The organism is Pseudomonas sp. B21-054, from assembly GCF_026016345.1.
In the GTDB taxonomy this organism is placed as follows: domain Bacteria; phylum Pseudomonadota; class Gammaproteobacteria; order Pseudomonadales; family Pseudomonadaceae; genus Aquipseudomonas.
This window is the reverse complement of the sequence record NZ_CP087204.1, coordinates 3,379,875-3,436,963: the sequence shown is the minus strand read 5'-3', so window position 1 is coordinate 3,436,963 and position 57,089 is coordinate 3,379,875. Positions and strand designations below refer to the sequence as shown.

Here is a 57,089-nt window from a genome sequence, read left to right as displayed (position 1 = left end):
TGGCGCTGGCGATGTTGTGACCGCCGGCCAGCTCGACGAAGCGGCCGAAGTTTTCATTGCCGAAACTCAGGCAGCAATCGTCGGTGTAGCCGCCGATGCGCTCGATGAACACCTTGGGCCTGGGCGGCTGGCGGGCCTCGATCACGTCGGTGACGCGCCGGATCTGTTGGTTGCGAAAAGCGATGAATGCCTCGGCTCGCGCATCTTCACCGAACAACTGGCCGAACAGGCGCATGGTCGGCTCGGTGTTCTGCATCGGGTTATTGCGGAAATCCACGTAGACCACCGGGATACCCAGCGCGTCGAGCTTCTCGATGTAGCGAGCGTCTTCGGTGGCGTGCTGGGCTTCGATGTTGAGGATGATGACGTCCGGTTGCTGGCTGATCGCTTGCTCGATGTCGAAGGTGCCGTCTTCGAAACCGCCGAACGTCGGTACCTTGGCGATCTCCGGATAGCGGCGCAGATAGGCTGCGTAGGTGTCCGGGTCGGACTGGATCAAATCCTTGCGCCAGCCGACGATGCGCCGCAGCGGGTTGGCGGTGTCCAGGGCTGCCACCAGATACAACTGGCGGCCTTCGCCCAGGATCACCCGGCGTACGGGAATGCGCACTTGGACCTGACGGCCCAGCAAATCGGTGACCGTGGTTTTGGCGGTGCTGTCCGGCGCGGTGCCGGAAAAAGCCAGACCGCTCAGCAGCAGGGCAACCGATCCCAGCAGCCAAGCGGTGAGCGATGAGCGTGTTCGAGACGGGAGGGGCATCGTTGAAACCTTGTCAAAGAGCGGCCCCGGCAGCGTTGCAGGCGCGGTCGGGGCCGGGGAAACTCAGAAGTCGACGGTGGCCGAAAGCAGCAAGGTGCGCGGTGCGCCTTGGGAGAACGCGCCGTAGGAGGCCACGCCGGACCAGTACTCACGGTCGAAGACGTTCTGCACCGTGGCGCGGAAGGTGGTTGGCCGGCCATCCAGCACGGTGCTGTATCGGGCGCCCGCGTCGAAACGGGTCCACGGGTCGAGTTCACGGGTGTTGGCCTGGTCGATGTACTGGCTGCCGGTGTAGATCGCACCGCCCGTGAGGGTCACACCCTGGATCCAGGGCGTGTCCCATTCGGCCCAGAGGTTGGCCTGCACTTCGGGCACGCCGACCGGCTTATTGCCGCGATTGGCCGCGGTGCCGCTTTTGGTCAGTTCGCCGTCCAGCAAGGTGACGCCACCCAGCAGGCGGGTGCCTTCGCGCAGTTCACCGAACATGTTCAGCTCGATGCCACGGTTGCGTTGTTCGCCTTGGACCGAAAACACGCCGTTGGACAGCTCGCCGCTGGGCTTCTTGACCTGGAACAGCGCCAGGGTCGAGGTAAAGGTGCCGTAGTCGACTTTGACGCCAACCTCTTGTTGGCGAGAAATATAGGGCTTGAATATTTCTCCAGAGTTGTTGGCGGTAGCGGGGGCCGTATCGCCCTTGCTGAGTCCTTCGATGTAGTTGTAATAAAACGACACGTGTTCCCAAGGCTTGATCACCGCACCGAACAACGGTGTGGTTTCGCTTTCATCATAGGACGGCGTCGTGCGTGCGCCGGTAGTGCTGTTGTAGTTATGCGATTCGACACGTTGCTTGCGCAGTCCCAAGGTGACTTGAACGCGTTCGTCAAGGATCGACAGCGTATCGGCCAGGGCGAGGCCCGACAGTTCGGTGTCGGAGACTTTCGTGACATCCGGCGAGGCTATGGACGGTTTGTCACTTTCCACCGGATGGTAGATGTTCGAGGACAGGGGCGTTCCGGAATTGATCCCCCGCCGCAGTTCGTCGCGATAACGGCTCAGCTGCAAGGTGGCGCTGTGGCTGACCGGGCCGGTCTCGAAGCGAGTCCGGGCGCCAGCGTCGACGGTGTAGCGCTCCACTTCGAACTTGTAGTAGCCGGGCGTCGAGCGAGTGTCTCCGGCGTTGTTGCGAATCGTCGGTGTCTGGTCCGACAACCGTGCCACATCAGACTTTCCGCCCCCGAGGTGACCAAAAACCGTCAGGTTGTCGCTCAGGTCGTACTCGCCGCTGAGCAAGGCGGACTTGTCCCGTGTCTTCGACCAGGCCCATTCCTGCGTGACGTTGCTGCGCCCGTTGGCCGCCGAGGGCACCTCGACGCCGCTGGCGATCTGAAACGGCCGGGAAGGGGCGTCCCATTGTTCTTCCTGGCTGATCAGATCCAGGCTGGTCCTGAGTCGGTCGCCTTGATAGTCAAGGGAAATCGAGCCGATGCCCACATCCCGCGACTGCTTGTCGATTGCCGTGTCGCCGCCTTGCAGGCTGCCGTTGACCCGCACGCCGAAGCGCCGCTCCTCGCCGAAACGACGGCTGATATCGACATGCCCGCCCGCTTGCGAGTCCATGGCGTAGTTGGCGGTCACGCGGGTCAAGTCTTCGTCCAGCGAGCGCTTGGGCACGATGTTGATGACACCGCCCACACCGCTGTTGGGCGACATGCCGTAGAGCAGGGCGGCCGGGCCCTTGATCACTTCAATACGTTCGGCGTACTCGGTGAACACCCGATAGTTGGGGGCCACGCCATACACACCGTCGAACGCCAGCTCTCCCAGGTTGCCTTCCCCCACGGGAAAGCCGCGAATGAAAAACGAGTCGACGATGCCGCCGGTCTGGCCGGTGGAGCGCACCGAAGAGTCACGCTCCAGCACATCGGCGGCGGTCACGGCTTGTTGGTCTTTCATCAGGGCCGAGGTGTAGTTGCTCACGCTGAACGGGGTGTCCATCAGGTCCTTGTTGCCCAGCAGGCCCACCCGGCCGCCACGGGCGACCTGACCGCCACTGTAGGCGGGCGGCAAATCCCCGGGACGGGCTTCGGTGGTGCTGATGGTGGTCTCCGAGAGGGTCAATTCGCCGTTGGTGCTGCGTTTTTGCAGGGTGTAGCTGCCATCGTCGCGAGCCACCAGGTCCAGGCCGCTGCCGGCCAGTAGCCGGTTAAACGCTTCGCGTGCCGTGAACTGGCCGGAGAGGCCCGGACTGTTCAGGCCTTGGGTCAGGGACGGTTCGAACGACAAGGCGATGCCCGCTTGCACGGCGAACGCTGAAAGCGTTGGTCCCAGGGGCCCGGGCTGAATGTTGTAGGACTGGCTGGCGACGCTGTCCAGCGCCGCACCCGGTGCGGCCCAGCTGCCTGGACTAAAGGTCGAAAGGGCAACGCTGAGCATCGCGCTGCGAATCGCCAGATTCAGCTTACGATCCGAGCGCAGGGGGCGGGCAACGGGCATGGCGTGATGATCCTGTTCAGAGAGAGGTTTGTTCTCTAGCCAGCCAGGATCGAAAAAAGTATCACCCTGAGACGAATATTTTTTCCCGTACTCACGCTGGCGCCAACATGATCCAGTAATCACCCAGGCGCGAAGTGATGTTGATGGCGTAAGTCCGGGCAAGCATGTTCAGGGTGAGTCGAGTGTCGTTGAGGGGGAACGCGCCGGAAATCCGCAGATCGGCAATGGCCGGGTCGCAGCGCAGGATGCCGTTGCGATAGCGAGCCAGTTCACTGACGAAATCGGCCAGGCGCATGTTGTCAGCCATCAGCATGCCCTGGGTCCAGGCCAGCACCGATTTATCGACAGGTTTGAGCCCGTCAACGGCAAACGCCGTAAAACCGCTGCTCTGGCCGGCCTCGACGACTTTTCCAGGGATGCCCTTGAGCTGGATGCTGACGGCGCCCTCCAGCACGGCGACGCGGGTGTGTCCGGTTTCCTCGCGAACGCTGAAGCGTGTACCGAGGGCCTGCATCCGACCTTCGCTGGTTTCCACCAGGAACGGCCGGGCGCTGGGGGACGGGTCCGGCGCGGTCTGTACCAGGATCTCGCCACGGCGCAACAGCAGCAGGCGTTGACGTTGATCGAAAGACACATCAATGGCGGTGTCGGTGTTCAACGTGACGCGGGTGCCGTCGGTCAAGGTCAGGTCACGACGTTCGCCCACGGGGGCGCGGTAGTCGGCGGTCCATTGCTGCCAGTCGTTGAGCTTCCAACTGCCCCAGGCCAGTGGCGCCAGCGCGAGCAAGGCCGCCAGTTTGCCCATGGCGGCACGGCGCTCGGGGTTGCTGGGACGGTCCAGCGAGGGCATGGCCAGGGTGGGCGGCAGGCCTTGCAGTTTGCTCAGCAGCAATTCGGCTCGCGCCCAGGCTTGCTGGTGTGCCGGGCTGCTGGTGCGCCAGCGTTCCCATGCCTGGCGCTCGGCGTCGTTGACACTGCCTTCGCTCAGGCGCATCAGCCAGTCGGCTGCTTCGTTGAGGATGGACGGATCGAGGGTATGGCGATCGTGAGGGCTCATTCAGTCCACCAGCATCAGGCAGTGCAGGAACGCCTGCTTCATGTAGCGCTTGACCGTGATCAGCGAAACCCCCAACTGGTTGGCGATGTCGGCGTATTTCAGGCCGCTGATTTGCGATAACAGAAATGCCCGTTTGACCGGCCCGGGGAGGGTGTCGAGCATGGCGTCGATTTCATGCAGGGTTTCCAGTACCAACAGACGCCGTTCCGGCGAGGGCACTTCGGGTTCGGGCAATAACGCCAGCGCCTGGAGATAAGCGCGCTCCAGGGCCTTGCGCTGGAACCAGTTGACCAGGATCCCGCCGGCGACACAGCAGAGGTACGCCCGCGGTTCTTCGATGATTGCGACCTTCGAGGCGAGAATGCGGATGAAGGTGTCATGGGCCAGGTCTGCAGCATCCAGCGCATTGCCCAGTTTCCGATAGAGTCGGGCGTACAACCAGCCATGGTGCCCGCTGTAGAGGTCTGCGACGGTGCGCAGGTGACAATCGTTGGTCGCTGACCCTGGATCGCTCATGGCTGTTTGTATTTTTTTGAGAGTGAGAAGTATTCCCAATGGTAGTGGACGCGCTCACTGCCGCGCAAGGTCGATCTTGGCCATGATCATGCATTCAGCTGAGGGCAAACCTCTTGGCGAGGTTATTCGCTTGCCCGATCCGGCATCCCCGGCGGCCGGTAGCGCAGCCACATCAAGGGCATCAGCACCAGGCCATAGGCGACGCTGACGTAAAGGTACGTGTATTGAAGACCGTAGACCTGGCTGAGCAATGCGCCCAAGGATATGCCGATAATGGACGCCGTCTGCGAAACACCTTGTGCCAGCCCGAGCATCTGGCCCTGGCGTGTGTTGTCGGTACTTTTGGAAATGACTGCGGTCAGCACCGGGGTGGTTGCGCCCAAGAGCAAGCCCCAGACGAAATAGACCAGGGCGAAGACCAGCGGCTGGCGGGTCAGGCCGGCGAGGGCGGTCAGGGCCATGCACGCGATCACGACTCCGGTGATCGCGTGCAGTGTTTGCGTCGGGTTGCGCTGTTCGAAATAGCGCGACCAGGCCGTGGCGCACAGGATGAAGCCCAGGGCCAGCAGCCCGTAGCAAAGCCCGACCATGGCGTTGCTGACGTCGAAGGTCGAGCTCACATACAGCGAAAACGAGGTTTGCGGCAGCATCCTCGCCAGCAGCAGAAGACCCATGATACCCAGCAAGGATAACGTCGCCGGGTTATACAGCCCTGGGCGCGAGGGGTTGGAGCGGTTGCTGGCGGCCACCCCCTTCCTGACGGGCGCCACGTTGGGGAGGCTCAGGGCCGCAATCACGGTACAGAGCGCGCACAAGCCGGAGGCCACGATGTTGATCCAGAAAAACGTCGTATGATCCAGGATCAACCCACCCACCACCGCTCCCAGCAATGAGCCGACATTCGTGGAAATCTGCAGGATGGCAAACAGCCGGGCCCGCCGAGAGGGTTCCTCGATGCTGACGCCATAGGCCTGGGCCGGGGCGATATAACCGGCGAATGCACCTTGCAGGAAGCGCAGCACCAGGATGACCCAGATGTCGTTGCACAGCGCCAGCCCGAGCTGGGTCAGGGACAAGCCTGCGAGCGCGCGGATCATCATCAGTTTGTGGCCGTAGCGATCGCCTATCCGCCCCCAGAACGCGCTGGTGAGGATGATGCCCAGCATCGGCCCCACGTACACCGCCGTGCTGGCGAAGCTGAACACTGCGTCATTGCCGGTCAGTTGTCGCAGGTGAACGGGCCAGAACGGCCCGCTCATCTCCATCGCGCCCATGGAAACCAGTTGGATCGCAAACAACAGGTAGATCAGCAAGCGGACGCTCGAACCCTGGGGGATACCGGCACGGGGCATGGACAGACTCGAAGAGGCGACTAAGGCTGTGTCTTATCCGACAGTGCGTCGATCTGGGCAAGAAAAAAATGCAGCGGGCTTCTCCGGGCACAATGCTGTTTTGCGCTAGACCGTAGATGAACCCGAGGCGAGGGCGCTTGCTCCTGCGGAGCTGCGCAATAACCCTGAAGCAGACATCTCTGAATGTCGGCTTCAGGTCGATCAAGGGACAATTTTTTTTGAAATCAAGGGGTTGTCAGCCTAGGCAAATGAGTACATAATTGCGCCCATCGAACGCGCTGAGACGTAAAAAATCTCAATGTTTTCAAGGGGATAGCGCTTACAAAGTGTTCTTTTCCTGATCAGGTTTGTACGCGGTTGGTGTGGCTGCATTGCATCAAGCGTCTTGAGGCCGAATAGCAAAATGGTTATGCAGTGGATTGCAAATCCACCTACGCCGGTTCGATTCCGACTTCGGCCTCCACTTTAAAATAGCTCCGTAGATCTTTGATTTACGGAGCTTTTTTATTTACGAAGCAGTGAAGGGTTTTGTCTTGAAAAGGACCGAAGCCTCCTTGCTTCGGCCGGGAGGGATGTATATATTCCTCCCTCTGCTGCACCCGGCTGGATCCTGGCAAATCCGACGTTTGCCCGTTTCCAAACGGCTTGACCGCGCTACCGCCCGAATGGCGAAACTGGTAGACGCATGGGACTTAAAATCCCCCGCTCGTAAGGGCGTGCCGGTTCGATTCCGGCTTCGGGCACCATCTAAAAAACAAGGGTTTGCGAGCGAAAGCTAATGCAAACCCTTGTTTGTTTCTGGCCCGCAATTACTTCGTAGGCGATACCTTTTTTCTATCCGGTTTCGGATGTCCTGTTCGGTCATTACGACTGTCGTATGCCCAAGTTGATCTCTTGCCTGCAGATCACCTCGCGGCGCGCGGATCTCTACATTTTTCTGGGTGTGATGCGCTCACCGGTCTTTTGACAGCGCTGCTCCTAATTTTCCTTAATGTTAGGTTCCTATGGCCCTTTATTTGACTTTGAAGGGGGGCTTTTCGTCCATTTTTTCTGCGGACGTGGAAAATCCTCACCGGAATGGTGCACTGACTGGCCGGGCAATGTCCGCATCAAGTCGATGCAGTCGCCGACCAGTATCTGGTGGGAAGGGGTCATAGTTGATTTCCAGCCAGGCTCCGCCCTCTGGATCAGGTGGCGTGATTTGTGTTTGTAGGCTATTCCTTGAAAGTCCGGCATGGAGCCGGTCCAGGGAGTAAGTTATGCCCAATAAGCATTATGTGTTTTGGCCGTTTACGTCCGATTCGTATACAAATATGGGAGGGGAAAAATCTGGCGCAGGTCGACAGCTTCGGGAGTTCAGACGGCCAAATAATAAAGGTAATGTTTCGTACGTTCGGTATGGCTCAAAAAAACATGCAGGTTGTTTGGCAAAGTGTAATGCTCAGGACAAGTCACTTTATGTGACGGGGCATGGTGCTGTAGGGGCTCAGGTTATATCAAACACCCCGGATGGGTCGGATGATGTTGTTCATGCGCTTGTCGTTGTTATGCGCCTGATAGAATATGGGCTTAAGAATACAAGTTGCTGTAAGTTGAAGTTGTTTTCTTGTTACAGTGGTGTTGACGGTGCTGGAGGCTTCAGCTTCGCGAAAGCAGTGCATTTGTGTTTGCGTCGTCTTGGCTATAATAATATTGAGGTCTACGGGTACAGTGCTGCGATTGGAACTTATGTGGGCGATCATACGATTTTCATTGGGGTCCATCCTGATCTTCCTCAATTTGGCTCCGGAATGTGGAAAAAAGCCTCGGTAGTTAGAGCTAAAATTGATGAGGACTATCTTAATGATTTGGAGGAATGAAGATAGCTTGCGATAATTATTCGCTGGAAGTTGGGTTTTCGCAAAGTCAGCGTGCCGCTTAACCATGGAGAGGTATTAAGTGAAAACAATCGCAATGATGAGCCTGGTGGTCTTGATGACTGGCAATGGTGCACATGCAGCGCAAGTGACATCGCCGGATGGGAAAACGTTAGCCGTAAACTTTGGCGAACCGACGTTCAAGCAGGTCCTGCATTATCGGAAAATGTACGACAAGAAACCCTTCCCCGATGCGGAGATTTATTACTACAGCAACGGGCTGTATAAAATCATCTCCCAGGGAGAGAATCATTACGGCGTCTATGTTTTGCAGGGACAACACAGTGACGAGACGTATACGGTAAAGTTTATCTCCCTGCCTTCCGCAGACTGGGGAAATAAAACGGCTTATCACCAGCTTACGTTTATCCGCGGCGGTGCAGAAAACGTATTTATCCAGAACGCCATCGTCGATACCGGCGAGGCGATTGCTCAGCAGAACGGGACCTACATACAAGAAAAGAACACCGTGAGTAATCCGCTCAATACCGATTGGAACAAAAAGTGAACCCGTAGCGCCAGAACGGTCTGGCAGTCGCGTTTGCTGCCAACCGTTCATCACAACCGCCGCCGAAACGCCTCAAGAATCTCCCGCGTACCCCTTTTCATCTGCAACTGCGCAATGGCGTCCAGCGGATGCCAGAGGCAATCGCTGATTTCATTCTGTGGCCTGGCCGCCGTTGAGTCGCTGACCGAGGCTTCGAATACGTGGTGTTCGGTTTCACCATCATAGATTTGCATCAGGTAGAGCAGGTTTTCGACGTCCAGGCCGGTTTCTTCCGCCAGTTCTCTAATGGCAGCTCCAGCATGGGTTTCACCGCGCTCAACGGAACCGCCAGGTAATGTCCAGCGGCTGTTGGCTTTGCGAACCAGGAGAATATGGCGATTCTCCTCGCAGATGACGGTCGCTCGAATTTTCATAGCCTTGCTCGATCCGTGACTGTCATATAAATGCAATATAACTGCAATATTTGAGCCTGGCACTACCCCACGCGCTCAAATAAAGACTTTGCGCAAGCCTTATCGATACGACCACGGCGGGACGGGAATGACTGAGTTCATTCCAGGCCCATGGATGGTGCAGGCTCCTGCAATCAATTCGAGCGCCAGCGCTTCAGGTGCTACCGGTCATCGCCCCGAATGAATCAGATTCGAAAAAAAGAATCCATGTGTCATTGGGTGGATGGCCAGCCCCTGGCAGTGGGGAGAGAAAAGAAATGACCACCGTTGAAGATTTCAAAGCCAAATCCCAGGAGCTTCTGGTGGAGCTCGATGCGGCGACATCAGAGATGATGACGCTTATTTGTGTGCATCAGATGACCGGGACGGCCTGGGAAGAGGCAGTCCAGCGTCAGCACGAAGCGTATGAGCAGTGGGTGGCTTATCTGAATGAGCGGCAATAGATGTCGCGATCACCAAGACGCAAACTCTTTGAACGGTGCCCGAGCGGCTGTGCCTAATCCTTAGACCGACAAGAGGATAAGGCCATGTCTGAATTAGCCAGCTATTTCTGGATCGCTGTTGCAGTGCTTTTGCTGTTGGTGGATCTGTGGGCAATCATCAGCGTCTTTCGAAGCGACAAGTCTGCGGGAACCAAAGCGGGTTGGGCCTTGCTGCTGATTATCCTGCCCGTGCTGGGCTTGATTATCTGGGGTGTGGCCGGGCCTCGAGGGATCAAGGAAGGCCCGTCCTCACCGGAACACAGCAAGGGCTGATAACAAGGGCGTGCATGGATTGCGAGATCACTGGTTCTTCCAGCGGCCGCCGGTGGTTTCGCAGTCCTTTTGTGCTTGTTCCAAATCCTCGGCACCGTAGTAGTACCAAGTGACTTGCGCATTGTCAGGAATATTGGCGGATTCACCCGCACGGTCCTTACTGGTCGAGCGCGGATTGGCCAAGGCTTCTTGTGTCAGTCTGGCTTGGCACGTCGCCACATACCCCTCGTCGCAACGTTCCACTTTACTCTTCTGGGTGCTCACCGTGCCTTTGCTCTCATTGCTGCACGACCAGTCCAAGGTCTCGGCGGGCATGCCGTTGTATTCATAGCAGCTGTGGGATTCAATCGCCGGTACTGACTGGCTCTGGGAGCGCGTGATGACATCACAACCTTGCGCCATGACGACGGCGGGGCTGGTGCAGACGATCAACAGCAGGACTTTGGCATTCATGAGGGTTCTCCCTTTCGCGGTTCTTTACGCCGATACCTATCAATATCGAGGCGCAAAGAAAGCCCTTGTTCCATCGGCTTTCCAACCGGTAGAACTCAGGGGAGCTGTCTGTCGCAAAGCGTTAGCGGAATTTTGGCAATGGCCGCTCAACAGGCTTGAGCGAGGTCAATGCGCTCTGGATCGACGGCGCATCTTTGTCGATGTCGTTGAGCCGGTCCCGGATGCGCAGCGCCGTGGGGTGGCCGCCCTGGTGATCGACCCAGTCGGCGATTTCCTTGCAGGCCGCCGTGAGTCTGGCCTGACGCGATTCCAGTAAGGTGAGCAGCGTGGTGATGGACTCTTTTTCGGACATGTCACACCTCCATTCAGGGTTGATGAGGCAGCACTAAGCCCGCCAGATGCGGGTCATGCTGTTGTATAAGCGTAGTTGAGTTATTTCGGGTCTGTCGAAGAATCCGGCGCACGGCTGGACAACCGATGCGCCGGAAACTGGGTTATTTAAGTCAGCCGGACTCCTTGATCCAGGACGGCGCGACGCTCGCTCGCCAGCGCACGTCGGTAATGCCATATTTTTCAGCCAGGGGTTTTGAAACCCGCTTGACCTTTTCCCGTCCGAATTTGGGTATGCGCCCGACACCCGCATCGCAACTGGCCCAGTGCCAAGCCTCGGAGTTATTCATCACTTCAGCGCGAATGATGAATGACTTCGGCTCGCCATGGAGCACGTAGTCGATGATGTAAAGCGATGGCCCGCCCATAAATCCTCCCTAATTAGTTCTATACGGATGGATGCGAAGCGCTGCGGAAAATTCCATCGGATTTCCAGGCGGTCAAATTCAGATCGATGCTCACGGTCAGGAACCAAACCCGGTTAACCTTCTCCAAGGTGAGCTTCAAGACCGTGGGCCAGGGATCAAAGGCAACGAAGTACGGCATTCATTTAAGGCAAAACATGAGAATCATCGCCAGGGCGCTGGCCATCGTAGCGCTTGCCACTGGGCTGTCGGGCTGCATAGGCGCTCCCGTCGAACTGACGCCGCAGACTGAGCAAAACCTGCGGGCACAACCTCCGATCCGCTTCCTGCTCACATTCGATGACGGTCCCAGCGCGGCGCGTTTCTGGAACCCCAGCCAGGAGGTCCTGGACGCTCTCTTGGACAATCCGGTGCAGCCCGGGATCAAGGCGGTCTTCTTTGTTCAAACCCGCGCGCCACGGGCCGGCGGAAGCGATATCGGCCGCTCGCTGATGCGCCGCGAGCAGCAGGAAGGGCACGTGCTGGGCTTTCATACGGCGACCCATTGGCACACCAATCACCGGTTCCTGAATCCTGATGAACTGGAGCAGTCGCTGGCCAATGGCGGCGCCGACATCGCGGCGGTCACCGGCGCGGCCCCTAGCCTGGTGAGGCCGCCGTTCTGGAGCTATGACAGACGTACCTTCGCCGCCTACCAGCGCCATGGACTGCACGTATTGCTCACCGACCTGAGCGCCAACGACGGCAAGGTATGGGGGATCACCCTCAGCCCGCGACGGCGGATGAACCTGACGCGCCAGCTCTCCGAAGTGCGCGAACTTATCGCTGCGGGGCAGTTGCCTGCGGTTGACGGGGTGATTCCGGTGGTGGTCACCTTTCACGACCTCAATCGCTATACCGCCCGCCACACTCGGGAATACCTGCAGATCCTGCTCGACGCTGCCCGGGACACGGGCGTGAGGACCGACGCCAAGCCATTCTATGATGACCGCCAGGCGTTGGAGCGAGCGGCAATGGTTCGCACGGTCAAGAACACCACCCAGGCGGTGCACTTGCCGGGTTTGTGGGATTGGCTATGGGATTCGGATTCCCACTGATGGACCTGCGGCGTCAAGGAGGGGCACGACGTTCGGTCGGCACCAGCGCGCAAACTGAGTGTAAGGTAGACGACGTAACCCCTGGCTTACCTCGAACGGAGGTCACTATGAGTACTGCGATGCTGACCAAAATGCACATCAATGGCTATGACGTGCTCAGCGTAAACAGCGGCCCGTGGCGGGTCTGCACCCAGGCCGACCGGTTGGGGTCCTTTGCTTCCCGTGAGGAAGCGCTGGCCTACGCCGCCGCATTGCCGTCCAGAAAGAACCGTGGCAGCCGGCCTGGCAATGTGAAGTAGCTCCGAGGGCACGCCCCTACAGTGGTCAGGTTCGCCACCTGATCAGGGGCGTGCCGGTTCCAGTGGAATCTCCAAGGTGAACTCTGCTCCCTGACCCGGTCCTTCGCTATGGACGTGGAGTCGGCCATTCATCTCAACCGCCGCCAAGGCGCAGCTGTGCAAGCCGAACCCATGGCCGTCCTTGCGGGTCGTGAACCCGTGGTTGAAGATGCGGGCCAGGTTATCGGGCGCGATGCCTTCGCCGCGATCCTTGACACTGAGGCGCAACGTCGTTTCATCGATAATCCGGATCCCCAGTATCATTTCCCGCGGGTGATCGTTGACATGAGACATCGCGAACTTGGCATTGCTGATGAGATTGATCAGGATCAGCAGCAACCGGTGCTTGTCACCCATGATGGGCGGGACGTCCTGGTAATCCTTGATGACGGTGACGTGATGCCGGCTCAGCGCACCCGAGTTCATGCGTAGCGCATCTTCGAACAAGTCACTGATAGTGAGCGCTTCGATCAGCCTGGCGGCTCCGGCATAGGTTTGTTGAGTGGTGACGATTTCCTTGATGTGATCGATGCTCTTGGTCAGTTGCGCCAGTTCTTCGATCAGTAGTGCCTGTTCGGTGGCGATGGAGTCCACCAGCTCGTTGAAGTAGCGGGGCAATAATTGACCCTTTTCATCCTGGGTGATGAACTGGCCCAAGTCGTCGGCATGTTCGTTCATCATTTTTACCGCTTTGCCGAGACCCAGTGTCTTGCTGTTCTTCAACTTGCGCGTCACCAGGTCCGCTGAAATATTCACGCTGTTGAGCACATTCCCGACGTTGTGCAACACATTCGTGGCAATTTCGGCCATGCCCGCCATCCGTGCGGCGTCCACCAGTTCGCGTTCCGCCTCCTTCAGCTCGCGAGTACGCTCTTGCACACGCTCCTCGAGTCGCTCATTGGACGACTTCAGTTCGTGGTTGATCTGGTTGATGACGGAGTAGCTGCGAACCAGCCGCACCGCCAGGTAGATCATCAAGAGCGCCATGAGGCTGGCACACACGGCCAGGTAGATATGATATTGGCGGTCCGTTGCGGCGGTCCTGCGCTGGGTCTCGTTCAACAGCTCATTGATGTTGTCCAGTTCCTGGGCAACGGGAATAACGCTGATGCGGTCAAGCAGGTCATTGACGACCGGTTGTTCCTCGATAATGGCTTTGACGTGCTGGGTCAGGGTGATGAAAAGGGGCCTGGAGGCCGCGGGCAACTGGTCGATGTAGTGTTCCAGCCCACTCAGTTGGCTTTGCACCTCCTTGGCTTTGTCTGAGGTGACATACAGTGCGTACTCCAGCGTCGTCAGGGTCAGTTCAAGGACATTGGAGACCGCTGCCTGACGTTGCGCAGGACTTTCGAGCGCCATTTCCTTGAGCAGGTTTTGAATGTCGTCCTCAATAATCGGCAGCGCATCCAGGGAGGTGCGTAGATTGGCGTTGTGTTGCTGGAACTGATCGACCAGCGCGGTTTTGTTCTTGACCGCATCCACATAGCCTTGCCGTCTCGACGCCCAAAGAGCTGCCAGGGGCCCGGAATTATTGAGCTGCTCCAGCTGTAGCCATCGACCGGCCGCTTCAGGTGGCGGTACCAGCGACAGGTTGTTGTTGACGCCGATCTTTTTCCTGAGGATTTTGACGTTCCAGTTGGCGTCGGATTGCTTGAGCTGGCGAATGAAGTCACGGGATTCGAAGTAGGTCGATGAATCGTATGTGTATGACTTGATCAAAAAGAATATCAACGAGCAAAAGACAATAAGCGCGACAGCCAATAAGGCCGGCCATTTATATTTCTTGATAATGGTTGTCACACTAATCTCCCGTTCAGAACGTTTGTCGAAGGAGTCGGTGAGTTCCCGAGTAGGGAGAAATGCTCAAGACGTGAGTCGAGGGAGGGGAGCGGCAATCGGCGTATCGAGGGTTGCGTTGGCTTGTTTTTACCTGGGTACACGTTGAGCTCCCTGCAAACGGTGAACGTCGTGTTCATCAGTCAGTGAGTGTAGCGCTAACGGGACGCTCGATGTCTCGGGAAGGGGGCAAGCGGGGAGGCAACGGGCGCGGCCAGGGCTGGCCGCGCCTTTGAGTTACTTGATGTCGATGAAGGGCAGGGCGCTGTTTGGCAGCACGGTGGTGGGTAGCACACCGTTCCAGCGCTCGGCCTTGGTGAGTTCCACCAGGTTCTGGTTGCTGGCCAGGGCCTGGGCGCGAGCCTTGATGGCCTCGGCCTCTGCCTTCCCGCGCAATTCGGTGGCCTGCGCATCCGCTTTGGCCTGGGCCACTTGTGAGTCAGCCTCCGCCTGGGCCTGGGTCACACGAATCTGGGCTTGAACCTGCTCGGTGGCCAGTTGTTGCTCGCGGGTCTTGACCTGCACCTCGGCCGCCATGCGCGCTTCGATGGCTTTTTCATAGGCGTCGCTGAAGTCGATGTTCTCGACCTGGACGCTGTCGATGATCACAGGCCCGGTAATGGTGGCCTTGATGGCGCTGGAAATGTCGTTGACCAGTTGCACGCGGTTCTGCACGGCGGCCACGGCGTTGAACTTGCCAAACACGTTTTCCACCTGGGTCGGCACCTGGCGGCTGATCATCCGGTCGCGGATACCTTCAAGGTCCTTGAACTGGGTGTAGACCTTCGCCACATCGGAAGGCGCGATGTGCCAGGACACGGACACTTTGAGCTCCGCGGACTGTTGGTCCTTGCTATAGGCCTGGAGGTCGTCATAAGAGGTGACCTGGCTCTGTGTGCTGATCATGCGCACCGACTCGATAAATGGCGTCTTGAATGACAACCCCGGTTCCACCACCCCGACCAGTGCACCGTTGCGCAGTAGCACACCGCGCTCGGTTTCATCGACCGTGTACCAACTGCCGAAGAAGACGCACAACAGGACGACGCCTATGATTGCCGCGACGAGAGAGCTAATGGTTTTGCTGGTCACTTTTCTTTCCTTGAGGGGCGGGGGAGGTTTTGCCATAGCGGTGTACCTATGCTGAAACCGAAGCCGGCATTCTGAATGCCAGGCCGGAAAAAGCAAATGGCGAAAACGATGTTCATTGATGTCCATTTTGCTGGTTGTGGCTGATTTTTGGCTTCACCACCTACGAACTCCTTTCACTGGCTGAAAGAACTGTAGGTTTTTGCCCGGATTTCGAATTGACGTCACCTTTCCAACGAAGGGGCCACGTTGAGACTATGCTCACCACTTCTACAGCAGTGCATTGGTTTCTATTCTCGGCCGCCAAGGAAGGAGTCTGTATGTGTTAGTTCTTCATGGCCGGCGATCCAATCCGCAGGCCGATTTCTTCAACCAGATCAAACAGTGGTCCAGACTGTCGGCTAGTGCAGGCGGAGTACTTTCGGTAAATCCCACGCACATGGAGAACAGCATGAACACTAAACCGATCCACAAAATCGTGTGGCGCTTCGCCGGCTGCGTGGCCGGACTGGCGATGATTGCCGTCAATCCAGCCCAAGCTGCCGACGACGGCATCGCCAGCGGCCCTACCGCAAGCAATAGCATTGCCTTCAGCAACTCCTACGCGGGCAGCGATTTTCGCAAGGTGATGGTGCACAACTGGCAGGAGATTGCGGTTCAAGCGCAAAAGGATGGCTTGATCCGCGAGGCTCCGGTGGTCAGTGCCAATAACTCGGCATCGGAACAAGCGGCCCATATCCAGGACTTGATCGTCAAGGGCGTCAACGCCATCGTCATTCTGGCGGCGTCCGACACGGCCCTCGACGGGGTGATCCGGGATGCCTGCAACGCCGGCATCGTGGTCGTCGTCATGGCCAGCCTGGTTACCGAACCCTGCGTCTATACGGTGGACTACAACTGGTCCGCCATGGGCCGCGTGGAAATGGACTATATCGCCGAGCGCCTCAAGGGGAAGGGAACGCTGCTAGAGATCCGCGGCATTGCCGGCGATGCTACTGATAAAAACATCAGCGATGGCATTCGCAAGGCCGCCGCCGATTATCCGGGCCTGAAGTTCGCCAAGACGGTGTACGGGAACTGGACGGCTTCCGTCGCACGCAAGGAGGTGGCGCTGGCGCTACCGTCGCTGCCCAGCATTGATGCCGTCGCTACTCAAGGGGGCGACGGTTATGGCGCGGCCATGGCGTTCAAGGCGGCGGGACGCCCTTTGCCGATCATCGTGATGGGCAATCGTCAGGACGAACTTGCCCTGTGGAAACAGGAACGCGATGCCAATGGCTACGAGACCGTCTCGGTCTCCGCTTCCCCGAGCGTCTCCCAGGTGGGTTTCTGGGTGGCCCAGCAGATTCTGGCGGGCAAGCAGGTGCCGAAGTTCGTCGAGGTGCCACTGGTACGCATCGATGCGAAAGACCTGGACACCTGGCTCGACACCATGCCGGTGGGCGGCGCCGCCAATCCACCCTACAGCCAGGCTTCCGTTGCGGCGATGATCGACGCGGCCATCAACAAGACGGCGCCGTCATCGCCTTCGCCGGAGGTGACGAAGCAGTAGCGGCGAGCGAAGGGCAGGCGCCATGTTGGCATTCAAATCAGCCACGAACAGGCCCATTGCCGTCAGGATTGGCCTGGCGGTTGCCGCATTGGTGTTCCTGATGCTGGCGGTATCGCTCGTGAACCTCTACGGCTTGCGAGGCATGGTCGGTGCGGTGGATTCCGCCAGCCATTCCGCGGAAATTCTGGCATCGGTCAACGGGGCCACCGGGCGGGTGGAAAACTTCATTGCCACCCGCGACCAGGAAAGCTTGTCTCAGGCCGAAGGCATGGTGGCGACGGCGATCGCCGGCCTCACCGCCATACCAGTGGCAGAGGCGCAATCGCTCAAGGGTAGCCTGCAGAGGCTCGCCGCGGCGATCGCCGCCTTGCGCGCGGCGACCCTGACCATGGATGGCGAAACGGAAAACATGACAGCCCACTATGGCCGGATGCGAGAGGCGACGATTCTCGTCGAACAGGGCATCGCCGATGGGCTGAAGGGGATTCAATCCCGCGCCGCTGACCACGAGGGGCGGGTGAGCAATATCGAGAGCGCCCATCGCATCCTGGACATCTTGCGCAACAGTGAGCGGATCATTACCGCCAACGTGGCCAAGCTGCTGGTGACCGGTGATGGGGCGACCGCCACCGCGGCGCGGGACGCCTGCGCGGCACTGCCGCCCGTGGTCGAGCAATTGCGTGAGTTGATGACGGTGCCGCAGGAGGTGGCGGCCCTGGACCAGCTGGCGACGGCGGTCGCTTCTGCCTGCGTCGCGGTCGAGCGCCTCGGCGAGGCGCCCAGGCTCCGGGGAAGCGAGGCTTTGCGGCAGCTCGCCGCCGTCGGAGAGGTGACCGAGCGTCTCGAGGCAATGTTGGCGGGTGTGGAAGAGCAGGTTGCCCATGACGCAAACGACATTCAGGCAGCCACCGGTTTGCTGCAAAATGCCGCCGCGCTGTCCAAGCGTTTCGCCGAGCGGGTTGCCACCCTGGAGGCGCAGACCTTGTCGTTTCGCCTGTCACCGTCGGCCGAAGTCGCCGGCGCTGTCGACAAGATCCTGGGCGAGCTCTCCCGACTCGCGCGCGTGCTCCCTTCGGCCGTTGGACCGCAAACCAATGCCACGCCCCTGACGGTCAGCGAGCAGATAGCTGGCTACCGGGCGGCATTTGCCAGGTTCCATCAGGCGAGCAACGCCTTGAGCGGCGCGCGCGACCAGGTTCGCAACGAGGCTCGCAGCGCTGGCCTGTTGGTTGCGCGCTTCGCTGGAGAAGCGCGTTCGGACGCCTTGGTCCACAAGGATCGCGGCATGCTAGCAACGATCATCGCAGGTACCGTCGCCATCCTGCTGGCCGGCGCCATCGCCTGGAGTACGTCGCGGTTTGTCGCACGGCCTATCGTAGCCCTGGCCTCTGTCATGCGACGGCTTGCGGCCGGCGACCTGGACGCCAAGATCGCCAGCGCCGAACGCGGCGACGAGATTGGGATCATGACCCGTGCCGTCCGGGTGTTCCAGGAGAATGCCTTGCGCATCCGGGTACTGGAGGCCGAGGCCGAAGCCGAACGACAGCAAGTCCAGGCCTCTTTGGAGCGAATGGTTGCCGAACGGACCGACAAACTGCACCAGCAGACTGAGGTGCTGGAGGTGCAGGCGGTGGAACTGATTCATGCGCGCAACCAGGCCGAGACGGCTAACCAGGCGAAGAGCGATTTCGTGGCCACGGTCAGCCACGAACTGCGCACCCCGTTGACCCTCATTCTCGCGCCTCTGGAGCAGCTTTCGGCGGCATCCACGCCGCCGGCGGACTGGCGTGTGCAAATCGAGCGCGCCCAACGCAACGCGCTGCGCTTGATGAACCGGGTGAACGACATCCTCGATTTCTCCAAGGCCGAAGCGGGCAAGTTTGAGTTGTGCCCGGCGCCGATTGACTTGAACAACGCGGTGGGTGTGCTGGCCGAGGATGCGGCCATGGTGGCCAAGGGTAAAGGTTGCACCTTGACCTGCAACATCGATCCTGACCTTGGCACGGTGTTCCTGGACCCCCGGCACTTCGAGAAAATTCTGCTCAACCTGGTGAGCAATGCCATCAAGTTCACGCCCGCTGGCGGCACCGTGCACCTGGCCGTCACTGCGCTTGATGACGAGCGATTTGAACTGTCGGTACAAGACTCGGGCATTGGCATCGCGCCGGACAAACTGCCGCTGCTGTTCCAGCGTTTTTCCCAGATCGACAATTCCGCCACGCGCCATTACAGCGGCACAGGCATCGGTCTCGCCCTGGTCAAGGATCTGGTCGAATTGATGGGGGGCGAAGTCGGCGTCAACAGTGAACCCGGACGGGGTTCGTGCTTCTTTGTTCGATTTGCGCGGGGGGCTGAGCAAAACATCGTGGCGACCGAAGCCAGCAATATGCAGGAGCGATCGTCACTGGGCGCGACCAGCACAACCGAGCAGCGCCACCTGCGTTTCGATGACGGTCGCCTTGGCAGTCGCAACGACCGGGCGTTGATCCAAGGAGCAGACGACGAGCAGCCCCCGGAACATGCCTCGCGATCCAGAGTGCTGGTGGTCGACGACAGCCCGGAAATGCTGGGTTATATCAGCGAGCTTTTGCGAGACGATTACATCGTCACCACCGCAACTGATGGAGAGCAGGCCTGGGCGTTGCTGCAGCTTCGACCCATCGATGTCGTGGTTTCGGATGTGATGATGCCGGAGCTCGATGGTTTCGGCCTGACCGCCAGAATCAAAGCCAGCGCCGGGTTTGCTCATTTACCCGTGATCCTGGTGACCGCCCGCGGCGGTAGCGAGGCCTGCGTCTCCGGGCTGGAAAGTGGCGCCGATGACTACATCGCCAAACCCTTTTCGCCGTTGGAGCTCAAGGCTCGCGTACGCGCTGCGCTGCGCATGAGACAGGTGCAAACCGAACTGAATGCAAAATCCCGTCAGGCGGGTATGGCCGAAATCGCCACTACTGTGCTGCACAATGTCGGCAACGTCCTCAATAGCGTGAACGTCTCGGCAGAACTGGTCAGCAGTCAGATGCGCACCTCAAAAGCCCAGGGGCTGGGCAAGGTGGCTCAGCTGATGAACGAACATGTCAATGACCTGAGTGACTTTCTCACCAAAGACCACAAAGGAAAGATGCTGCCCAACTACTTGCTCAAGCTGGCGGAGGTGGTGACGGCAGAGCAACAGAGCATCATCGAAGAGCTCGGGCAGCTTACCAAGGGCATCGACCACATCAAGACCATTGTCGCTGCCCAGCAGTCCTATGCCGTTGCTGTTAGCATCGTCGAGACCGTGCCGGTGCCGGAGCTGATCGAAGATGCCTTGCGCATGAGTGGCGGATCACTGTCGCGCCAGGAAGTGACGGTGGTCAAGGAAATGGCTGACTTGCCCCTGTTGTCGCTAGACCGACACCGGGTGCTGCTGATTCTGGTGAACCTGATCAGAAACGCCAAGCAGGCGTTGGACGGCGTGACCGATCGCAGCCCGTGCATCACGTTCGGCACATCCCTCGCTGACGGGCCAGTATTGCGTATCACGGTGGCCGACAATGGCAATGGGATTACACCAGAGCACCTGGCGCGTATCTTTTCCCATGGTTTCACGACTCGCAAAGATGGTCACGGTTTCGGCCTGCACAGTTGTGCGCTCGCCGCGCAGGAGATGGGTGGCAGCTTGAACGTGCACAGCGACGGGGCCGGACAGGGCGCAACCTTCACCCTCGATATCCCCCTTGATGCCCCGCAGAATTAAGCGATGAACACTGAACCGGCGTATCGCGCCCGAATCATTGGCCGCAGGTTGAAAAGCAAGACCTCATCCAGGCTGTGGGCTGGCGGATTTTCCCAAACCCCGGAAACGACAAAGCCCTGAATAATCAGGGCTTTGTCGTATGAAAATGGCGGAGGCGATGGGATTCGAACTCATGGACCTGTTACAGTCGACGGTTTTCAAGACCGTTGCCTTAAACCACTCGGCCACACCTCCGTATTGCGTTGCGGGCGCCATAATACCCGAATGAAACACACTGTCAAACTCTCTACGTAGCTTGTTACAGAGCGTCTGTTATGATCCTTGCCACTGAATGTTTCAAAACCGGAGGAGTGTCGCCATGCGCGAACAGGATTATGCAGTGAACAACAGCGTGCAGGCTGAGCAGCTAGAGGTTAGCCGCGTCCTGCGCAACACATATGGCCTGCTGGCACTCACGCTCGCTTTCAGCGGCGTGATGGCTTACGTCGCACAACAGATGCGTGTGGGTTACCCAAACATCTTTGTGGTGCTGATCGGTTTCTACGGCCTTTTCTTTCTCACCAACAAGCTTCGTGATTCGGCCTGGGGCCTGGTATCGGCTTTCGCCCTGACCGGTTTCATGGGCTTCCTGCTTGGCCCGATCCTCAACCGTTACCTACAGATGCAGGGCGGCGCCGAAGTGGTCAGCTCGGCTTTCGCCATGACCGCGCTGGTATTCGGTGGCCTGTCGGCCTACGTGCTGATCTCCCGCAAGGACATGAGCTTCCTGGGTGGCTTCATCACCGCCGGGTTCTTCGTGTTGATGGGCGCGGTGCTGGCCAGCTTCTTCTTCCAGATCAGCGGCCTGCAACTGGCGATCAGCGCCGGCTTCGTGTTGTTCTCATCGGTCTGCATCCTGTACCAGACCAGCGCCATCATCCACGGCGGCGAGCGCAACTACATCATGGCGACCGTCAGCCTGTATGTATCGATCTACAACCTGTTCGTCAGCCTGCTGCAGCTGTTCGGCCTGATGGGTCGCGACGACTGATTGCATCGCGATGAGCGAAAAGCCTGCTCGCAGACTGTGAAAGCCTGACAATCTGCTGGCCAGCTAAAGGAAATGCCCGTATCGAAAGATACGGGCATTTTTGTTATGCGCTATGTCCAAGGCAAACCGCTTCCTGACGGTGGATTACGGCCCACAATGTGTCAACCATGTCCCCGCACACCCGTCAATCATGTGTCCGTACACCCTGAGCTGGAAGACCTGCAGTAGCGTGCCCTCCGGCCTTGGACAAAAGTCGAGGCCGGATCCCCACTTCACGCCATCGGCGGCAATCGCCGCTTGACCGGCGTCTTCTTGACGATTGCGGTGTTGGTCTCGGCCAGGACATTGAGCTTGTCCAACAGGGTGTCCAGCTGTTCCATCGAGCGCACGTGCAGACGGGCGATGAAGCAGTCATCGCCGGTCACTTTGTCGCATTCGGTAAACTCCGCGATGGCCTGGATCTGCCGTTCCACTTCCTGCAACTGCCCCGGCAGCGGGCGGATCCGCACGATGGCCTGGAGTTGATAGCCGAAGCACTTCGGATCCACCTCAACGGTATAGCCCCTGAGCACGCCACGCTCTTCGAGTCGGCGCAGGCGCTCGGCGACGCTGGGGGAGGACAGTCCGCTCAAGTTGGCCAGGGCCTTGAGGGAGCGCCGGGAGTCTTCCATCAGGGCGCTGATGAGGATCTGGTCGATATCGTCAGTCATTCCCGCTCCGTTAGGCGAATGTATGAAGTTGCCTTGATAAAAAAGGTTAAATCGCAGTTTAGCCTTTTTCAAACCATGGAGAAGCCCTCCGCAGGCTCGGCATACTGTGCCCACTTGCTGAAGGAGCCTGAAGATGGACAAGACTTTACGCCGCGGTTCGCTCGAAATGACGGCCGCCATGCTGATTTCCGGAACCATAGGTTGGTTCGTGCTGGTCTCGGGCCAGCCAGTGCTGGATGTGGTGTTCTGGCGTTGCGTATTGGGTGCCGCCACCTTGCTGCTGATTTGCGCTGGGTTCGGGTTCTTGCGTCGGGACATTCTGACGCGCACGACCTTCCTGCTGGCAGTGCTCAGCGGGGTGGCGATCGTCGGCAACTGGGTCTTGCTGTTTGCCTCTTACTCCCGCGCTTCGATCGCCATCGGTACGGCGGTGTACAACGTTCAACCGTTCATGTTGGTGGGACTGGCGGCGTTGTTCCTGGGGGAAAAGATCACCGCGCAAAAACTGTTCTGGCTGGCGGTATCGTTTCTCGGGATGCTGGCAATCGTCAGTGCCCACGGTGAGCAAGGGCAGGGTGGCGACGACTACCTGTTGGGTATTGCCTTGGCCCTGGGCGCGGCGTTGCTGTATGCCATCGCCGCGTTAATCATCAAGCGCTTGACCGGTACGCCGCCCCATTTGATCGCACTGATTCAGGTCAGTACCGGCATCCTGTTGCTGGCGCCCTGGGCAAATTTCTCGGCGTTGCCGCAACACACGCAGGCCTGGGCCAGCCTGTTGACCCTGGGCGTGGTGCACACTGGCGTGATGTACGTGTTGTTGTACAGCGCGATTCAACGATTGCCGACGGCGATCACCGGCGCGCTGTCCTTTATTTACCCGATTGCGGCGATTTTCGTCGATTGGTTCGCCTTCGGCCATCGCCTCGAGCCGCTGCAATGGCTGGGCGTAGCGGCGATCCTGCTGGCGGCTGCCGGCATGCAGCAGGGCTGGGGCATCAAGGTACGCCGCGCAGCCCTGCCGTAACGTACCGCTCGGCGCGGCTCAGAAGATGTAGTCGGTGGTCAGGAAATTCGAGTCCCGCTCACGGATGATGTCGCTGATCAGCGCCTTGTTGTTGTCCTGGAACTTGGTCGCCACCAACGTGCGGATCGAGAACGTGCGCAGCGCATCGTGAACGGACAAAGTGCCCTCGGCGGAGTTTTTCCGGCCGTTGAACGGGAAGGTGTCCGGGCCTCGCTGGCACTGGGCGTTGATGTTGATGCGCCCGACCTGGTTGGCGAAGGTGTCCACCAGCTTGCCGACTTCGGCCGGGTTGGTGCCAAAAATGCTGAGTTGCTGGCCGAAGTCGGACTCGAGGACATAATCGACCACGGTATTGAGGTCGCGGTACGGCACGATGGGGACGACCGGACCGAACTGTTCTTCGTGGTAGACCCGCATCGCGGTGTTCACCGGATAGAGCACGGCCGGGTAGAAGAACGAGCTGCGCGATTCACCACCGTGGGCATTCATCACCGCAGCGCCTTTGGCGGTCGCATCGGCCACCAGCGAGTGCAGGTAATCGACCTTGCTCGCTTCGGGCAACGGCGTCAGCGCCACGCCGTCTTCCCACGGCATGCCGGGTTTCAGGGCGGCGAGCTTGGCGTTGAATTTTTCGATGAATGCCGGCGCCACGTCTTCATGGACAAACAGGATTTTCAATGCCGTGCAGCGCTGACCGTTGAATGACAGCGAGCCGGTCAACGCTTCGCTGACGGCATTGTCCAGGTCGACATCGCGCAACACCAGCCCGGGATTCTTCGCGTCCAGCCCCAGGGCGGCACGCAAGCGGTGCGGGCGCGGGTGGAGCTTCTTCAGGTCACTGGCGGCCTTGTTGGTGCCAATGAAGGCGAAGATGTCGACCTTGCCGCTGGCCATCAACGCGCTGACGGTTTCCCGGCCGCTGCCGTAGATCACATTGATCACGCCCGCCGGGAAGCTGTCGCGGAAGGCTTCCAGTAGTGGGCGGATCAGCAGTACGCCGAGTTTGGCCGGCTTGAACACCACGGTGTTGCCCATGATCAGGGCGGGGATCAGCGTGGTGAAGGTTTCGTTCAGCGGATAGTTGTAAGGCCCCATGCACAAGGCCACGCCCAGTGGCACGCGACGGATCTGGCCGAGGGTGTCTTGCTCCAGTTCGAAGCGGCTGGAGCGACGGTCCAGTTCCTTGAGGGCATTGATGGTGTCGACGATGTAATCGCAGGTGCGGTCGAATTCCTTCTGGGAGTCCTTGAGGTTCTTGCCGATTTCCCACATCAGCAACTTGACCACCGCCTCGCGTTGCTCGCGCATGCGTGCCAGGAAGGTTTCCACATGACGGATGCGTTCGGCGACGCGCATCGTTGGCCACTGGCCCTGGCCGCGGTCATAAGCCCGGACGGCCGCATCCAGGGCGGTGAGGGCGGTCTCGGCATCCAGCAGCGGCGTGCTGCCGAGTATCACTTGCTCATCACCCAGTTCGCCGGCCAGGTAGACCGGGCTGCGTACAACGGCCAGTGGCCCTTGCCAGGTTTGCAGGACGCCATCGACCAGGTATTCGCGCTGCTCGATCGGTCCAGCGAGGCGGTAGGCGTCCGGGATGTCGGCGGCACTGGGGAACAGATTGGCGAGAAAGGGGGCTGTGGTCATGTCGTTACTCCATCAATGAGATGAGCCATGGGCTTGCAAGCATAAAGCGCTTTTAGCGTTATACGCCTTAATGGAGGTTTTTTTTAAGCAGGTATGGGCACGCCATGCTGCTCCCTTAAAAAAAGCCGATGGTCCCGTAGCGAGGGAGCTTGCTCCCGCTGGGCTGCGCAGCAGCCTTTTTTGTGAGCGCTTGGCACTCGAGCGGGAGCAAGCGCCCTCACCACGGTCTTCTGTTCCTTGAGTGAACAGCGTTTTACCAGCGCATCCGCACGCCCATGCTGGTAATGATGCCATTGAGGTCATTGTCGTCGACATCGCTGCTGTAGTCGGCGCTGACATACAGGCTCACCACTGGCGTGACCCGAGCCACTAGGCCCAGGCCGACCTCGACGGTGGAGGATTTCCGGCTGCTGCTGATCTTGTCGACCTTGTCCAGGGTCAAGGTACCGGTGCTCTGGACCGTGTGCCACAGGTTGGTACGCACGTAAGGTTCCACACCCAGGCCATTGACCTGGTAACTCCCTTTGAGTCGTGCGCCAACGCGGCCGCTCCAGCTGCTCAGCTCATTACCGGTGTCGCTGTCGGCGTTCGGTGAGTCGAGGGTGACGCGCTGGTTGATCAACTGAGCTTGGGGTTCGACCACCCAGTGGGTGCTGATGCCAATAGGAAAACCACCTTCGACCGACAGTGTCACAGCGCTGCCTTCGGTCGCCTGGCGCTGGCCTTGTCCGGTACGGCTGTAGCCGTTGACCCGGCCACCGCTGGCACTCAGGTCGACATGCCAGCCCGCAGGTCCGGTCAGGCTCCAGTAGGCACCGAGGCTGCGGCCTTGCAGGTTCAAGGCGTCTTTTCCTGGTTCGGCCATGGCGGGTGTGACCAGCGTGCCGCTGGCCGTTGAGATGACTTGGTTGTGTCCACTGATCAGGCCCATGCGCTGGGTGTGCCCGCTGTCGTTGCGCAGTGTGAACAGGGCAGGACTCTTGTTCGATGGGGCGTCGTTGCCGATGAAGGTGCCGTTCAGGCTATCGGAGTGGGTTCGACCATACCAGGGCTGTGCTGTTTCCTCGGCAGGCCAGGCCTGCACCTCCATGGACGAAAGCAACAGCAGCGATGTCGAGACGCTGCAGAAGGTGGTGGTGATCTCTTGTGGGTGGAAGGAGGTTTTCATGGAGGCCTGCCTTGCAATCGCATGGGTTTCTCGCTTTTGGCGTCTCTCCTACCCCGAATGAGGGGCGACCGAATGGATTGAGGCAAGCCTCTGGCGGCCCGATCTAGCGGGTTCCAGAGGCCTGCCCCTGACTGTATTTCCGGGGGTAGTACGGTGTAGTCAAGAAGACCGATACCGTTGCGTCAAGAAACTGAACGATGAATGGCAAGATGAAATCAGTCGTCATAAATGGCTGATTTTTTGACGTTATCCGGTTGTCGGTTTCGACGCAAAAACCGTTGGATAACGCTCCCTACCAGCTAACGCGCACGCCCAGATTGCCGGCCACGCTGCGTTGCTGACTGCTGTCGAAGTTCTTGCTGTAGTCCGCACCCGCGTAGACGCTGACCGTGGGCGCCAGGCTGACGATGACACCGACACCCAAATCACCCGTGGAGGCACGCTGTTGGGTTTCGATCCGTTGGGTGTTGTCGAACGTCACCGTGTCGGTGCCGGAAAAGGTGTGCCAGAGGTTGGCGCGCAGGTACGGCTCCACCGGCGTCCCGCTGACCTGATAGCGTCCCTTGAGGCGGGCACCGAGGCGGCCGGTCCAGGCACTGTCGGAATCGAATTCGACCCTGGAGATCCCATCGTCCTGGGTATCCAGGGAAACCTTCTGGTGGATGATCTGGACCTGGGGTTCAAGGACCCAGTCCGCGGCCACGGCAAATGGATAACCGGCCTCCGCGGAAAGGGTCAAGGCGTGCCCACGATTATCGATTTTGGCCCCGCGTTCGGAGCGGTTGTCACCGTCCAGCCGTGTGCCCATGACCACCGCGTCGACGTAGCCGCCGGTGGGGTCGGTGAGGGTCCAGTACAGCCCGTAACTGTCACCGTCGAGTTCGATCTTGCCGGCGCGTCGGCCTTCGAACCCCAGGTTGAAGCCGTCGACGTTGCCGTTCAATTCGGTATGGCCGACGAAGAAGCCGATGCGCTGGGTCTGGCCCCCGGAAAGGGTTGAGCCGTACAAGTCGTTGCCCACCTGAAAGCCTTTGATGGAGCCGTCGAACCGCGGGCTCACGGTGCCGGCCCAGGTCTGATCCAGGTCCTTGCCGTAGACCCGGCCCCAACCCGCGCCGAATGCCCCGGTTTCCGTAAGCAAGCGCTGGTCACCCTGACGGTCATGGAACGTGCCCAGGGCCATCAGGGTCAACTGCGCCGCCGCCGGAGGCAATACCGACCAGGTCGGTACTTCCGGGCGATACAAGGGAATAGGTGCCGCGCCGGGTAACGGGACCGGCAAGGGCGGCAACGTTGGGTCGGGGGCCGCCAGTGGGCCGGCGACCACGGTGGAACGCAGGTACCAGCTGTTTTCATTGCCGCTCACGCCGCCCTTGAACAAACGGTAATCGAATGCGCCGGCCGAGACGGCTTGCGCCAGTGAAAACGCACCGCTGTCGCTGACCGCGCCGCCTTGGGCCTGGACCACCTCGATGCCGTCTTGGGTAGACAACGCCCCCGCGCCGCCCAGGTTCGTGATGGCGATGGCGGTGCTGCCCGTGAGCGTTCCGCCATTGACCACCAGCCGGTCGCTGGGGGAGCCGTCCGTGCCGAGTGCCGTTTGCAGGCGCAACTGGCCGTTGGTACCGACATAGTTGCCTTGCACGGTGAGGGTGTCGTTGGTGCGGGTGTTGTCACGGGCGAGGTCAATGATCCCGCTGTTATCGAGCGTGACCGATTGGCCGGCACTGAAGGGATTGATACTGCCCTGGGTCGATGTCAGCACGCTGCTGCTGTCGATCGCCAGCACGCCCGTGGCGGTAGCACTGTCGCCAAGGACCAGGGTGTCATTCAGGTCAAGGCGCGAGCCTTGCGTGAGCTTGACCGTTTCCCAATTGACGTACCGGGCCCCGGTGCTTGTGGTGCTGGCGGCGAAGGTCAGGGTGTCCTGGTCCAATCCGCCATCCAGGCTCGGGGTCGTGGCGAGCAGCGTTTCATCGAGGTTGCTCAGTAGTGCTGTATCGCTGCCGTTACCCATCAAGATGGCCGAGTGAATGAGGCCGCCACTCCACTGGAACTGGTCATCACCGGCACTGGCACGGACCTCGCCAAGGATCTCGCCACCGCTGACGGTAACGCTGTCGTTGCCGCCGCTGACACTGACATTGCCGCCGATGCGTCCGGCGGAGAGGATGATGGTGTCCTGGCCGAAACCGGTCACCAGGTTGCCGATGATGTTGCCGCCGGACATGTCGAAAACGTTGTCATCGAGTTTCATGTCGACCCGGCCGATGGTACCGCCCGTCATTCTGGCGATGTCGCCGTCTTCGAACGCATCGACGATGGTGCCACCGGTCATCAGGAACTCATCGAGGCCGTCGCCTTGGGCCAGGGACAGGAGCCTGCCGCCATTCATGACGAAAGAGTCGGCTTCCGCGCCTTGCTCGACATCACCGTCAATCACACCGTTGGCATTGATCACGATGGTGTCGACGCCGATGCCGAACGTGACGTCGCCGGAGATGACGCCGCTGCCGTTGGCGGGCATGGTCAGGCTGTTGTTACCTGAAAGGTCCGTCAGCCCGGGGCTAGTGCCGCTGTCGCAGACGTAGGTGTCATTGCCCGCGGTTGGCGCCAGCGTGCAGGCTGCCATGGCGGATGGGGTGGTTAACAGGAAGGGGGCCGAAACCCATAGGGCGTTGAACAGCCGATTGAATCCGTGCTCGCGCAAGCTCATGTGCTATTCCTCTGCATCGGCATCCCAGGAATGCCGGTTTCAGCATCGGTTGCACGACAGATGGCACACAGGGCCTGGCAACGCTCGCTGTATGGATCGCACCGTAACAACGAATAATAACCCTCGCTACTGTCAGAACTTACAGGTACAGCGGTGCCTTTGAAGCTGAAAACCGAGGGTCATAAGTGCACTTCTACCGAAAGCGGCAGGTGATCGCTCAGGTGGGTCCAGGGTTTGCTGCCGAGGATTTGCGGAGCGTGGCTGGTGGCGTTGCGCAGGTAAATACGGTCCAGGCGCAGCAAGGGGAAGCGGGCCGGATAGGTCCGGGCAGGGCGGCCGTGATGGAATTCGAAGGCTTCGTGCAGGTATTGGCGGCGGGCCAGGGTGAGATTGCCCCGCAACTGCCAATCGTTGAAATCCCCGGCGATGATCACCGGGGCGTCGTCGGGCAGCGACTCGAGCAGTTGGCAGAGCAATTTGAGCTGCAGTTGACGATGGCTTTCCAGCAGACTCAAATGGACGCAGATCCCATGGACTTCGGCGTGACCTGGAACGTCCAGTACGCAATGCAGCAGCCCGCGTCGCTCGGGACCGGTGATGGAAACGTCGAGGTTGCGGAACTGGCGGATCGGGTATTTGGACAGCAATGCATTGCCGTGATGGCCGTCGGGGTACACCGCGTTGCGGCCGTAGGCGAAGTCGCTCCACATGCTGTCGGCGAGAAATTCGTACTGCGACATCTGCGGCCAGTTGTTGTAGCGCGACGCGTGGCGGTCGTGCTCGCCCAGCACTTCTTGCAGGAACACCAGGTCGGCGCCGGTACTGCGCACCGCTTCACGCAATTCAGGCAGGATAAAACGACGGTTGAGGGCGGTGAAACCCTTATGGGTGTTGACCGTCAGAACCCGCAGCCGATGAACCGCCGCAGGCGTGTCCAAGGGCACTGATTCGACGGCTCGCCAGTCGGGATCGTGAGTCACGGCTACTCCTGAATCAGACGTATCTGTTCATGCGACTGACGGGAGGCTTTGGCAGTTCCGGATATTTCGCAGCACAAGCAGTAAACCGCACGAGAGCTGCCGCCGGGGCTGCTCCCGTGATTCTTAGAACGGCACCGCTACCACCAGCTGGCTGTAGACGTTGGTGCCATTGCCGCCCACCTGGTTACCACCGTTGCTTTCATCCTTTTCCGGTTTGTACAGGCCCAGCAGCGGCGTGACGATCAGGTGCTCGTTCACCGCCCACTCCACGTACAGGTCCATTTCCCGTCCATCGAGGTTCAACACCTCGCGGGTGTGCAGGGTCTTGTAGTCGAAGAACAGCGCGCCGATGGTCACTGTTTCCGTTGGTTTGAGTTTCAGCCCTACGTGCTGGATCGCGGTATTGCTGTTGAACGGTCCGGAATAGTTGCCGGTCACTTCGCCCTGGAACCAGGTGCCGTAGCCACGGCTGACACCGTTGAACATCGAGTCCCAGTTTTTCGAATAACGGCTGTAGCGATAGGTCAGGTCCGGTGTCCAGGGCAAGTCGGCGAAGGTGTAGCCGGCTTCGGTGTACCAGGCTTTCTCCGGGCCGGCATCTTTGTCTTGCCAGGCATACTCGAAGGCGAAGTGGGCGTTTTCGATGCCCGCGTTCCCCGCGCCGCGCAGGCTGTAGATGTCCATGCCTTCGCGCTGCTTCTGGAAGTCGCTGGCGTAGTGCTCATCGACGTCGATGCCATGGATGTAAGTCAGCCCCAGGGTGCCAGGCGCGGCGGTGTACTCCAGGGTGCCGGCGGCCATTTCGGTGTTGGCCTGGGCACGGTTGTCCGACTTGATCCACATCAGGCTGCCGTGGGCGCCTTCCTTGCCGCCGAGGCGCAGCACGGCGGTCTTGTCGAAGGCATGGCGGGCGGCCAGGTAGTAGGCGCCGCCACGATTGAACTCGCCATCGGCCACGCCTTTGCCCAGGTTCAGGCCGTCGTCATTGATGATGAAACCATCGCCGAGGGTGATCACCTGGCGGCCGTAGGACAGATCAACGCCGTCCTTGCCCAGCACCGGGAACAGGTCCCCCGAGCGCCAGCCGACGAAGGCTTCATCGAATTTAGTGGTGCGTTCGGAACCGTCGCTCAGGCCCGCCGCATCGCCTTCGCCCCAGGTCCCGGAGCTGACCAGATTGGCCGTCCCGTAGACACTGCCCAGGCCGCCGAGTGTTTGGTCGATACTCAGGCCATACTTGATGAAACCTTCGCGCCAGTTCGAGCCGCCGGTGGTGCCGTCATAGTTCTTGCGGCTGTTGAACAGCCCGTAGACCGCCAGGAAGTTACCCGTGACGGTGGTGTCTTCGTCGGCGTAAAGCTCATAGGCCTGGGCTGACGGCTCGGCGACCAGCAGGGCGATGCCCAGGCCGATGGCGTTGCGTAGCAAAGCTGTATGGCGTGTGTGCTCCATGGTGGTTTTCCCCGTGTGATAGGACAGCAGAGCGCACATTAATGGGAGCAGCGTCAGGGGAAGTCTTTTACCTGCCTGCCATGGAATTGATCCAGCTCGCCAGGGCAAGAAGGCTGGCAGGCAGCAACAAAACCGGCGGCAGACATGGGCAAGACGCCCAGGGCGAGTGCGGCGCACAGTAATCCTGCACGCGACGCCGTTTCGATCAGGGACTGGCTGGGGAAGGCTTGAATGCCAGCTCCTGAACGGTTGTGGCATCCATACTAAAAATCCGCTTTCGAGGATCTGCGCGATGTCGATCAATGACAGGCTCACCGAGCACTTGAACCGAGGTACGGTGGGCTTCCCCACCGCGTTGGCCAGCACCATTGGCCTGATTATGGCGAGCCCGGTGATTCTCACCGCCACCATGGGGTTTGGCATCGGTGGCAGTGCCTTTGCCGTGGCGATGCTGATCGCCGTGGTGATGATGCTGGCCCAGGCGACCACGTTCGCCGAGGCCGCGTCAATCTTGCCCACCACGGGCTCGGTCTATGACTACATCAACTGTGGCATGGGCCGGTTCTTCGCCATCACCGGCACGTTGTCGGCTTACTTGATTGTCCACGTCTTCGCCGGCACCGCCGAGACCATCCTGGCCGGAGTCATGGCCCTGGTGAATTTCGAGCACCTCAATACCCTGGCCGAATCGGCGGGCGGCTCCTGGTTACTGGGCGTGGGTTTCGTGGTGGTGTTTGGCGTACTCAATGCGTTCGGTGTCAGTGCCTTTGGTCGGGCCGAAATCATCCTGACGTTCGGCATGTGGACCACCTTGATGGTGTTCGGCGTGCTGGGATTGATCGCGGCACCGGCGGTGGAGTTGGAGGGTTGGTTCGGGGCGTCCGTGGTCGGCACCGACCTGGTCACCGTGTTGTCGCTGGTGGGCATGGCCATGTTCATGTTCGTCGGTTGTGAATTCGTCACGCCGCTGGCACCGGACCTGCGCCGTTCGGCCAGGACGATGCCCCGGGCCATGATGCTGGGCTTGTTGAGCGTTGCCGCCTGCATGTTCATCTACGGCGCGGCGATGAAGCGCCAGGTGGAAAACGTGCTGCTCGATGCCACCAGCGGCGTGCATCTGCTGGACACTCCCATGGCGATTCCACGGTTCGCCGAACAGGTCATGGGTGATATCGGCCCGATGTGGCTGGGCATCGGCTTTCTGTTTGCCGGGGCGGCGACCATCAACACCCTGATGGCCGGTGTGCCGCGGATTCTTTACGGCATGGCGGTGGACGGCGCGTTGCCGAAGGTCTTCACTTATCTGCATCCGCGCTTCAAGACACCGGTGCTGTGCATCCTGGTGACGATGCTGATTCCTTGCCTGCATGCGCTGTGGCTGGGCGGCAATCCCGACAACATCATGCACCTGGTGCTGGCGGCGGTGTGCGCCTGGAGTTTTGCCTACCTGCTGGTGACCGTGTCGGTAGTGAGCCTGCGGATTCGTCGTCCGGATCTGCCCCGGGCCTATCGCTCGCCGCTTTTCCCGTTGCCACAGATCCTGTCCAGTGTCGGCATTGTATTGGGCATGTGGTTCATCACCCCGCCCGGCATGAATCCGGCGGACATTTACATTCCCTTCGCAGTGATGCTCGGTGGCACTGCGGCATATGCCTTGTTCTGGACCCTGGTGGTGCAGAAGGTCAATCCATTCAAGCCGGCGTCGGTGGAAGACGTGCTGGCCAAGGAGTTTTCCCATGAGCCAGGGCAACCTGCCAGCGAGTTTGTCGACCGTGCTGCAAAAACTGTCTGAACTGTTCAGTGCCCAGCGCGCCCCGGCCGGTTATCGGCCCGGGGTGACCCTGGAGCTTTTGCGGCGCAACCTCGGGCTGGCGCGATTCGAGGTGTCGGGGCCGGCGACGGCGACTGTCGTCACCGACGATGGCAGCCTGCAACTGGAGATTGTCGAACGCACTGAATCGCAACTGCTAATGCACCTGGTGATGACCGAGTTCGTGCTGCGAGTGCCTGCGTCGAGAGAGGGCACGGCACGTTTGGAGGTGCACCACAGCGGGGCTGTGCGGCGCAATGGCATACGTTGTCGGCAGCGGGATGGGGAAGCTGAGCTGTCGACCCGCCTGAAGGCGGCGATAGAGGCCGATCCGGCGCTGTATCAGGCCCTCATGCCGCTGGACTTCAAACGCCTGCGCATCGATCTGCAAGGGCGACAGTGGTGTGTGCGCCTGGAACACATGGGCGGCAGCGAGGTGGTGAATCGCATGCCGGCCTTTCGTCGTTACATTCCTCTGAGCCGCGAACAACGCCGTGCCTTGCTGGCGGCCTTGAGCGGTTTGCGGCGGGTACTGGAAACCTTTTGATTTTTTGACGCTGCCCTGGCATCGATCCTGCTACTGCTTTGGCGATCAGGTACTTGTTGCGCGCATATAGATAACATGTTAACTATTGCCCAACAAAAACAATAAGCCATTGTGGAGAGACCCATGAGCATGCAACAGGTTGGGCAAGACGGGCTGGAGACCTGGAACCGGGATCTGCGCGCGACTTGCGGTCACTTCGATACGGAACTGGCCTTTAATCGCGCGCTGTTTATCGGCCAGGTGTCCAACTTCTCCCGCGGCGGTCTTGCCCTCGCCAGCCTGCGTACCAATGCTGGCTCCATCAAGCGACACTCGCCCAATCCGGATTACGACGACGATCAGGATTGCCTTCTGGTCAGCCAGCGCAGCGGCTTTTCCCGGGTCACCCAGAACGGCCTGAGCATTCAGCTGGCCCCCGGGGAGCTGTTGTTGATGGATTCGGTGGGTTCTCTTGAGATCAGCCCGTTCGGGTTGATTGAACACGCCGTCCTGCCCCTGTCTCGCCGTGACGTGTCCAGGCAACTGGGCGGGGAAACCAAGACCTTTGGCAAGATCTCCTCGAGCAAGGCCTGCGGACGGATGCTGCATGTGTTGATGGATCAGCTATGCAAGGACACCCCGGACGGCGAAGGTGCGGCGGGAGAGGGCGAGGCCTTGCAAAGTGCCTTCGTTTCGCTGTTGGGCTCGGCCTTGGAACAGACCAGCGATGCCCGTGACGATGGCACGGCGTTGCAAGGCAGCCAGCTACGCAGTTACGTACAGAAAGTCATCGATGAATCCCTGACCCAACCCGGCCTGAGCCCGGTGGGCCTGGCCAATCGCCTGAACATTTCGGTACGACACCTGTATCGTTTGTTCGAAGAGCAGGATGACAGCGTCTGCCGCTACATCCAGCGGGCGCGGCTCAAGCGCAGCGCCGACGACCTGACCAACCCGTTTCTGCGGGACGAGTCCATTACCTCGATCGCCTACAAGTGGGGCTTCACCGATTCGGCCCACTTCAGCCGTTCGTTCAAGAAGCAGTTCGAGCTCTCGCCCAAGGATTTTCGCTCCAGCCATTTGCAACAGGCGCAGGGCGCGGCTTGAGATCGGGCATATCGGGCCCTGGATAGGCCGAACAAAAAAAGCCCCGCTTCCAAATGAGAAGCGGGGCAAAAATTTGGCTGGTTGCGGCCAACCAAAGGAGCTCGGTTGAGCAGGGCGGGTCAGTTGCTGGCGACGGTTTCCGGTTTCCAGCCGCCACCCAGGGCCTTGTAGATCGCGACGATGCCGCGATACAGGTCCACTTCGGCCTGGGCCTGGGTGTCTTCGGCCGCCAGGCGTTCACGCTGGGCGTCGAGCAACACGAGGAAATCCACGGTGCCTTCGCGGTAGCGAATCTCGGCCAGGTCGGCGGCGGCGCGGCTCGATTCGCTCTGGCGGATCAACGAGATAAGTCGTTGTTGGCGCTTGCCGTAGTCGCTGAAGGCGTTTTCCGATTCTTCCAGGGCCAGCAGCACTTGCTGTTCGTAGGTCGCCAGGGCGCCGTCCGCCTCGGCGTCGGCACCGCGCAAGCGCGCCCGCACGCTGCCCAGGTCGAAGGCGGCCCAGGTAATGCTCGGGCCCAGCGCCCAGGCGTTGGCGGCCGAGGAGCCGATCTGCGAACCGCGTCCAGCCGTGAAGCCGAGGAAGCCGCTCAGGCTGACCCGTGGGAACAGGTCGGCCTTGGCCACGCCGATGCGTGCCGTGGCCGCAGCCAATTGGCGTTCGGCACTGAGAATGTCCGGGCGCCGTTGCAGCAGTTCACCCGGATCGCCGATGGGCAGGGCCTTGGCGATGGCCGGCAACTGTTTCGGGCTCAGGTCCACGCTGAGTTTATCCGGGCGCTCGCCCAGCAACGTGGCGATGCGATTGCGTTGGCGCACCTGTTCGGCCTGCAACTGCGGCACGCTGGCTTCCACCGAGGCCAGGCGCGCATCGGCGCGAACCACGTCGAGCTGATCGCCGACGCCGGCATCGCGCAGGCTTTCGGTGATCTTGCGCGAATCCTGCTGGTTCTTCAGGTTGGCCAGGGCGATTTTTTCCCGCAGTTGGGCGCCGCGCAGTTGACCGTAGGCGTCCACCAGTTCGGCGATCATCGTCACCTGCAACTGATAGAGGTCGGCTTCGACCGCCTGCTGATCGGCATCGGTGGCTTCCAGGTTGCGCTGGATGCGCCCGAACAAGTCCAGCTCCCAGGCCATGTCCAGGCCGAGGTCGTAACGCTCGGTATTGACTCGTTCATCTGTCTGCCCCGTCGGGATCTGGCCTTTGCCCAAGTTGCTGCTGGCGCGGCTGGTGATAGTCGGCATGGCATCATTACTGGCGTCATCGCGAATCGCCCGGGCGGCCCGCAAACGGGCGAAGGCCACGCGCAACTCGCGGTTGCCTTCCAGGGATCGGGTCACCAACGCGTTAAGGGTCGGGTCGTCGAACTGCTGCCACCAGATGCCTTCGAACCGGGCACGGTCGAAATTCTTCTGGCCGGCGGCGCCGTCGGTGGCGGTGGTGATATTCGCCGCCTCCGTTTGCGGGGCCTTGTAGTCCGGGCCCACGGCGCAGGCACTCAAGGCCAATACCAGCAAGCTCGGCATGAACGCTTTCAAACTCATTGTTGCGCCTCCAGTTTCAAAGCCCGGGCCGCCTTGCGGGCCTCGCTGCGCTCGACGAAGTTGCGGATCAGTACATAGAACACAGGGGTGAGCAGCAGGCCGAAGAAGGTCACGCCGAGCATCCCGGAGAACACCGCCACACCCATGGCATGGCGCATTTCCGCACCTGCGCCGCTGGAGAACACCAGGGGCACCACGCCCATGATGAAGGCGAAGGAGGTCATCAGGATCGGCCGCAGACGCAGGCGGCACGCTTCGAGGACCGCCGCCAGCGGGTTCATGCCTTCGAGCTGTTTATCCTTGGCGAACTCGACGATCAGGATCGCGTTCTTGCAGGCAAGTCCCACCAGTACGATCAAGCCGATCTGGGTAAAAATGTTGTTGTCGCCACCGGAGAGAATCACCCCGGTAATCGCCGACAGCAGGGTCATCGGTACGATCAGGATCACCGCCAATGGCAGGCTCCAGCTTTCGTACTGGGCCGCGAGCACCAGGAACGCCAGCAGTACGCAGAGCGGGAACACGAACAGCGCGGTGTTGCCCGAGAGGATCTGCTGGTAGGTCAGATCGGTCCACTCGTACGTCATGCCGTTGGGCAGTTCGTCCTTGAGCAGTTTCTCGATGGCTTTTTCCGCCTGGCCGGAGCTGTAGCCCGGGGCGGCGGCACCGTTGATTTCAGCGGTGATGAAGCCGTTGTAGTGCATCACGCGATCTGGTCCCGAGGTATCGCTGACCTTGATGAAGGTCGCCAGCGGGATCATCTCGCCACGGTTGTTGCGCACCTTGAGCTGGCCGATCTGGTCCGATTCGAGGCGGAACTGTTGCTCGGCCTGGACGTTGACCTGATAGGTGCGACCGAAGCGGTTGAAGTCGTTGGCATACAGCGAACCCAGATAGATCTGCAGGGTGTCGAAGATGTCGCTGACGGCTACGCCATGGGTCTTGGCTTTCTCACGGTCGATGGCGGCATCGACCTGAGGCACGTTCACGGTGTAGCTGGTGAACAACCCGGCCAGTTCCGGCACGCTGCGGCTCTTGGTGATGATGTTCATGGTTTCTTTGTACAGCTCGTCGTAGCCCAGGTTGCCCCGGTCTTCGATTTGCAGGCGGAAACCGCCGATGGTACCCAGGCCCTGTACTGGCGGCGGTGGGAAGATCGCCATGTAGGCTTCCTGGATTTCCGAGTACTTGCCATTCAAAGCCCCGGCGATGGCACCGGCCGACATGCTCGGGTCCTTGCGCTCATCGAAAGGCTTGAGGGTCACGAACACGATGCCGGCGTTCGGGCTGTTAGTGAAGCCGTTGATCGACAAGCCAGGGAAGGCCACCGCGCTTTGCACGCCCGGTTGCTTGAGGGCCAGGTCGGACATGCGCTTGATCACGTCTTCGGTGCGGTCCAGGCTGGCGGCATCCGGCAGTTGGGCGAAGGCCACCAGGTATTGCTTGTCCTGGCCGGGCACGAAACCGGTCGGGGTGTTGGAGAAGCCGAAGAAGGTCAGCACCATCAGGCCCGCGTAGAGCAACAGGGCGATGCCGCTGCTGCGGATCACGCGGCCGACGGTGCCCACGTAGCCGTGGCTGGCACGGTCGAAGAAACGGTTGAACGGACGGAACAGCCAGCCGCCGAAGACCTTGTCCAGGAACCGCGAGAAACGGTCCTTGGGCGCGTCGTGACTCTTGAGCAACACGGCGGCCAGGGCGGGCGACAGGGTCAGGGAGTTGATCGCCGAGATCACCGTGGAGATGGCAATGGTCAGGGCGAACTGCTTATAGAACTGCCCGGTCAAGCCACTGATGAACGCCGCCGGAATGAACACCGCACACAGCACCAGCGCGGTGGCGATGATCGGGCCGGTCACTTCGCCCATGGCCCGTTTGGTCGCTTCCACCGGGGTGAGTCCCAGGCCGATGTTACGCTCGACGTTCTCCACCACCACGATGGCGTCGTCCACCACGATGCCGATGGCCAGTACCAGGCCGAACAGCGAAAGGGCGTTCAGCGAGAAGCCGAATAGATGCATCACGGCGAACGTACCGATCAGCGACACCGGCACAGCCACCAACGGAATGATCGAGGCGCGCCAGGTCTGCAGGAACAGGATTACCACCAGCACCACGAGGATCAATGCTTCGAACAGGGTATGGACCACGGCCTCGATGGAGCCACGGACGAAGATCGTCGGGTCATAGACGATGCTGTAGTCCATCCCCGCCGGGAAGCCTTTCTTCAGTTCTTCCATCTTGGCGCGAACGTCATTGGAGATCTGGATGGCGTTGGAGCCCGGGCGCTGGAAGATCGGGATCGCCACCGCTGGCTGGTTGTCGAGCAACGAGCGCAGGGCGTATTGGCTGGAACCCAGCTCGACCCGGGCAATGTCTTTCAGGCGGGTGATCTCGCCGTCGGCACCGGAACGAATGATGATGTTTTCGAACTCTTCCTCATTCACCAGGCGGCCCTGGGTGTTGATCGAGAGCTGGAACGCCTGGGCATTTGGCGCTGGCGGCGCACCCAGGGCACCGGCGGCCACCTGACGGTTCTGTTCACGGATCGCCGTGACCACATCGGTGGCGGTCAGGTTGCGCGAAGCGGTCTTGTTCGGATCCAGCCAGACCCGCAGGGAATAATCCCCCATGCCGAACAGCTGCACATCCCCCACGCCACCCAGGCGCGCCAGCTCATCCTTGATGTTGAGCAGGGCGTAGTTGGACAGGTAGAGCATGTCGTAGCGTTGGTCCGGCGAGGTCAAGTGCACGACCATGGTCAGGTCGGGCGAGGCCTTGTCCACCGTGATGCCGATCCGGGTCACTTCCTCCGGCAGCTTGGGCTCGGTACGGGTGACACGGTTCTGCACCTGCACCTGGGCGTTGTCCAGGTCGGTGCCCAGGGCAAAGGTGATGGTCAGGGTGATCTTGCCGTCAGCGGTGGACTGCGAGGACATGTACAGCATGTTCTCGACGCCGGTGATGGCTTGCTCCAGCGGAGCGGCCACGGTTTCGCCGATGACCTTGGGGTTGGCGCCGGGGAAGTTGGCGCGCACGACCACGGTCGGCGGCACGACTTCCGGATATTCGCTGATGGGTAGCTGGAACAGCGAGATGGCGCCGGCGATCAGGATCAGCAGCGAAAGCACTGCTGCGAAGATCGGCCGCGAAATGAAGAACTGGGAAAATTTCATCTTGGATTCAGTCCCTTAACCGCGTGGAGTCGCAGCGGCCAGTTTGCCTGCCGATCCAGAAGCAGCCTTGGACGGCGCGACTTGGGGCAGGTTGCTGGCTTCGAGCGCTTTACGTTGTTGTGCCAGGGCGGCGAGGGTTTCCTCGCTGGCCATCGGAATGGTTTCAGGCGTCACCGGCGAACCCGGACGCGCCCGTTGCAGCCCCTTGACGATGATGGTGTCGTCCTTGCTCAAGCCGCTACGCACGATGCGCAGGCCTTCGATCTTCGGCCCCAGCTCGACGGCGCGATACGCAGGCTTGTTCTCGGCGTCCATCACCAGCACGAACTTCTTGCCCAGGTCGGTGCCCACGGCTTCGTCGTTGATCAACACGGCGGAATAGGTGCCGCTGCCCACCAATTTCAAGCGGGCGTACAGGCCTGGGGTGTAGGCGCCGTCCTTGTTGTCGAACACGGCGCGACCGCGGATGGTGCCGGTCTGCGGGTTGACCTGGTTGTCGACGAAGTTCATCTGGCCCTGGTGCGGGTTGCCGTCCTCGTTGGACAGGCCCATGTAGACCGGCGTGGCCTGGCCGCGCTGGCCCTGGCGGGCGAGTTGGGTGTACTTGAGGAAGACGCGCTCGTCGGCGTCGAAGTAGGCGTAGACCTTGTCAGTGGATACCACGCTGGTCAGCCGTGTGACGTCGGCGGTCACCAGGTTGCCGGCGGTGATGTCCGCCCGACTGACGCGACCGCTGATGGGCGAGGTGACGCGGGTGAAGCTCAGATTCAGCTTGGCCAGGTCCAATTGCGCCTGGATAGCCGCGACGGCGGCACGGGCTTCCTGGGCGGCGCTGGTGCGCGAATCCGCCAGCTCGGCGGAAATGGCGTTGCTCAAGCGCAGGCGTTCGCCACGCTGGGCTTCGTTCTCGCTGCGGGTAGCGGTGGCGCGGGCTTGGGCCAGTTGGGCTTCGAGACGACGCACTTCAGCCTGGAAGGGGCGTGGGTCGATCTGGAACAGCAGGTCGCCTTTCTTGACCAACGCGCCTTCGGTGAAGGCCACTTCATCGATCTGTCCGGAAACCCGCGGGCGAATCTCGACGGTTTCCGGTGCTTCGAGGCGTCCGGTGAATTCATCCCATTCGTTAACTGGTTGCTCCAAGACCTTGGCCACACTGACTTTGGCCGGCGGCATGGACGCTGCCGTGTCGGGAGTCTTGCCGCAGGCGCTCATCACCAGCACCGACAGCAGCGCGAGGGGAAAACGCAGTTTTGAAAGTGAATGTTCCATGGATAGCATCCGCCAATGTATTGAGAATGGGCGGATGATGCGTGGCGAGACGCAGAGGAACGAATCGAATGAAACAAAGGTAACTATCATTCGGAATGATATAAGCCATCGACAGCCCCTCTAGTACGGGGCTTTCGTTAGGCTGCTATCAATCCAATTGATCTTCACTGGATGACAGGAACTGTCCTTGGATGGCGTCTAGTCTGGCAAATAGACGTCATGGATACGCTTAAGTTCGCCCTCAGCGCGAAGGGTGTCAACTGCCTCGCGCAAGTCCTGGACCATTTTTGGGGAGCATTGCTTCGAGCAGGCCAGGTAGAGATCCGCACTGCTTTTGACCGAGCTCATGAGCAGTTTGCGCTTGGACACCTTTGGCCAGATGTAGCGACTCTCCGGGACGCCGTTGAACCAGGCATCGATGCGTCCCATCAAGAGCATCTGGGCGGGGTTGTCGCCGATGGCCAGCGGATAGATCTGGTCGTCCCTGAACCCTTCGGTGCGCAGGATCTCCTCCTGTGCACTGCCCAGGCCGACGCCGATCTTGCGGTAGGTTTCTTTCGCTTGGGCGAAGCTGCTCACCCGCTTGTCGAGGCTGAAAAAGGCGCGCTCCATGGGCATGACCATGGCAATCCAGGTAAAACGCTCTTCACGCCCAGGTATACGCGACAGGGGCGCGATCAAGTGGTCATGTTCTTCGCTGACGTGTTTCTGTGCCCGGGCCCAGGGGAGCACATGAATTTTCACGGTATACCCGGCCTTGGCCATGGCTGCCACGGCGACATCGCCAACGATGCCGTGCCCCCTGGGGTCGTCGACAAACGTCAGCGGGGGCGCGTCCAGGATGTGCAATTCAATCGTCGGGGATTCGCCCCACGCGTCGTAGACGACCAACAGCGGTAACGACAGACAAAGCCTGCGAAGCGCTTTGGTATTGGCATTCAAAACGCGTGTGATCGGGCTCATGATCGATACTTCAGGCATTGAAAAGGGGGGCGCCATTCTACGTGTGCTCGGCATTGGGAAACATCGTCCGGCAGGCCATGGTGTTCAAACCACAAGCAGGTTCGCCACCGTGTTTTTATTGGAACACGTCAACCTGTCGTCTTGGCCTTTATTGCGTGTTCCTGAAGGTATAGATCATCCCGCCGACAAAAACCTTGAGGCTTGGAATTTGATGCCGTTTGAATAGAGGCGGGACGGGTCGCGTTCATCAATTGATGCCAGTGGTCGATGGGTTTCAAATACCTGGACTCAGGTCGGGATCTGTCTCGATTGACTTGCCATTAGTTGTTCAATACAACTAACTGCCTGTTTTGCTCGAGGGGGTTACCGTGAGCCAGTCCCAACAAGATCTGATTGAAAAAATCCGTTCAGCTTCGCGTCTCATGGTGCGAGAGCTGGGGTTCATGCACGCTACGCTGGCTGCGACGGGCTATCCGCCCTCAGCCGTGCATACCATCGTCGAGATCGGGAATCGCCAGGCGCTGACGGCGGTCGAGCTTGTTGAGCTGCTTGGCCTTGAAAAGTCCAGCGTAAGCCGGATGGTTCGCAAGCTGGTTGAGGCCGGTGAAATTGAAGAGGTTGCCCATGAGGAGGATGCGCGCTTCAAGACGCTGCGGCTCTCGGCACAAGGCAGGAAGACCCTGCGAGCCATTGATTCATTCGCCACGAGACAAGTCGGTGCGGCCCTGGCGCACTTAACTCGCGAACAATGGCGAACGGTGAGTGAGGGTATCGCCAACTATGCCGCCGCCCTCCAGGCCCTCCGACTCGCTACGGGGCAGCCGTCCACGGCCGAACTGGATATCGCTCGCGGTTACCGTCCTGGCATCATCGGCCGAATTGTGCAAATGCATGCAGACTACTACGCAAGATACTTCAGCTTTGGCCAACCATTCGAAAGCCTGGTTGCGGCCGATATGGCTAATCTGATGGGGCGTTTGCACAACCCACGCAATGAAGTTTGGGTGGCGTTGGATGACCAGAGAATTGTTGGGTCGATCGCTATCGATGGTGAAGGAGAGAGCGGCGAAGCCACTTTGCGCTTTTTTATTCTGGATGACTGCGCACGAGGTAAAGGCGTAGGCAAACGCTTGCTGGCTGACGCCATGAAGTTCTGTGATGAATGGGGTTTTTGTGCAACGCGGCTCTGGACATTCCAGGGACTTGAGGCTGCTCGGCAACTGTATGAAGACTTTGGTTTCATGCTGGAACGCGAGCAGGAGGGGCAACAATGGGGGGAGCGGGTCATGGAGCAGTGTTTTGTGCGACCCGGGCCGCCCATCGCGCACACTTGAGCCAAGATCCGCACATCGAGGTAAATCTGAAGTGCGTTTTTTGTCCGTTCGGTGCCCCGAATATATTTCTTATGGGGTTGGTTTGTGACTTAATTACAGTGTAGTCACAAGTTGTCAACCCTCTTCAGGATGCGTAAGCTGCCTCCATGAACCAGCCATCCATACCTACGCCCAGCACCCGTGGCCCAGCCGATCACGAGATCCGAGACCAGATCGTCGCGGCGGCCAACGAGCATTTCAGCCAATACGGCTACGCCAAGACCACGGTGTCCGACCTGGCCAAGGCCATCGGCTTTTCCAAGGCGTACATCTACAAGTTCTTCGATTCCAAGCAGGCGATTGGCGAAGCCATTTGCTCCGGCTGTCTTGCGAAGATCGTTGCGGCCGTGGAGGAGGCCATCAGCGAGGAAGGGCTCTCTTCGACCGAGCGCTTTCGCCGCCTGGTCAAGACCCTGATTACCACGGGGATCGACCTGTTCTTCAATGATCGCAAGCTCTACGACATTGCCGCATTCTCCGCGTCGGAGCGCTGGCCCAGCTCCCTGGTGTATGACGCACGGATCAAGCAATTCGTGGTGCAGGTCGTACGGGAAGGGCGCGAAAGCGGTGAGTTCGAACGCAAGACGCCCTTGGATGAAACCGTCGAAGCGATACACCTGACCCTTCGACCTTTCGTCAATCCTCTAATGCTGCAGTACAGCCTCGATCATGTCGAGGTGGCGCCGACTCTGACCGCCAACCTCATCCTGCGTAGCCTGATGCCCTGATGCCTGAGGGACGGCTGCGACGAGCAGTCGTTTCGATTCAGAAACGACTTCCTTGCCTTCGGGTTGTACCTGACCGAGTGGTCTCTTTTTGCCTGTGTAGTGACCATTGACAAAAATGGTCACGTGAATAAGTATGGCGTCGACTTTCAAGTGATCCCTCTTGCGATGCTTCTGCGGGTTCACGTTCAGGCCGTCGGAGGACGTCTAAATGACCAGTTTTGCTCAGGTGCTGGCGCAGTTTGATCCGAGCGTGCCGTTCGTTGCTCCAGCCAATTGGCAGCAGGGCCGGACGATCTTCGGTGGTCTTTCGGCGGCATTGTCGTTGGAAACGGTTCTGCGCGAGCGCCCACAGGGCTTTCCTCCGTTCAAGTCTGCGCAGGTTTCCTTCATAGGTCCGGTCACGCAAGCCCAGACATTCGATACAAGCGTGTTGCGCGAAGGGCGATCCGTGACTTCGGTGTCTGTCGACTGCAAGTCGGGCGATGAGCTGGCGTTGCGCACGACCTTGCTGTTCGCTCAGCCACGAGTCAGCAGGATTACCCATGAGGCATGGGGATGCCCGTTGGTGGAGCAAGCCTCGCGGTACACCACGTTGACGCTGGACAACACCATTGCGCCTGCCTGCGCCTTCAACTTCGAAATGCGCCCTGCGGGTGGGTCATTGCCGGTGTCCGGGGCTACAGATCCCGAGTTACTGATGTGGGTTCGTCACCTGGATGCTCAGGGGGTAGACCCGGCGGTGGCTTTGATCGCCCTCGCTGACAGTCTGCCGCCCGCCGCGATGACCTGCTTCACAGAGCCGGCAGCCATCAGCTCGGCTTCCTGGACAATCGATCTGCCGCAGCCCGCCGTGGCCGGCGAATGGTTTCTCATCAGCGCCTTCAGCCAGCAGGCCTCGGAGGGTTACTCCTTGCAAGATATGGAAATCTGGGACGAAAGCGGTCGGCGAGTGCTTTGGGCGCGCCAGACCGTGGCGATTTTTGCCTAGTAGAAAAACAAACCGTTTCCCCCCAGCAATAGAGTCCTAATAATGAAAAGAATCTTGCTCAAGACCCCCATGAGTCTCGCCGTTGCGCTTGCAACGTCCCAAGTGTTTGCCAGCGGCTTTGCGCTGAACGAACAAAGCATCAGTGGGATGGGCTCGGGTTTTGCCGGGCGGTCGTCTTCCGCTGAAGATGCCAGTACTGTCTTCGGCAACCCGGCGGGCATGTCTCGCTTGAAGAAAGAGCAGGTCAGCCTGGGCGCTGCGACACTGTTTACCCAGAGCGATATCAGCCAGACCCGCAGCACTTTCGGTGGCCGAGAGGACGGTGACATGGTGCCGACCACCACGGTGCCGATGGGTTACTACGTCAAGCCGGTGGATGAGCATTGGGCTGTCGGCGTTGGTTTTTATGTGCCATTTGGTTTGATCACCGATTACGGCAGCGACTTTGCCGGGCGTTATTACGGCAACAAAAGCGAAGTGACGACGCTGACCTTCCAGCCTACCGTCAGCTATGCCTTCAACGACAAGGTGTCGATCGGGTTTGGTCCGACCATCAACCGGATCAGCGGAGAGATCTCCGGGATGGTGCCCAATCCCCTCAGTCCCGGCAGCAACGATGGGAAGTTGAAAAGCAATGGCGACGATACGGCTCTTGGCTTCAACGCCGGCATCCTGGTGCAGGCGACGGACCAGACTCGCCTGGGGCTGACTTACCACTCCAAGGTCAGTTACCACCTGGACGCAAAGTCCAAGCTCACGGGTGGCATTTTCAGTGTGTTGGGGGTAAGTGGCCGCAGCTATGACGCATCATTGGACGTGGATACTCCGGAGTCCGTGGACATCTCGCTCACTCATCAGCTCAATGACGACTGGACGATGTACCTGGGAAGTACCTGGACGCGCTGGAGCCGCTTCAAGGAGCTGACCATCGAGAACTCCGGCTTGCCTGCGCTGCTGAGCGGCGCGCTGAGCACCGTCAGCGAAGAACAGAACTGGCATGACACTTGGGCCCATGCCATCGGTGCCGCGTATAAACTCAACGATCAATGGGTCCTGCGCGCAGGCTTGTCGGTCGACCAGTCGCCCGCCAACAACACCAACCGTGGGCCTCGGATACCAACCGGAGACCGCACGGTGCTCAGCTTCGGTGCCGGCTGGACGCCGCTGGAAGAGGTGACGATCGACGTGGCTTACTCCTACTTGCAGGAAGAGAGTGTGCGCATCAACGAAACCTCGTCGACCCGTGGCGCATACAGTTCCAAATACCGGAACAGTGCCAGCGGTTTCGGTGCTTCAGTCAGCTATCGCTTCTAGCGCAATAGGGCGTGTGCCGGGAGCCCTTGCAGCTCCCGGTCTTTCGCCGCATCGCATTCATACCCCCATGACATTCGCCATGAGACGCTGGTGAAATCGGCGTGGCGTGGCCCAGATCAACACCGCGAGCGCCTTGTTGCCGAAGCCGGGCACCACACTCATGCGCCCGGCTTGCAGCGCGCGGATGCCTGCGCGAACCACTGGTTGGGGGGGCATCATCACCATTTTCAGCGCTGGCGTGAGGGTCTGGTTGGCACTCTGCGCAAACCCGGTATCCGACATGCCTGGGCACAGCGCGGTCACGACGACACCGTCGCCCTTGAGTTCCTGGTGCAGTGCCTCGGAGAAGCGAAGCACGTAGGCCTTGGCCGCTGAATAGACCGCGAAATTTTTCACGCCTTGATAGGAAAGCAAGCTGGCGACCTGCAAGATGTGGCCGCGGCGGCGGATGCGCATGTCCTGGGCAAATAGGCGAGTCATGGTGGTCAGGCTGGCGATGTCCAGATCGATCATTGCCAGGGATTGGTCAATGGCGTGGTCCAGGAACGGGCCCTGCAAACCATGGCCGGCGTTGTTGATGAGCACATCGACCGCAATACCCTGTTGAACCAGTCGCTTGTGCAGGTCGATGACTGCCGGAATCGAAGACAGGTCGACTTGTTCGGTGATCACCTCGGTGCCGAAGCGCTCGCGCAGTTCTTTTGACAGCGCTTCCAGTTTGTCCAGCCTGCGGGCTACCAGAACGAGGGATTTTCCCTGCGCTGCGTATTGCCGGGCGAACTCCTCGCCAAAGCCGCTTGAAGCGCCCGTGATGAGCACCCAGGCATTCTCGTTGGTTTTCATGTGGCTGGACTCCGGTTGTAAAGATTGAAAATAGCGATCAGGGCCTGGTGTTCATGTCTGATCATCGGCTCGCTACCGGCTGCGGTGGCTGTGGCGCTTGCCAGCCGCCACCGAGGGCTCTGAATGCTGCGACCGCCGCCCGTGCCGATTCCGTCCGGGCTTGTGCCCGGGCATCGGATGCCTGGAGCAGTGTCTGGTCGGCGTTGAGGACATCGATCAGGCTGGCCGTGCCTTTCTGATAGGCAATAAAGGATGATCGACGCGCCTCGCTCAATGACGCTTCGCCTGTGGTGAGTGTCGTGGCCTGGGCTTCTCGGTTGACCAAGGCGGAGAGGGCATTCTCGACATCCTCGGTGGCGCGCAACGCGGACTGGCGATAAGCAGCCAGCGCTTCGGCTTCCAGTCCCTTGGCCTGGTCGATCTGGGCGTTGATCCGGCCAAAATCGAACAGCCTCCAGCGCAGTCCCAGCGCGCCTGACGCCTGGCTGGCGCCGCCGGAGAAAAGGTGTCCGGCAGAGACCGCAGTGGCGCTGCCGAGCAACGCGCTGAGGGAAAATTTCGGATAGTACTCGGCGACGGCTTCACCGATACGGGCATTGGAGGCGGCGAGACGGCGCTCGGCGACGATGAGGTCTGGCCGGCGGCGTAATAGATCAGCCGGCGTACCCATCTCGCTGATTTGTGGGGGCAGGGGGATGCTACCCGTTTCGGTCAGTTGCGGGCGGTGAGTGCCTGGCGGCGTGCCGAGCATGACATCCAGCGCATTCATGGCGGCATCCAGCCCGGTTTGTAGGACCGGTACCGTTGCCTGGACCTGGGCAAGCGTGCCCTCGGTCTGGCGGACCTGATAGCTGGCGGCGAGCCCTTTGCCGTAGAGCAACTGGACTTTTTCCAGCAGGTCCTGCTGGGTCTTGACCTGGTGGTTCGCAACATCCAGCCGCGCTTGCAAGCCGCGCAGGGTGATGTAGATGTCGGCGGTCTGCGCGGCAACGGCCAGCCTTGTCGCCGCGGCTCCGGCCTCGGAGGCCTGGTATTCGGCCAATGCAGCTTCGCGTCCGCGTCGCAGGCCACCAAAGATGTCCAGCTCCCAGCTCGCGCCGAGGTCCAGCTCGTAGCTGTTCCCGTACCGCTCAAAGCCAGGGTTCGAGTTGAGCAATTGGCCCTGCGGCGTCTCGACGGATTGATAGGCGCGTGCGGCCTGGCCACTGATATTTCCCGAGGGCAACAGGGCGGCGTTGGCTGCACCAAGGCCGGCCCGCGCCTGAGCAACGCGCGCCGACGCCTGGGCGAGGTCAAGGTTCTGCTCCAAGGCTTTGGCGATAAAGTCGCTCAGCACCGGGTCGCCAAACCCCTCCCACCAGGTGGTGAGGCTGGCCTGTGTTGCACCGCTCCTTTGCTCGACAGAAGGCTGGCCCAGGAAACGATCCGACAGGACAGCGTTGGGACGCTGATAGTCCGGACCGACCGCGCAGCCGGCCATCAAGCTGACGCTTACTAATAAAGCAAGGGGGCGGAGGGGTGGCATTGCGGTTTCCTCGGGATCGGCATTTGTGACCATATTATAGAATGGTCACTGCCTGTCAATTGGTTATGAAGTCCGCTTCGTGGATCCAAGGTCCTTTATTTACTGGGGATTATCCGCGAGCCAACAGGGCCAAAAACAAAACTTCAATTGGTGACCATTGACAGCATTGGTCACGAGCGCAAGAATGGGTTCCCAATCATCTGTCCAGTAAAGGGAACCTATGCTCCGGCTCCGACCTGTCACCCTTGCCGCTTGCTTGTTGCCTCTTGTCCTCACGGCGTGCGGCGACTCATCCACTGCCACCGATCCGCGCACGCTTGCTCCTCTGGTGAGGGTTGCGCAGGTGCAGGGTTCCTCCGTCGGCGCTCGCTCTTTCACTGGCGTCGTGGCGGCTCGCGTCCAGAGCGACCTGGGTTTTCGTGTGTCAGGCAAGGTCCTGGAGCGGTTGGTGGATGCCGGTCAGGCGGTCAAGAAAGGCCAGCCGTTGATGCGTCTGGACCCCATCGACCTGGGCTTGCAGGCGCGAGCCCAGCAAGAGGCTGTCACGGCCGCGCGCGCCCGGGCCAAGCAGACCGCGGACGATGAAGCTCGATATCGCGAACTGGTGGCAGCCGGGGCGATTTCGGCGTCGGGCTATGACCAGATCAAAGCCGCCGCCGATACCGCGAAGGCGCAGCTCAGCGCCGCCGAGGCGCAAGCCGACGTGGCCCGCAATGCGTCCGGCTATGCAGTGCTCCTCGCCGACGCCGATGGTGTGGTGATGGAAACGCTCGCCGAGCCGGGGCAAGTCGTCAGTCCGGGTCAGCCGGTGGTCCGACTGGCGCGAGCCGGGCAGCGCGAAGCCGTCGTGCAACTGCCCGAGACCCTGCGGCCAGCCGTCGGGTCCAGCGCCCAGGCGACGCTGTATGGCAACACCAGCGGGGCGGTCACCGCCAGGCTCAGGCTGCTTTCCGATTCGGCTGACCGGGTGACCCGTACCTTTGAAGCGCGCTATGTCCTGGAGGGCGCCCTGGCAAATGCACCGCTGGGCTCGACCGTCACACTGCGTATCGCCGAGGGCGTGGCCCAGGGGCCGGTGCTGCAAGTGCCGATTGCGGCGTTGTATGACCCCGGCAAGGGCACTGGCGTGTGGGTCATCGACGGCGAGCCGGCAAAAGTGACTTGGCGTCCCGTCCAGGTCTTGGGCTTGAGCGACGACGCGGCGCGCGTTGCAGGCCGCCTCAACGTCGGTGAGCGGATTGTCGCCCTGGGTGCACATCTGCTGCGTGAAGGCGAGTCCGTCCGGCTGCTTGCACCGGGCGATGTGAACGTCGCGGGGACCCGCCAATGAGCTTCAATCTTTCGGCGCTCGCCGTGCGCGAGCGCGCCATCACGGTATTTCTGATTTTCCTGATCGCCGTCGCCGGGACCCTGGCGTTCTTCAAGCTTGGCCGCGCGGAGGATCCGCCGTTCACGGTCAAGCAACTGACCGTCATCACTGCATGGCCGGGGGCGACGGCGCAGGAAATGCAGGACCAGGTCGCCGAGCCCCTGGAAAAACGCCTGCAGGAATTGAAATGGTACGACCGCTCGGAAACCTACACTCGTCCCGGCCTGGCTTTCACCATGGTTTCGCTGCTGGACCGCACGCCGCCCTCGCAGGTGCAGGAAGAGTTCTACCAGGCGCGCAAGAAGCTCGACGACGAAGCCACCAAGTTGCCGGCGGGGGTGATCGGGCCACTGGTCAACGATGAGTACTCGGACGTGACGTTTGCGCTGTTTGCCCTCAAGGCCAAGGGTGAGCCGCAGCGCCTGCTGGTGCGTGATGCCGAGGTGTTGCGCCAGCGCCTGTTGCATGTGGCCGGGGTGAAGAAGGTCAACATCATCGGCGAACAGGCCGAGCGCATTTTCATTTCCTTTTCCCATGACCGGCTGGCGACCTTGGGGGTCTCCCCCCAGGACATCTTCGCCGCGCTGAACAGCCAGAACGTACTGACGCCCGCCGGCTCCATCGAAACCAACGGGCCGCAGGTGTTCCTGCGGGTGGAGGGCGCTTTCGATAAGTTGGAGAAAATTCGTGACACGCCGCTGGCAGTCCAGGGGCGCACGTTGAAGCTCTCGGACGTGGCGACGGTTGAACGAGGCTATGAAGACCCGGCCACCTTCCTGGTGCGCAATAACGGCGAAGAGGCCTTGTTGCTCGGGGTCATCATGCGCGAAGGCTGGAACGGCCTGGACCTGGGCAAGGCGCTGGACGCCGAGACGACCAAGATCAACGAAGGCATGCCGCTGGGCATGACGCTGACCAAGGTGACCGATCAAGCCGTGAACATCGATTCGGCCGTCGGCGAGTTCATGGTCAAGTTTTTTGTCGCGCTGCTGGTTGTGATGCTCGTGTGCTTTCTCAGCATGGGCTGGCGTGTAGGCGTTGTGGTCGCAGCGGCCGTACCGTTGACACTGGCCATCGTGTTTGTGGTGATGGCGGCTACCGGAAAGAACTTTGACCGGATCACCTTGGGTTCGCTGATCCTGGCGCTCGGGCTGCTGGTGGACGACGCGATCATCGCGATCGAAATGATGGTGGTGAAAATGGAGGAGGGCTACGACCGGATCAAAGCCTCCGCCTATGCCTGGAGTCACACGGCCGCACCGATGCTGTCCGGTACGCTGGTGACCGCGATTGGCTTCATGCCCAACGGTTTTGCCCAATCGACCGCTGGCGAATACACCAGCAACATGTTCTGGATCGTGGGCATCGCCCTGATCGCCTCCTGGGTGGTCGCGGTGGCCTTTACCCCTTATCTGGGGGTGAAAATGTTGCCGGACATCAAGCCGGTCGAGGGCGGACATGCCGCCATTTACAACACCCGCCACTACAATCGCTTCCGCCAGGTCCTGACGCGGGTCATCGGCCACAAATGGCTGGTGGCCGGCACGGTGATCACGCTGTTTGTCGTGGCCGTCCTGGGCATGGGCCTGGTGAAAAAGCAGTTCTTTCCGACTTCAGACCGTCCCGAGGTCATGGTCGAGGTGCAAATGCCCTATGGCACTTCCATCGAGCAGACCAGCGCCGTCACGGCCAAGGTCGAAGCCTGGCTGCAAAAACAGGCGGAAGCGAAAATCGTCACGGCCTATATCGGACAGGGCGCGCCGCGTTTCTTCCTGGCGATGGCGCCAGAACTCCCTGATCCGTCGTTCGCCAAGATCGTCGTGCTGACGGACAGCCAGGAGGCACGGGAAACCCTCAAGTTCCGTCTTCGCGAAGCGGTTGCCGCAGGGCTCGCCCCAGAGGCCCGTGTCAGGGCGACCCAGATTGTGTTCGGTCCGTATTCACCGTTCCCGGTGGCCTACCGGGTGATGGGGCCTGACCCGACGGAACTGCGGGAGATTGCCGCACGCGTACAGGACGTCATGCAAGCCAGCCCGATGATGAGGACGGTCAACACCGATTGGGGGCCGCTGGTGCCGACACTGCATTTCAACCTGGATCAGGATCGCCTGCAGGCGGTCGGACTGACATCCAGTGCCGTCGCCGAGCAACTGCAATTCCTGCTGACCGGGGTGCCGATCACGGCGGTTCGTGAGGACATCCGTTCGGTGCAGGTGGTGGGGCGCGCCGCCGGTGACATCCGTCTTGACCCCGCCCGGATCGAAGGCTTTACGCTGGTGGGGGCCGCCGGGCAGCGTATCCCGCTGTCCCAGGTCGGCGAGGTGGATGTACGCATGGAGGATCCGATCCTTCGGCGGCGTGATCGTACGCCGACCATTACCGTGCGCGGCGACATTGCCGAAGGCTTGCAGCCACCGGACGTATCGAGCGCGATGCTCGCGCTATTGCAGCCGATCCTCGACACACTTCCTGACGGCTACCGGATCGAGCAGGCAGGGGCTATCGAGGAGTCGGGCAAGGCCAACCAAGCAATCCTGCCCCTGCTGCCGATCATGGTGGCGCTGACGCTGCTGATCATCATTGTTCAGGTGCGTTCGATCTCGGCGATGCTCATGGTGTTCCTCACCGCGCCCCTGGGGCTGATTGGCGTGGTGCCGATGCTGCTGATATTCCACCAACCGTTCGGTATCAACGCCCTGGTCGGCCTGATCGCGCTCTCGGGTATTTTGATGCGCAACACGCTGATCCTGATCGGGCAGATCCATCACAACGCCCAAGAAGGGCTGGATCCGTTCAATGCCGTCATTGAAGCCACGGTGCAGCGGGCTCGTCCCGTGCTGTTGACGGCGCTGGCGGCCATCCTGGCGTTCATCCCCCTGACACATTCCGTGTTCTGGGGAACGCTGGCCTACACGCTGATCGGCGGTACGTTCGTCGGCACCCTCATGACCCTGGTGTTCCTGCCGGCAATGTATTCCATCTGGTTCAAGATCCGTCCTGGCCAGCCTGCGCAAATTGAAACAGTACAGCTGGCGTAAGCGAGTGATCGCTTGTGGCTTGCAGTGAGCGTCGTCTGAAAAATGAAGAGGTTCTTATGAGTACCCCCGAAGGTCAAAAGCGAATCGTTGTCACGGGCGTCGGCATTGTCGGCCCCCTGGGCTGCGGCGTAGAAGAAGTTTGGCAACGGCTGCTGGCCGGACGCTCGGGCATTCGTATCTTGCCTGGCGATATCACCGAGGGTACCGGTGTGGCCGTGGGCGGCCAGGTGCCGTCGCTGGAGGAAGACGCCAACGCCGGTTACGACCCCGAGCGCGTCATCCCGGTGAAGGATCGCAAGAAAATGGATCGCTTCATCGAGTTTGCACTGGTCGCCGCCGACGAAGCCTTGGCACAGGCGCACTGGCATCCGACTGAAGCGGCCGACCAGGAGCGGACCGCCACGATCATTTCATCGGGCGTGGGTGGCTTTGGCACGATTGCCGATGCGGTACGCACCACCGATACCCGCGGTCCACGTCGCTTGTCACCGTTCACTGCGCCGGCGTTCCTTGCGAACATGGCGGCGGGGCATGTCTCCATCCGCCACGGCTTCAAGGGGCCGCTCGGCGCGCCGGTAACGGCGTGCGCGGCTGGCGTGCAGGCCATCGGCGATGCGGCCAGGCTGATCAGGAGCGGTGAGGCGGATATCGCCTTGTGCGGTGGCACTGAAGCCGCGATCGATCGCGTGACCCTGGGGTGTTTTGCGGCGGCTCGCGCGCTGTCCACGGGATTTGCCGAACGCCCGCAGGAGGCCTCGCGGCCCTTCGACCGAGATCGCGACGGCTTCGTCATGGCCGAGGGCGCCGGGGTGCTGGTGATCGAATCGCTGGAACACGCACTGGCGCGTGGGGCCAAGCCCCTGGCGGAACTGGTCGGCTACGGCACCAGTGCCGATGCCTACCACCTGACGGCAGGTCCGGAAGACGGCAACGGCGCACGGCGCGCGATGGAACAAGCGCTGCGCCAGGCCGCTGTCAGCCCTGCCGATGTGCAGCACATCAACGCCCACGCGACCTCCACCCAGGTCGGCGACAGCGGCGAGCTGGCCGCGATTCGCGCGGTGTTCGGCACGGACTCCGGCGTGGCGATTACCTCGACCAAATCCGCTACCGGCCACCTGCTGGGCGCGGCCGGGGGGATTGAAGCCGTCTTCACGGTATTGGCGCTGCGTGACCAGATCGTGCCGCCGACCCTGAACCTGGTTCATCCCGATGAAGCGGCCGATGGGCTCGACCTGGTCGGTTTGAAGGCCCGGAAGATGCCGATCACCCACGCACTTTCCAATGGATTTGGGTTCGGCGGGGTCAACGCCAGTGTGCTGTTCCGGCGCTGGGCGCCTTGAATCCAAGAACCATCGGCGCCGCTCATTGAGCGGCGTTTTCATATGTACTTTCCCGCTGAACTGCAGCGTTTCGTGATGTTGCCCTTTGCTTAATGATGCGCCTGCAAAAAGCAGCCCGCCTGTCGCTCTTCGGCTTACCGAAAATAAATCGGTCTAGTCTGTCGATTTCGTCCCTTGCCGTTCGATTATCCCTAGAGCCGCCACAGGGACGGCTTATCCACCCTCAGGAGATAAGACCATGCGATTTTTGGTGATCGTCAAAGCCAGCCCAGAGTCGGAAGCCGGAGAAATGCCCAGTGAAGAACTGCTGGCCGCCATGGGTGCCTACAACGAAGCGTTGGTCAAGGCTGGAGTGATGCTTGCCGGTGAAGGCCTGCACCCCAGCGCCAAGGGCGTGCGCGTGCGGTTTTCCGGCAAGGACCGGACGGTTGTCAATGGACCCTTTGCCCAAACCCAGGAGTTGGTTGCCGGCTTCTGGATCTTCAAGGTCCAGTCGTTGCAGGAAGCGATCGATTGGGTCAAGCGCTGCCCGAATCCGATGGTCAGCGACAGCGAAATCGAAATCCGCCAGATCTTCGAACTCGAGGACTTTGGCCAGACCTTTGCCCCCGAGTTGCGCGAGCAGGAAGAACGCCTGCGGGCGCAGATGGCCGATCAATCGTGACACCTGACGACAGGAGAACCACCATGAGAATCATTCCCTACCTGACCTTCAACGGTGACTGCAAGCAAGCCTTTGCGTTGTACAAGGATGTGCTGGGCGGCGAGCTGTTTTCCATGTCCTTCGCCGAGGCACCGGAGGAAGCCGGTGTGCCCAAGGACCCGGACCTGATCCTGCACGCCTGCCTCACGGTCGGCGCATTCAGCCTGATGGCTTCCGATTGCCCGCCGGGCCAGCCGTACCGCAAGTCCCAGGGCGTGTCGGTCTCCCTCAATGTCGACAGCGTGGCCGAGGCCGAGCGACTGTTCAATGGTTTGAGTACGGGTGGCAGTGTGCACATGCCATTGGCAAAGACCTTCTGGGCGGAGCGTTTCGCCATGTTCGAAGACCGTTTCGGGATTGCCTGGATGGTCAATTGTGAGGGCGAGAAGTAAGGTCGACGGGAGCATTGGCCGCCGGCGCGGATGCCTGGCCGGCGACCCTGTATAGGTTGGGTCCGGTGTTTTCTTATTTCGTTTATCACTAAAAAACTGTGAGGTCTGACAGTAGATCTCCCTCCGGGTAACGCCCACATTGGCTCCAGCAGATCTGCTTGGAGCCAGGCGATGGATCAAACGGAAAGCGTCAGCATCACACCGCCCTCGTTGCCCAAGGGAGGAGGGGCGATACAGAGCATTGGCAAAGGCTGGGGGGAGGTCGGCTCCAGCGGCAAGGCTTCGTTTGATTTGCCGTTACCGATTTCTCCTGGCCGCGGTTTCGCACCACCCTTGACGCTTGGATACGGCAGCAGTGTGGGCAATAGCCTGTTCGGTATCGGCTGGGTGCTGTCGCTAGGTTGTGTGGCGCGGCGGACCAGCAAGGGCGTGCCGGACTACACCGACGAAGATGTCATCCTCGGGCCGGACGGCATGGTCTGGATGCCGGAACGCACGGCTGCCGGGGAGATCTTGCGTATACAAGTGAGGCGCTATCGGGGCCTGGACCTGGGCACCGAATATCAGGTCGCGCGTTATTTCCCGCGTATCGAAGGCGCGTTCGAGCGCATCGAGCATTGGCGTTCGGCAACTGATTACCCCGGATTCTGGCTGGTGCATGGCGCCGACGGCACCTTGCACTTGTACGGCATCAACCGCTCCTCACGCAGCACTGACCCCGACGACTCCCTACGTGTCGGTGAGTGGCTGCTGGAAGAAAGCCTGAATGCCCACGGCGAACATATCCTTTATGAATATGCCGGTGAAGACCACGCCGGCATGCCAGCGGATACGCCCCGTGACTTTCGTGCCCAGTGTTACCTCAGTCGGGTGCGCTACGGCAATTTCGAGGCCTGCGCGCACCTCTACCACTGGGTGCCGGAACAGATGGATCAAGCGCAGTGGCACTTCGATCTGATTTTTGATTACGGTGAGCGTGACAGCGGGGTAAACGATGTTCCTGCCTACGAACCGACGGGTGAGTGGCCGGTACGCAGCGACCCGTTCGCCACCTACGGCTATGGGTTCCTGCTGGGTAACCTAAGGCTGTGCCGACAGGTGCTGATGTTCCATCGGTTCGCCGAGTTGGGCGCTGAACCGCGGTTGGTGCACCGGCTATTGTTTGAATACGGTACCACCGAGCTGGGCTACAGCCTGTTGTCTGCTGCGCACCAGCAAGGTTATGACGAGCAAGGGCGCATCGAGTCGCGCCCGCCGGTGGAGTTCAGCTACTCGGTGTTTTCGACTGAAGACACTGAGTACCAGCAATTCGAGGCCATGCCAGGTCTCAACGACGGCCAGCAATATCAATTGGTCGACCTGTATGGCGAGGGCTTGCCGGGGGTGCTCTATCGCAGCGACAAGGCTTGGTACTACCGCGAGCCGTTGCGTGCGCAGGCGGCACAAACACCGGATGAGGTGAGCTACGACGCCTGGGAACGACTGGACGCCATTCCGGTGATGGACAGCCGCAAGCCGATGCGCCAGGCGCTGATGGACCTTACCGGTGATGGCCGGCTGGACTGGGTGATGGCGCAACCCAGGGTGAGCGGTTTCTTCACACTCAACCCGGACCGCACTTGGTCGAAATTCGTCACTTTTGCCGCGTTCCCGCTGGAGTTCTTCCACCCGCAAAGCCAATTG

General features: G+C 60.4%; 47 protein-coding genes, 3 tRNA genes and 2 pseudogenes (2 of these 52 cut by a window edge). 28 read left to right on the top strand and 24 right to left on the bottom strand.

Features of this window, described 5'->3' with window-relative positions:
- The 5 genes from LOY70_RS15395 to LOY70_RS15375 all read right to left on the bottom strand — a co-directional run.
- Positions 1-760: the 5' portion of an ABC transporter substrate-binding protein gene (locus LOY70_RS15395; RefSeq protein ID WP_265028298.1), read on the bottom strand. 419 nt of this gene lie to the left of the window's left edge; only the first 760 of its 1,179 coding nucleotides appear in the window; it begins with the start codon at positions 758-760; its stop codon lies off the left edge, out of view.
- A gap of 63 nt (positions 761-823) precedes the next feature.
- Positions 824-3,253 (bottom strand): TonB-dependent receptor, encoded by a 2,430-nt coding sequence (locus tag LOY70_RS15390; RefSeq protein WP_265028297.1) that lies wholly within the window; start codon positions 3,251-3,253, stop codon positions 824-826.
- A 91-nt stretch (positions 3,254-3,344) separates the two neighbouring features.
- Complete coding sequence (locus LOY70_RS15385; RefSeq protein WP_265028296.1) at positions 3,345-4,310, bottom strand: FecR domain-containing protein; 966 nt, start codon at positions 4,308-4,310, stop codon at positions 3,345-3,347.
- A complete protein-coding gene (locus LOY70_RS15380) occupies positions 4,311-4,826 on the bottom strand; it encodes a sigma-70 family RNA polymerase sigma factor (protein WP_265028295.1) in 516 nt (171 codons plus the stop codon). It lies immediately after the preceding gene.
- A gap of 122 nt (positions 4,827-4,948) precedes the next feature.
- A complete protein-coding gene (locus LOY70_RS15375; protein ID WP_265028294.1) occupies positions 4,949-6,178 on the bottom strand; it encodes an MFS transporter in 1,230 nt (409 codons plus the stop codon).
- Between the two features lie 389 nt (positions 6,179-6,567).
- Here LOY70_RS15375 and LOY70_RS15370 point away from each other — a divergent pair.
- From LOY70_RS15370 to LOY70_RS15355, 4 genes are all read left to right on the top strand, one after another.
- Positions 6,568-6,641 (top strand) — tRNA-Cys (locus LOY70_RS15370).
- Positions 6,642-6,837: 196 nt separating this feature from the next.
- Positions 6,838-6,924 (top strand) — tRNA-Leu (locus LOY70_RS15365).
- A gap of 513 nt (positions 6,925-7,437) precedes the next feature.
- Positions 7,438-8,037 (top strand): hypothetical protein, encoded by a 600-nt coding sequence (locus LOY70_RS15360; RefSeq protein WP_265028293.1) that lies wholly within the window; start codon positions 7,438-7,440, stop codon positions 8,035-8,037.
- A gap of 97 nt (positions 8,038-8,134) precedes the next feature.
- Positions 8,135-8,602: a hypothetical protein gene (locus LOY70_RS15355; protein ID WP_413776651.1), complete on the top strand. Its 468-nt coding sequence runs from the start codon at positions 8,135-8,137 to the stop codon at positions 8,600-8,602.
- A gap of 50 nt (positions 8,603-8,652) precedes the next feature.
- On the opposite strand, the gene LOY70_RS15350 is transcribed toward LOY70_RS15355, so the two are convergent.
- Positions 8,653-9,015, bottom strand: coding sequence for an NUDIX hydrolase (locus LOY70_RS15350; protein WP_025213792.1), 363 nt, complete (start codon positions 9,013-9,015; stop codon positions 8,653-8,655).
- 296 nt (positions 9,016-9,311) lie between these two features.
- Between LOY70_RS15350 and LOY70_RS15345 the strand changes: the two genes are divergently transcribed.
- Positions 9,312-9,497: a hypothetical protein gene (locus LOY70_RS15345; protein WP_265037959.1), complete on the top strand. Its 186-nt coding sequence runs from the start codon at positions 9,312-9,314 to the stop codon at positions 9,495-9,497.
- 84 nt (positions 9,498-9,581) lie between these two features.
- A complete protein-coding gene (locus LOY70_RS15340; protein ID WP_025213790.1) occupies positions 9,582-9,809 on the top strand; it encodes a PLD nuclease N-terminal domain-containing protein in 228 nt (75 codons plus the stop codon).
- A 27-nt stretch (positions 9,810-9,836) separates the two neighbouring features.
- Here the strand turns inward: LOY70_RS15340 and LOY70_RS15335 are convergent, their stop codons facing one another.
- From LOY70_RS15335 to LOY70_RS15325, 3 genes are all read right to left on the bottom strand, one after another.
- Complete coding sequence (locus tag LOY70_RS15335) at positions 9,837-10,262, bottom strand: hypothetical protein (RefSeq protein ID WP_265037957.1); 426 nt, start codon at positions 10,260-10,262, stop codon at positions 9,837-9,839.
- A gap of 121 nt (positions 10,263-10,383) precedes the next feature.
- Positions 10,384-10,614: a hypothetical protein gene (locus LOY70_RS15330; protein WP_123344260.1), complete on the bottom strand. Its 231-nt coding sequence runs from the start codon at positions 10,612-10,614 to the stop codon at positions 10,384-10,386.
- 151 nt (positions 10,615-10,765) lie between these two features.
- Positions 10,766-11,020, bottom strand: a complete 255-nt coding sequence (locus tag LOY70_RS15325; RefSeq protein WP_025213787.1) for a DUF6555 family protein — start codon at positions 11,018-11,020, stop codon at positions 10,766-10,768.
- Between the two features lie 194 nt (positions 11,021-11,214).
- Here LOY70_RS15325 and LOY70_RS15320 point away from each other — a divergent pair, with 194 nt between their 5' ends.
- Both LOY70_RS15320 and LOY70_RS15315 read left to right on the top strand, forming a co-directional pair.
- Positions 11,215-12,114 (top strand): polysaccharide deacetylase family protein, encoded by a 900-nt coding sequence (locus LOY70_RS15320; protein ID WP_265037955.1) that lies wholly within the window; start codon positions 11,215-11,217, stop codon positions 12,112-12,114.
- Between the two features lie 107 nt (positions 12,115-12,221).
- Complete coding sequence (locus LOY70_RS15315) at positions 12,222-12,413, top strand: DUF2188 domain-containing protein (protein ID WP_265037953.1); 192 nt, start codon at positions 12,222-12,224, stop codon at positions 12,411-12,413.
- A gap of 42 nt (positions 12,414-12,455) precedes the next feature.
- Here LOY70_RS15315 and LOY70_RS15310 read toward each other — a convergent pair whose 3' ends face one another.
- A complete protein-coding gene (locus LOY70_RS15310; RefSeq protein ID WP_265037951.1) occupies positions 12,456-14,252 on the bottom strand; it encodes a HAMP domain-containing histidine kinase in 1,797 nt (598 codons plus the stop codon).
- Positions 14,253-14,525: 273 nt separating this feature from the next.
- Positions 14,526-15,380, bottom strand: coding sequence for an SPFH domain-containing protein (locus tag LOY70_RS15305; RefSeq protein ID WP_080712552.1), 855 nt, complete (start codon positions 15,378-15,380; stop codon positions 14,526-14,528).
- Between the two features lie 448 nt (positions 15,381-15,828).
- Here LOY70_RS15305 and LOY70_RS15300 point away from each other — a divergent pair, with 448 nt between their 5' ends.
- From LOY70_RS15300 to LOY70_RS30165, 4 genes and pseudogenes are all read left to right on the top strand, one after another.
- On the top strand, positions 15,829-16,929 hold the full coding sequence (locus LOY70_RS15300) for an ABC transporter substrate-binding protein (RefSeq protein WP_265037948.1): 1,101 nt from the start codon (positions 15,829-15,831) through the stop codon (positions 16,927-16,929).
- Between the two features lie 22 nt (positions 16,930-16,951).
- A pseudogene (locus LOY70_RS30175) lies at positions 16,952-19,258 on the top strand (ATP-binding protein); the annotation flags it as partial.
- A 57-nt stretch (positions 19,259-19,315) separates the two neighbouring features.
- Positions 19,316-19,813, top strand: a pseudogene (locus LOY70_RS30170) (response regulator transcription factor); the annotation flags it as partial.
- The gene (locus LOY70_RS30165; protein ID WP_413776650.1) at positions 19,814-20,668 is read left to right on the top strand and encodes a sensor histidine kinase; all 855 of its coding nucleotides are present in this window, start codon (positions 19,814-19,816) and stop codon (positions 20,666-20,668) included. It begins immediately after the preceding pseudogene.
- Between the two features lie 146 nt (positions 20,669-20,814).
- Here the strand turns inward: LOY70_RS30165 and LOY70_RS15290 are convergent.
- Positions 20,815-20,902, bottom strand: a tRNA-Ser gene (locus tag LOY70_RS15290).
- Positions 20,903-21,026: 124 nt separating this feature from the next.
- On the opposite strand from LOY70_RS15290, the gene LOY70_RS15285 reads away from it, so the two are divergent.
- Entirely contained in the window at positions 21,027-21,698 is a 672-nt protein-coding gene (locus tag LOY70_RS15285) for a Bax inhibitor-1/YccA family protein (protein WP_025213780.1), read from the top strand.
- Between the two features lie 272 nt (positions 21,699-21,970).
- Here LOY70_RS15285 and LOY70_RS15280 read toward each other — a convergent pair whose 3' ends face one another.
- The gene (locus LOY70_RS15280) at positions 21,971-22,408 is read right to left on the bottom strand and encodes an Lrp/AsnC family transcriptional regulator (protein ID WP_123344254.1); all 438 of its coding nucleotides are present in this window, start codon (positions 22,406-22,408) and stop codon (positions 21,971-21,973) included.
- A 133-nt stretch (positions 22,409-22,541) separates the two neighbouring features.
- On the opposite strand from LOY70_RS15280, the gene LOY70_RS15275 reads away from it, so the two are divergent.
- Positions 22,542-23,435, top strand: coding sequence for a DMT family transporter (locus LOY70_RS15275; protein WP_265037943.1), 894 nt, complete (start codon positions 22,542-22,544; stop codon positions 23,433-23,435).
- A gap of 18 nt (positions 23,436-23,453) precedes the next feature.
- Here LOY70_RS15275 and LOY70_RS15270 read toward each other — a convergent pair whose 3' ends face one another.
- The 5 genes from LOY70_RS15270 to LOY70_RS15250 form a co-directional block, all read right to left on the bottom strand.
- A complete protein-coding gene (locus LOY70_RS15270) occupies positions 23,454-25,079 on the bottom strand; it encodes an NADP-dependent glyceraldehyde-3-phosphate dehydrogenase (RefSeq protein ID WP_265037941.1) in 1,626 nt (541 codons plus the stop codon).
- A 253-nt stretch (positions 25,080-25,332) separates the two neighbouring features.
- Positions 25,333-26,247, bottom strand: coding sequence for an autotransporter outer membrane beta-barrel domain-containing protein (locus LOY70_RS15265; RefSeq protein ID WP_265037939.1), 915 nt, complete (start codon positions 26,245-26,247; stop codon positions 25,333-25,335).
- 292 nt (positions 26,248-26,539) lie between these two features.
- Entirely contained in the window at positions 26,540-28,963 is a 2,424-nt protein-coding gene (locus LOY70_RS15260) for an autotransporter outer membrane beta-barrel domain-containing protein (RefSeq protein ID WP_265037937.1), read from the bottom strand.
- A 179-nt stretch (positions 28,964-29,142) separates the two neighbouring features.
- Positions 29,143-29,943 (bottom strand): endonuclease/exonuclease/phosphatase family protein, encoded by an 801-nt coding sequence (locus LOY70_RS15255; protein WP_123344249.1) that lies wholly within the window; start codon positions 29,941-29,943, stop codon positions 29,143-29,145.
- A gap of 123 nt (positions 29,944-30,066) precedes the next feature.
- Positions 30,067-31,395, bottom strand: coding sequence for an alginate export family protein (locus tag LOY70_RS15250; protein WP_265037935.1), 1,329 nt, complete (start codon positions 31,393-31,395; stop codon positions 30,067-30,069).
- A 292-nt stretch (positions 31,396-31,687) separates the two neighbouring features.
- Here LOY70_RS15250 and LOY70_RS15245 point away from each other — a divergent pair, with 292 nt between their 5' ends.
- The 3 genes from LOY70_RS15245 (at position 31,688) to feaR (ending at position 34,838) form a co-directional block, all read left to right on the top strand.
- Positions 31,688-33,187, top strand: a complete 1,500-nt coding sequence (locus LOY70_RS15245; RefSeq protein ID WP_265037933.1) for an APC family permease — start codon at positions 31,688-31,690, stop codon at positions 33,185-33,187.
- The gene (locus LOY70_RS15240) at positions 33,132-33,752 is read left to right on the top strand and encodes a DUF3156 family protein (RefSeq protein ID WP_265037931.1); all 621 of its coding nucleotides are present in this window, start codon (positions 33,132-33,134) and stop codon (positions 33,750-33,752) included. The genes LOY70_RS15245 and LOY70_RS15240 overlap by 56 nt, the downstream gene beginning before the upstream one ends.
- Before the next feature lie 123 nt (positions 33,753-33,875).
- Entirely contained in the window at positions 33,876-34,838 is a 963-nt protein-coding gene (feaR, locus tag LOY70_RS15235) for a transcriptional regulator FeaR (RefSeq protein WP_265037929.1), read from the top strand.
- A 119-nt stretch (positions 34,839-34,957) separates the two neighbouring features.
- On the opposite strand, the gene LOY70_RS15230 is transcribed toward feaR, so the two are convergent.
- The 4 genes from LOY70_RS15230 to LOY70_RS15215 form a co-directional block, all read right to left on the bottom strand.
- A complete protein-coding gene (locus tag LOY70_RS15230; RefSeq protein ID WP_265037928.1) occupies positions 34,958-36,382 on the bottom strand; it encodes an efflux transporter outer membrane subunit in 1,425 nt (474 codons plus the stop codon).
- Positions 36,379-39,558, bottom strand: a complete 3,180-nt coding sequence (locus LOY70_RS15225) for an efflux RND transporter permease subunit (RefSeq protein WP_123344247.1) — start codon at positions 39,556-39,558, stop codon at positions 36,379-36,381. The genes LOY70_RS15230 and LOY70_RS15225 overlap by 4 nt, the downstream gene beginning before the upstream one ends.
- A 15-nt stretch (positions 39,559-39,573) precedes the next feature.
- Positions 39,574-40,827, bottom strand: coding sequence for a multidrug efflux RND transporter periplasmic adaptor subunit MexE (gene mexE, locus LOY70_RS15220; RefSeq protein WP_265037925.1), 1,254 nt, complete (start codon positions 40,825-40,827; stop codon positions 39,574-39,576).
- A 198-nt stretch (positions 40,828-41,025) separates the two neighbouring features.
- On the bottom strand, positions 41,026-41,790 hold the full coding sequence (locus LOY70_RS15215) for a substrate-binding periplasmic protein (RefSeq protein WP_265037923.1): 765 nt from the start codon (positions 41,788-41,790) through the stop codon (positions 41,026-41,028).
- Here LOY70_RS15215 and LOY70_RS15210 point away from each other — a divergent pair.
- The 5 genes from LOY70_RS15210 (at position 41,789) to LOY70_RS15190 (ending at position 46,193) form a co-directional block, all read left to right on the top strand.
- A complete protein-coding gene (locus LOY70_RS15210; protein ID WP_265037921.1) occupies positions 41,789-42,016 on the top strand; it encodes a hypothetical protein in 228 nt (75 codons plus the stop codon). The genes LOY70_RS15215 and LOY70_RS15210 overlap by 2 nt on opposite strands.
- 196 nt (positions 42,017-42,212) lie before the next feature.
- Complete coding sequence (locus tag LOY70_RS15205) at positions 42,213-43,124, top strand: bifunctional helix-turn-helix transcriptional regulator/GNAT family N-acetyltransferase (RefSeq protein ID WP_265038079.1); 912 nt, start codon at positions 42,213-42,215, stop codon at positions 43,122-43,124.
- A gap of 146 nt (positions 43,125-43,270) precedes the next feature.
- Positions 43,271-43,891 carry a TetR/AcrR family transcriptional regulator gene (locus LOY70_RS15200; RefSeq protein ID WP_265037919.1) on the top strand — a complete coding sequence of 207 codons (621 nt, stop codon included), beginning with the start codon at positions 43,271-43,273 and terminating at the stop codon, positions 43,889-43,891.
- Positions 43,892-44,099: 208 nt separating this feature from the next.
- Positions 44,100-44,879 (top strand): thioesterase family protein, encoded by a 780-nt coding sequence (locus tag LOY70_RS15195; RefSeq protein WP_265037917.1) that lies wholly within the window; start codon positions 44,100-44,102, stop codon positions 44,877-44,879.
- A gap of 42 nt (positions 44,880-44,921) precedes the next feature.
- The gene (locus LOY70_RS15190; protein WP_265037915.1) at positions 44,922-46,193 is read left to right on the top strand and encodes an OmpP1/FadL family transporter; all 1,272 of its coding nucleotides are present in this window, start codon (positions 44,922-44,924) and stop codon (positions 46,191-46,193) included.
- A 57-nt stretch (positions 46,194-46,250) separates the two neighbouring features.
- Here LOY70_RS15190 and LOY70_RS15185 read toward each other — a convergent pair whose 3' ends face one another.
- Positions 46,251-47,036: an SDR family NAD(P)-dependent oxidoreductase gene (locus LOY70_RS15185; RefSeq protein WP_265037913.1), complete on the bottom strand. Its 786-nt coding sequence runs from the start codon at positions 47,034-47,036 to the stop codon at positions 46,251-46,253.
- A gap of 61 nt (positions 47,037-47,097) precedes the next feature.
- On the bottom strand, positions 47,098-48,561 hold the full coding sequence (locus tag LOY70_RS15180; RefSeq protein WP_265037911.1) for an efflux transporter outer membrane subunit: 1,464 nt from the start codon (positions 48,559-48,561) through the stop codon (positions 47,098-47,100).
- A 220-nt stretch (positions 48,562-48,781) separates the two neighbouring features.
- On the opposite strand from LOY70_RS15180, the gene LOY70_RS15175 reads away from it, so the two are divergent.
- The 6 genes from LOY70_RS15175 to LOY70_RS15150 all read left to right on the top strand — a co-directional run.
- Positions 48,782-49,891, top strand: coding sequence for an efflux RND transporter periplasmic adaptor subunit (locus LOY70_RS15175; RefSeq protein WP_265037909.1), 1,110 nt, complete (start codon positions 48,782-48,784; stop codon positions 49,889-49,891).
- Positions 49,888-52,968, top strand: a complete 3,081-nt coding sequence (locus LOY70_RS15170) for an efflux RND transporter permease subunit (protein ID WP_265037907.1) — start codon at positions 49,888-49,890, stop codon at positions 52,966-52,968. Before LOY70_RS15175 ends, LOY70_RS15170 begins: the two co-directional genes overlap by 4 nt.
- A 56-nt stretch (positions 52,969-53,024) precedes the next feature.
- Entirely contained in the window at positions 53,025-54,311 is a 1,287-nt protein-coding gene (fabF, locus tag LOY70_RS15165; protein WP_265037905.1) for a beta-ketoacyl-ACP synthase II, read from the top strand.
- 238 nt (positions 54,312-54,549) lie between these two features.
- On the top strand, positions 54,550-54,975 hold the full coding sequence (locus tag LOY70_RS15160; RefSeq protein ID WP_265037904.1) for a YciI family protein: 426 nt from the start codon (positions 54,550-54,552) through the stop codon (positions 54,973-54,975).
- A 23-nt stretch (positions 54,976-54,998) separates the two neighbouring features.
- Positions 54,999-55,406: a VOC family protein gene (locus LOY70_RS15155; RefSeq protein ID WP_265037902.1), complete on the top strand. Its 408-nt coding sequence runs from the start codon at positions 54,999-55,001 to the stop codon at positions 55,404-55,406.
- 171 nt (positions 55,407-55,577) lie between these two features.
- Positions 55,578-57,089, top strand: partial view of a SpvB/TcaC N-terminal domain-containing protein gene (locus tag LOY70_RS15150; RefSeq protein WP_265037900.1) — the beginning only. 2,823 nt of this gene lie beyond the right edge of the window; the window shows 1,512 of its 4,335 coding nt (coding positions 1-1,512); it begins with the start codon at positions 55,578-55,580; its stop codon lies off the right edge, out of view.

What these genes read in the sequence shown, in the direction of transcription:
- LOY70_RS15390 (WP_265028297.1), bottom strand. Translation starts at nt 3,253, where the DNA reads ATGCCCGTTGCCCGCCCCCTGCGCTCGGATCGTAAGCTGAATCTGGCG.
- LOY70_RS15385 (WP_265028296.1), bottom strand. Translation starts at nt 4,310, where the DNA reads ATGAGCCCTCACGATCGCCATACCCTCGATCCGTCCATCCTCAACGAA.
- LOY70_RS15380 (WP_265028295.1), bottom strand. Translation starts at nt 4,826, where the DNA reads ATGAGCGATCCAGGGTCAGCGACCAACGATTGTCACCTGCGCACCGTC.
- LOY70_RS15375 (WP_265028294.1), bottom strand. Translation starts at nt 6,178, where the DNA reads ATGCCCCGTGCCGGTATCCCCCAGGGTTCGAGCGTCCGCTTGCTGATC.
- LOY70_RS15360 (WP_265028293.1), top strand. Translation starts at nt 7,438, where the DNA reads ATGCCCAATAAGCATTATGTGTTTTGGCCGTTTACGTCCGATTCGTAT.
- LOY70_RS15355 (WP_413776651.1), top strand. Translation starts at nt 8,135, where the DNA reads ATGAGCCTGGTGGTCTTGATGACTGGCAATGGTGCACATGCAGCGCAA.
- LOY70_RS15350 (WP_025213792.1), bottom strand. Translation starts at nt 9,015, where the DNA reads ATGAAAATTCGAGCGACCGTCATCTGCGAGGAGAATCGCCATATTCTC.
- LOY70_RS15345 (WP_265037959.1), top strand. Translation starts at nt 9,312, where the DNA reads ATGACCACCGTTGAAGATTTCAAAGCCAAATCCCAGGAGCTTCTGGTG.
- LOY70_RS15340 (WP_025213790.1), top strand. Translation starts at nt 9,582, where the DNA reads ATGTCTGAATTAGCCAGCTATTTCTGGATCGCTGTTGCAGTGCTTTTG.
- LOY70_RS15335 (WP_265037957.1), bottom strand. Translation starts at nt 10,262, where the DNA reads ATGAATGCCAAAGTCCTGCTGTTGATCGTCTGCACCAGCCCCGCCGTC.
- LOY70_RS15330 (WP_123344260.1), bottom strand. Translation starts at nt 10,614, where the DNA reads ATGTCCGAAAAAGAGTCCATCACCACGCTGCTCACCTTACTGGAATCG.
- LOY70_RS15325 (WP_025213787.1), bottom strand. Translation starts at nt 11,020, where the DNA reads ATGGGCGGGCCATCGCTTTACATCATCGACTACGTGCTCCATGGCGAG.
- LOY70_RS15320 (WP_265037955.1), top strand. Translation starts at nt 11,215, where the DNA reads ATGAGAATCATCGCCAGGGCGCTGGCCATCGTAGCGCTTGCCACTGGG.
- LOY70_RS15315 (WP_265037953.1), top strand. Translation starts at nt 12,222, where the DNA reads ATGAGTACTGCGATGCTGACCAAAATGCACATCAATGGCTATGACGTG.
- LOY70_RS15300 (WP_265037948.1), top strand. Translation starts at nt 15,829, where the DNA reads ATGAACACTAAACCGATCCACAAAATCGTGTGGCGCTTCGCCGGCTGC.
- LOY70_RS30165 (WP_413776650.1), top strand. Translation starts at nt 19,814, where the DNA reads ATGAGACAGGTGCAAACCGAACTGAATGCAAAATCCCGTCAGGCGGGT.
- LOY70_RS15285 (WP_025213780.1), top strand. Translation starts at nt 21,027, where the DNA reads ATGCGCGAACAGGATTATGCAGTGAACAACAGCGTGCAGGCTGAGCAG.
- LOY70_RS15280 (WP_123344254.1), bottom strand. Translation starts at nt 22,408, where the DNA reads ATGACTGACGATATCGACCAGATCCTCATCAGCGCCCTGATGGAAGAC.
- LOY70_RS15275 (WP_265037943.1), top strand. Translation starts at nt 22,542, where the DNA reads ATGGACAAGACTTTACGCCGCGGTTCGCTCGAAATGACGGCCGCCATG.
- LOY70_RS15270 (WP_265037941.1), bottom strand. Translation starts at nt 25,079, where the DNA reads ATGACCACAGCCCCCTTTCTCGCCAATCTGTTCCCCAGTGCCGCCGAC.
- LOY70_RS15265 (WP_265037939.1), bottom strand. Translation starts at nt 26,247, where the DNA reads ATGAAAACCTCCTTCCACCCACAAGAGATCACCACCACCTTCTGCAGC.
- LOY70_RS15260 (WP_265037937.1), bottom strand. Translation starts at nt 28,963, where the DNA reads ATGAGCTTGCGCGAGCACGGATTCAATCGGCTGTTCAACGCCCTATGG.
- LOY70_RS15250 (WP_265037935.1), bottom strand. Translation starts at nt 31,395, where the DNA reads ATGGAGCACACACGCCATACAGCTTTGCTACGCAACGCCATCGGCCTG.
- LOY70_RS15245 (WP_265037933.1), top strand. Translation starts at nt 31,688, where the DNA reads ATGTCGATCAATGACAGGCTCACCGAGCACTTGAACCGAGGTACGGTG.
- LOY70_RS15240 (WP_265037931.1), top strand. Translation starts at nt 33,132, where the DNA reads ATGAGCCAGGGCAACCTGCCAGCGAGTTTGTCGACCGTGCTGCAAAAA.
- feaR (WP_265037929.1), top strand. Translation starts at nt 33,876, where the DNA reads ATGAGCATGCAACAGGTTGGGCAAGACGGGCTGGAGACCTGGAACCGG.
- LOY70_RS15230 (WP_265037928.1), bottom strand. Translation starts at nt 36,382, where the DNA reads ATGAGTTTGAAAGCGTTCATGCCGAGCTTGCTGGTATTGGCCTTGAGT.
- LOY70_RS15225 (WP_123344247.1), bottom strand. Translation starts at nt 39,558, where the DNA reads ATGAAATTTTCCCAGTTCTTCATTTCGCGGCCGATCTTCGCAGCAGTG.
- mexE (WP_265037925.1), bottom strand. Translation starts at nt 40,827, where the DNA reads ATGGAACATTCACTTTCAAAACTGCGTTTTCCCCTCGCGCTGCTGTCG.
- LOY70_RS15210 (WP_265037921.1), top strand. Translation starts at nt 41,789, where the DNA reads ATGATCGATACTTCAGGCATTGAAAAGGGGGGCGCCATTCTACGTGTG.
- LOY70_RS15215 (WP_265037923.1), bottom strand. Translation starts at nt 41,790, where the DNA reads ATGAGCCCGATCACACGCGTTTTGAATGCCAATACCAAAGCGCTTCGC.
- LOY70_RS15205 (WP_265038079.1), top strand. Translation starts at nt 42,213, where the DNA reads ATGGTGCGAGAGCTGGGGTTCATGCACGCTACGCTGGCTGCGACGGGC.
- LOY70_RS15200 (WP_265037919.1), top strand. Translation starts at nt 43,271, where the DNA reads ATGAACCAGCCATCCATACCTACGCCCAGCACCCGTGGCCCAGCCGAT.
- LOY70_RS15195 (WP_265037917.1), top strand. Translation starts at nt 44,100, where the DNA reads ATGACCAGTTTTGCTCAGGTGCTGGCGCAGTTTGATCCGAGCGTGCCG.
- LOY70_RS15190 (WP_265037915.1), top strand. Translation starts at nt 44,922, where the DNA reads ATGAAAAGAATCTTGCTCAAGACCCCCATGAGTCTCGCCGTTGCGCTT.
- LOY70_RS15185 (WP_265037913.1), bottom strand. Translation starts at nt 47,036, where the DNA reads ATGAAAACCAACGAGAATGCCTGGGTGCTCATCACGGGCGCTTCAAGC.
- LOY70_RS15180 (WP_265037911.1), bottom strand. Translation starts at nt 48,561, where the DNA reads ATGCCACCCCTCCGCCCCCTTGCTTTATTAGTAAGCGTCAGCTTGATG.
- LOY70_RS15175 (WP_265037909.1), top strand. Translation starts at nt 48,782, where the DNA reads ATGCTCCGGCTCCGACCTGTCACCCTTGCCGCTTGCTTGTTGCCTCTT.
- LOY70_RS15170 (WP_265037907.1), top strand. Translation starts at nt 49,888, where the DNA reads ATGAGCTTCAATCTTTCGGCGCTCGCCGTGCGCGAGCGCGCCATCACG.
- fabF (WP_265037905.1), top strand. Translation starts at nt 53,025, where the DNA reads ATGAGTACCCCCGAAGGTCAAAAGCGAATCGTTGTCACGGGCGTCGGC.
- LOY70_RS15160 (WP_265037904.1), top strand. Translation starts at nt 54,550, where the DNA reads ATGCGATTTTTGGTGATCGTCAAAGCCAGCCCAGAGTCGGAAGCCGGA.
- LOY70_RS15155 (WP_265037902.1), top strand. Translation starts at nt 54,999, where the DNA reads ATGAGAATCATTCCCTACCTGACCTTCAACGGTGACTGCAAGCAAGCC.